Below are 56,003 nucleotides of genomic sequence, written 5' to 3'. Positions count from 1 at the left end.
TGTCGAACGACGTCGGCGAGGTGCGGGCGCTGCGCGTCGCGGAGACCGAGTACATCGACGGACGCCGCGTGCCCAAGAGCGGCACCGAGCGCGAGATCCCTGCAGACCTCGTCCTGATCGCCATGGGCTTCACCGGGCCCGAGCAGGACGGGTTCACCGACGACGTCCGCCCGCAGATGACCGAGCGCGGTGCGTTCCAGCGCGCGGACAACTACGAATCGACCGTCCCCGGCGTGTTCGTGGCCGGCGACGCCGGTCGTGGGCAGTCACTGATCGTATGGGCGATCGCCGAAGGCCGTGCAGCTGCGGCGAACGTCGACCGATTCCTCATGGGAACGACCGTGCTGCCCGAGCCGGTGCGCCCGCATGAAGTCGCTATCGGCCTCCAGCCCGCGTAGGCTGAGCGGCGGCACCGTCGCCTGATTTCCATCCCCCACTACCCTGGAGCAATCTTTGAGACGCGCGAAAATCGTCGCCACCCTGGGACCCGCCACCTCCACGTATGAGACCGTACGTGCACTCATCGACGCCGGCGTGGACGTCGCCCGTCTGAACCTCAGTCACGGCGACTACTCCGTGCACGAGAACAACTACGCGAACGTGCGTCGCGCAGCCGACGACGCCGGTCGCGCCGTCGCGATCCTGGTCGACCTGCAGGGTCCGAAGATCCGCCTCGGCAAGTTCGAAGCCGGCCCCTACGAACTCGCCAAGGGCGACATCTTCAAGATCACCACCGAAGACATCATCGGCAACAAGGAGATCTGCGGCACGACGTTCAAGGGCCTTCCCCAAGACGTGAAGCCCGGTGACTTCCTGCTCATCGACGACGGCAAGGTGCGCGTCGAGGTCGTCGAGACCGACGGCGTCACCGTCACGACGAAGGTCATCGTGGCGGGTGCCGTATCGAACAACAAGGGCATCAACCTGCCCGGCGTCGCCGTCAACGTGCCCGCTCTGAGCGAGAAGGACGAGGAAGACCTCCGCTGGGGCCTGCGCATCGGTGCCGACCTCATCGCTCTGTCGTTCGTCCGCAACGCGGCAGACGTGAGCCGCGTGCACGAGATCATGGCCGAAGAGGGCGTCAAGGTCCCCGTCATCGCCAAGGTCGAGAAGCCCCAGGCCGTCGACGCGCTCGAGGAGATCGTCGACGCGTTCGACGCGATCATGGTCGCCCGTGGCGACCTCGGTGTCGAGCTTCCGCTCGAGGCCGTGCCGATCGTCCAGAAGCGCGCCGTCGAGCTCGCGCGTCGCATGGCGAAGCCGGTCATCGTCGCGACGCAGATGCTCGAGTCGATGATCAACAGCCCCGTGCCGACCCGTGCCGAGACGTCCGACGTCGCGAACGCGGTGCTCGACGGCGCGGACGCCGTGATGCTCTCGGGCGAGACCAGCGTGGGCGACTACCCGGTCGTCGTGGTCGAGACCATGGCCCGCATCATCGAGTCGACCGAGGAGCACGGTCTGGAGCGCATCGCGCCTCTGACGACCAAGCCCCGCACGCAGGGTGGAGCGATCACTCTCGCAGCTCTCGAGGTCGCCGAGTTCGTCGAGGCGAAGTACCTGTGCGTCTTCACGCAGTCGGGCGATTCGGCTCGCCGCCTCTCGCGCCTGCGCTCGCGCATCCCCATGATCGCTTTCACTCCCGAGCCGAACATCCGTCGTCGCATGGCGCTGACCTGGGGCATCCAGTCGAACCTCGTCGACATGGTGCAGCACACCGACCTGATGTACCTGCAGGTCGACGACTACCTGCTCAGCAACGGTCTCGCGGCCGAAGGCGACAAGGTCGTCGTGATCTCCGGGTCCCCTCCCGGAATCGTCGGCTCGACCAACGACATCCGCGTCCACAAGGTGGGCGACGCCGTCAACGGCGCTGCTCCCATCTACAAGGAGGCGACCGTCTGATCAGACGGACAGCGAAGGGGCGGAGCCACGGTTCCGCCCCTTCGGCGTATCCGCACATCGCCGTGTGGCGACGTCTGTCGTGGTGGATCGCGGACTACGCGTATGCCGCGTACTGGCAGGTGCGTGCGGCGTTCGGGCGCCGTGACCCCGCCGACTTCCGCACCGGCGTGCTGGTGCCGGTCATCATCATCCCCGGGGTCTATGAGACGTGGCGGTTCATGCAGCCGCTCGTGACCGTGCTGCATGGTCGCGGCCACCCGGTACATGTGGTGGAGACCCTGTCGAACAACCGACGCCCCGTTCTCGAGACCGCGCGGCTCGTCACCGAGGTGATGGTGGCCCACGGGATGACGGATGCGGTCATCGTCGCGCACAGCAAAGGTGGCCTCGCAGGCAAGGCGGTCATGACCGGCGCCGAAGGTCGTCGAGTGCGCGCCATGGTCGCGGTGGCCGCGCCGTTCGGCGGGTCTCGCTACGCGCGACTCTTCCCGGCGCGCTCCGTCCGCGCGTTCGCGCCATCCGACCCCGACCTCCTGGAACTCGCGCGCAGGCGCGAGGTCAACGACCGGATCGTCTCCGTATACGCCTCGTTCGACCCGCACATTCCGGAGGGCAGCGAGCTCGCAGGGGCAAGGAAGAACGTGCGTCTGGATACCGGCGGACACTTCCGCATCCTCGCGGATCCGCGGGTCTTGGACGAGATCGCCGCACTCGCGGAGACATGATGGCGCAGCGTTCCGCTCCCGAGATCCATACAACTTCCATGTGGAGGTTTCTGGTAATCTGAGCGACGACGACGCCGGTCGTCAGCGATCGCACAACGAAGGAAGGTCACCGTGGCCCTGCCAGAAGCCTCAGTCCAGCTGTACACACTCGCAGCGGAGTTCTCCGCCGACATGGAGGGATCGCTCGAGAAGCTCGCGGCGATCGGTCTGCGCAACGTCGAGGCGTTCGACTTCGTTCGTCGCCCCGACGAGATCCGTGCCGCGCTCGACGCCGCCGGACTCGCATCTCCCACCGGCCATGCTCCGCTCCTCTCCGACGAGCTGTGGACGCCGGACGGATCGATTCCCACCCCCGCTCCCGAGGTCGTCTTCGAGGCCGCCGCCAAGGTCGGCATCACGACCGTCATCGACCCGTTCGTCGCACCCGAGCGCTGGTTCACGCTCGAAGGGGTCACCGACATCGCCGACCGACTGAACGCACTCGTCGAGACTGCGGCCGGGTTCGGGCTCGAGGTCGGCTATCACAATCACGCGCAGGAGTTCGTCGAGAGCTTCGACGGCGAGACCGCCTTCGAGCGCTTCGCGGCACTCACCGACGACCGCGTGGCGATCGAGCTCGACCTGTACTGGGCGCTCGTCGGCGGACAGGACGTGTCTGCGCTCGTCTCCCGTCTCGGCGACCGGCTCGTGGCGGCACACGTCAAGGACGGCGTCGCGCCCGCGAGCAACCCGTTCGCGCCGGGCGCTCCCGAGTTCGGATCCGACGCCCTCGATCAGCGTCATGCCGGCACGGGTGAGGTTCCTCTCGCCGATGCTCTTCGCGCCGCATCCGACCTGAAGTACGCGATCATCGAGTACGACAACGCTCCGGGCGACGTCTTCGCCGACATCGCTGCGAGCTACTCGTTCCTGATCGAGGGCGGGTTCGCACGATGAGCGCGGTCGGCATCGGAATCATCGGCGTCGGAGTCATCAGCGACACCTACCTCGAGAACCTCTCGTCGTTCCCCGACGTCGAAGTCCTGGTCGTCGGCGATCTGCTGGAGGATCGCGCTCAGGCTCAGGCCGAGAAGTACGGTGTACCCGCGTTCGGCTCTGCAGCCGACGTGCTGGCGCACCCGGGAGTCGACCTCGTCGTCAACCTCACGATCCCCGCCGTGCACATCGAGGTCTCCCGCGCGGCGATCGCCGCCGGCAAGCATGTGTGGACCGAGAAGCCGCTCGGCCTCGACCGGGCCGGCGCTGCCGAGCTCCTGCGCGAGGCCCAAGAAGCCGGACTGCGGATCGGTTCGGCGCCCGACACGCTGCTCGGCCCCGGCTTCCAGGCCGCACGGCGCGCCATCGAAGACGGCGTGATCGGTCGGCCGCTGTTCGCGCAGACGGTCTTCCAGACGCAGGGCCCCGACCTGTGGCACCCGAGCCCGGCCTTCCTCTTCGCCGAGGGGGCAGGACCGCTCCTCGACATGGGGCCGTACTACTTCTCGGCGCTCGTCAGCCTGCTCGGGCCCGTCGACCGAGTGTCTGCCGTCGGCTCCAAGGCACGCGAAGAGCGCGAGATCCACGCCGGACCGAACGCAGGCACCACGTTCCCGGTCGAGGTCCCCTCGACGATCCAGATCGTCACGGCGTTCGAGGCGGGCGCACAGGCGCAGAGCCTGCTGAGCTTCGACTCGGCACTCGAGCGTCACGGCATCGTCGAGATCCACGGCACCGAGGGCACGATCGTGATCCCCGACCCGAACACCTTCGCGGGCCGGATCGCCTATGTGAAGCCTCTCGGCGTGATCCGCGACGGGATGTCCTTCACGCAGGAATGGATCGAGATCGAGCACGAGGACATCGAAGTCGGACGCGGCCTGGGCGCACTCGACATGGTGCGCGCCATCGCCGAGGGGCGTCCGCACGTCGCGTCCGGCGAGCTCGGGTTCCATGTCCTCGATGTGCTGCTCTCCGCACAGGAGGCTGCTGCGACGGGGACCACGGTCGTCGTCGAGAGCACGGTCGCTCCCGTGCCGCTGCTGCCCGTGGGCTTCGACCCGTTCGCGGCGACTCTCTGACGCCACCTGGCACCATCCCAGGCCCTCAGGTCCCCGGCAGCGCCCGGTGACCTGAGGGCCTGGTCATGTCGTCCGAGCGTGCGTGCCCCGGCTCGGTCGGTCGCGCGATCGTTCGGTCGGTGAACGCTCAGCCCCGAGCGAGAAGACGATCGAGCATCTCGAGTGCGGCTTCGTGGTCGACCGACGGGTCGAGGAGCCACTGGGTCTGCAGGCCGTCCGACGCAGCGATCACGAGCGCCGCGACGAGAGCCGGGTCGAGATCGTCGCGAAGCTGCCCCGACCCCTGCATCACGCGCACGCGCTCCGCCATCTCCGCTCGGAGCCGCGAGAAGCGCTGGGTCGCGAACTCGTGGGCGACCGGATGATTCTCCTCGAGTGCGGTCGTCACGAGCATGGAGTACAGCTGCACGAGTCCCGGAATCGACTGGTTCTCCTCGGCCGATATCCGCATCATCATCGCCGGGCTCAGATCGGGCGGCTTCGGCGCCTCATCGTCGGTGCGTCGCTCGGATTCCCGATACACGGCGACGAGCAGCTCCTCGAGTGAGCCGAAGTAGTGCGTCAGGGCGGCGTGTGTGACGCCCACTTCCTCCGCGATCGCCCGGAGTGTCGTCTTCTTGGAACCGCGACGGGCGAACACCTCGATCGCCTTGTCGAGGATCTCCTGGCGCCGCGCGATGCCTTTGGCATACCGTCCCCGAGCGCGGGGTGCACCGGGGGAGGGATCAGTCATGTCCCGATGATACCGAGGGCGACGTGCAGCATTCTGCGACCGTCGCGTCATAGTCGTGCTTCTCGGCGGTCTTTGTCTGTGGGTGCGGCCGGCGACGCGGTCGCGCCGCGCGTCGGCACCCGTCGGACGTGCCGACCAGAGAGGACAGGCCGATGAGTGATCCGGCACGGGCTCGCCTCCGCCATCGGTTCCGAGCCGAGACGACTCTCGCCGCGGTGCTTCGCGACTTCGCCGCGGTGGGCCTCCCGAGGGAGCCGCTCACCGCGCGCATCGAGGTGGGGGAGCACGACGCGCTGACCGCGCATGTCGAGGTGGCCGGCCGCCCTCTGCGCGTGTGTGCCGAGCAGCCGCAGCGTCTTGCGGTGGCCGTCGCGTCATTCCTGCAGGAGGGCGAGTTCCTGCGCGGCAACGAGTGGCCGAACATCCCGGGGTTGGGACTGCTGCGCCCGCTCGTGCTCGGCGAAAGAGCGGTGTGGGCACTCCCCGACGGCGATGCACTCTGCGAGATCGGCGCTCTCTTCGAGCCAGAGCCGCAGCCCGTTCTCAAGGGCGACTGAGTGTGCCGGCGGTGGGACTCGAACCCACACGCCCTCTCGGACAAAGCATTTTGAGTGCTCCGCGTCTGCCATTCCGCCACGCCGGCTCGTGTGTCGCGAGTTCGACCCTATCGCAGGACGCGCGGCCGAGCGGCCACACCCACGGCCTTCAGGAACGCCGGCGGCGCTCTCCAGTAGGATGGAGTCGTGACCGAGCAAGAACAGGCAGCTGAGCAGCCCACGGCATCCGCACCCCGACGTGTCGTCGTCGCCGAAGACGAGTCGCTGATCCGTCTCGACATCGTCGAGATCCTTCGCGACAACGGCTTCGACGTGGTCGGTGAGGCCGGTGACGGCGAGACCGCGGTCGCGCTCGCGACCGAGCTGCGCCCCGACCTGGTCATCATGGACGTGAAGATGCCCCAGCTCGATGGCATCAGTGCCGCCGAGAAGCTGCACAAGGGCAACATCGCTCCCGTCGTCCTCCTCACGGCGTTCAGCCAGAAGGAGCTCGTGGAGCGTGCGAGCGAGGCCGGCGCCCTGGCGTACGTCGTCAAGCCGTTCACGCCGAACGACCTGCTTCCCGCGATCGAGATCGCGCTGGCCCGCCACGAGCAGATCATCACGCTCGAGGCCGAGGTCGCCGACATGGTCGAGCGCTTCGAGACCCGCAAGCTCGTCGACCGGGCCAAGGGCCTGCTGAACGAGAAGATGGGGCTGTCGGAGCCCGAGGCGTTCCGCTGGATCCAGAAGGCGTCGATGGATCGCCGCCTCACGATGCAGGACGTCGCGAAGGCGATCATCGAGCAGCTCGCTCCGAAGAAGTAGGGGAGTGCTTCCGCTCGACGCGGAGCACACTCTTCGTGAGATCCGCACCGGCGACGGCGTAGAGCTCGCACGCGCCTACACGGCGAACCGCGAACATCTGGCTCCGTGGGAGCCCCGTCGAGACGCGGCCTTCTATACCGCGGAGTGGCAGGAGAACCACGTTCGCCAGTGTGTGGTGGATGCCGCGGACGGGCGAGGCGCACGATTCGTCATCGAGGCGTCCGACGGACGAATCCTGGGGCGGGTGAACCTCAACAACATCGTGCGCGGCGCATTCCGCAGTGCCGATCTCGGGTATTGGGTGGATGCCGGACACGGCCGCCGCGGCCTGGCATCACGCAGCGTTCGCGCGATCGTCGAGTGCGCGCGCGAGGATCTGACGCTGCACCGGATCCAGGCGGCGACCTTGCCGCACAACGTCGCTTCGCAGCGCGTTCTCTCGGCGAACGGGTTCGCTCGCATCGGAGTGGCACCGAAGTACCTGCACATCGCGGGGGAGTGGCAGGACCACGTGCTCTTCCAGCTGCTGCTGGAAGATCCGTTCAGCGCGCGGGAGCGTCCTTGATCAGGTTCGTGATGCGGATCGTCGAGCAGCGGCGCCCCTGATCGTCGCTGACGACGATCTCGTGGACCGTGACCGTTCGTCCGAGGTGGACCGGCGTGCAGACGCCGGTCACGATCCCCGAGGTCGCGGATCGTGTGTGAGTCGCGTTGATGTCGAGTCCGACGGCGAGCTTTCCCGGCCCTGCGTGCAGATTCGCCGACATCGATCCGAGAGATTCGCCCAGCACGACATAGGCACCGCCGTGCAGGAGACCGACGGGTTGCGTGTTGCCCTCGACCGGCATGGTCGCGACGCTGCGCTCGACGGTGAATTCGAGGATCTCGATCCCCATCTTCTGGGCGAGTGCGCCCGTGCCGCGTGCGGCAGCCCAATCGAGTCCTGCGGTCGTCGCGGTCTCGGTCATGGTTCCTCCTCGGCGAGTGTCTGCCGTCATCGTTAGGCTGACAGGGTGACGGACTCCGCAAAGCCTACCCTCATGGTCGTCGACGGCCATTCACTCGCCTACCGTGCTTTCTTCGCCCTCCCGGTCGAGAACTTCACGACCAAGGACAACCAGCACACGAACGCCATCTACGGCTTCCTCTCGATGCTGGTGAACCTGATCAAGGCCGAGCAGCCGACCCACCTCGCCATCTCGTTCGACACGTCGCGCCATTCGTTCCGCACCGACGAATACCCCGAGTACAAGGCGACCCGGTCGGAGACGCCGCAGGAGTTCCGCGGTCAGATCCCGCTGCTGCAGGACTGCCTCGCGGCGATGTCCATCCCCGTCCTCACGAAGGAGGGCGTCGAGGCGGACGACATCCTCGCGACGCTCTCGTCGCAGGGGGCCGAGAAGGGGTACGACGTGCTCGTCGTCTCCGGCGACCGCGACACGATCCAGCTCGTCACCGACCGGGTCACCCTGCTCTACCCGTCGGTGCAAGGGGTGTCGCAGCTCAAGCGCTACGACCCGACGACGGTGCAGGAGCGCTACGGCGTGCGACCCGAGCAGTATCCCGACATCGCCGCGCTCGTCGGAGAGACCAGCGACAACCTTCCCGGCGTGCCCAAGGTCGGCGAGAAGACGGCGGTCAAGTGGCTCACGCAGTTCGGCTCGCTCGATGAGCTGCTCGAACGCGCCGAGGAGATCAAGGGCGTGGTCGGCGGCAACCTTCGCGATCACATCGACGACGTGCGGCGCAACCGAAAGCTCAACAGGCTGCTGACAGACGTCGAGCTCCCCGTCGCCCCTGACGACCTCGCCGTCACGCCGATCGACGCACAGGCCGTCCGCGACATCTTCGCGCGCCTCGAGTTCCGCACGCTGCTGCCGCGTGTCTTCGAGGCGGTCGGCGCCGGCGAGGTGGCCGACGATCCGGCATCGGTCGGCGTGCTCCCCGCTCCCGTCGAGGTCAGCGGATCCGAGTTCGCCACCTGGGCCGGCGCGCAGACGGGCGAGGTCTCGGTGAAGATCCTCACCCAGGCCGGTGTGCCCGCACGCGTCGGTGCCGCGACCGACACCGAGCTGCGTGAGTTCGACTGGAGTGCCGACGTCGCTGCACAGGTGCAGGAATGGCTCGAGTCCGACGCCCCGAAGGTCCTGCATGACGCCAAGCCCCAGGTGAAGGCACTGCTTCGCGAGGGAGTCCGACTCGGCGGACTGGCATACGACACGAGTCTCGCCGGCTGGCTGCTGCGTCCGAGCTTCCCCGACAAGACGCTGAGCGACCTCGTCGAACGGTATCTGGGAGAGAAGCTGCCGGAGGCCGATCCGTCGCAGCTCGTGCCCGAGACCGAGGGCGCGACCCCCTCGCAAGAGGCCTGGTTCGCGCTGCGGGTCGCCGCCGCGCTCCGCGAGGACATCCCGGAGTCCGTCGCCGCGGTGCTCGCGGACATCGAGATTCCGACCCTGACGACGCTCGCGGACATGGAGATCGCGGGAGTAGCCGTGTCGCACGAGGTGCTCTCGACCTTCTCGGGCGAGCTCGCGACCCGCGCCGAGACGATCGCGCAGGAGGCCTTCGGCATCGTCGGACGCGAGTTCAACCTCGGCTCCCCGAAGCAGCTGCAGGAGGTGCTGTTCGACGACCTGCAGCTGCCCAAGACGCGCAAGACCAAGACCGGGTACTCGACGGATGCCGCGGTTCTCGCCGATCTGCAGGAGAGCCATCCGCATCCGTTCCTCGGACTCCTGCTGCAGCACCGGGAGGCGACCAAGCTGCGCCAGATCATCGAGTCGCTCGACGCCGCGATCGGCGCCGACGCTCGCGTGCACACCACCTACGTGCAGACCGGGAGCCAGACGGGACGACTGTCGAGCACGGACCCCAACCTGCAGAACATCCCGGTGCGCACCGAGGAATCGCGCCGTATCCGGAGCGCATTCCAGGTCGGCGACGGGTACGAGGCGCTGCTCACGGCCGACTACTCGCAGATCGAGATGCGCATCATGGCTCACCTCTCCGATGACGAGGGCCTGATCGAGGCCTTCAACAGCGGCGAGGATCTGCACCGCTTCGTCGGCGCGCGGGTGTTCGGCGTCGATCCGAGCGATGTCACCGCCGCCATGCGCACCAAGGTCAAGGCGATGTCGTACGGACTCGTCTACGGACTCTCGGCCTTCGGCCTGTCGAAGCAGCTCCGCATCGAACAGTCCGAAGCGAAGCAGCTGATGGTCGAGTACTTCGCGAGGTTCGGCGCGGTACGCGACTACCTGCGTGCCTCGGTGATGCAGGCCAAGGAGGTCGGGTACACCGAGACGATCTTCGGTCGACGTCGCCCGTTCCCCGACCTCGCGAGCCCGAACCGGGTGCTGCGCGAGAACGCGGAGCGGGCGGCGCTCAACGCTCCGATCCAGGGAAGCGCCGCGGACATCATGAAGATCGCGCTGCTGCACATCCACAGCGACCTCCGCACGCAGGGTCTCCGTTCGCGAGTGCTTCTGCAGATCCACGACGAGCTCGTCGTCGAGGTCGCACCGGGGGAGTGGGACGCCACCGAGCAGATCGTCCGCACCCGCATGGGAGACGCCGCTGATCTCACGGTCCCTCTCGACGTGCAGGTCGGCCGCGGACGTGATTGGAACGAAGCGGCGCACTGAGCCCCGCCGGCTCGGCTCGCGCATCCGATATGTTGCGCCGGCCGAGCCGGACTACGCTGGAGGGATGACTGCAGCCACCCGCACTCCGTCTGCCATCGACAGGGTCGCCGACGAATGGGTCGACACGATCGCCGTGCTCGCCCCGACTCTCGGGACCTATATCGGTCGGGATGAGGTCAACGACCGCTTCGGGGATCTGAGTCCGGAAGGGCACCAGGAGATCGCGAACGCGACGCGCGCGACGCTGGCGAAGCTCACGGCACTCGAGCCGGTCGACGCCATCGACGAGATCACCAAGACCGATCTCTCTGCCGAGCTGACGCTCGACCTCCAGTTGCATGACGCCGATTGGCACCTGCGCGATCTGAACGTGATCGCCTCGGCCGCGCAGGACGTGCGCTCGGCGTTCGACCTGATGCCGACGTCCACCGCCGAGGACTGGGCGGTGATCGCGACGCGACTGGCAGCCGTGCCCGACGCGCTGCGTGGCTACACCGAGACCCTTCGCGCCGGCATCGCCTCGGGCGTCACCCCCGCGCGCCGACAGGTCGTCGAGGTCGCGACGCAGATCGACCGCTACACCGCGGACGACGGTTTCTTCGCCGCGTTCGTCGCCGATGCCGGCCCCCAGGACGGCAATCTGCCTGCGTCTCTCGCCCGCACGCTCGCCGACAACTCGGCAGCCGCGCGCGTCGCCTACGACGAGCTGCGTCGGTTCCTCGCCGAAGAGCTCGCCCCCGCGGCTACCGAGGTCGACGCGGTCGGACGCGAACTGTATGCGCTCAACTCCCGCCGCTTCCTCGGGGCGACGATCGACCTCGACGAGACCTACGAGTGGGGCCGCGAGGAGCTCGCGCGAATGGTGGCCGAGCAGACGGCGATCGCGAATGAGATCCTCCCCGGCGCATCGGTCGAGGAGGCAGTCGCGCATCTGGAAGCCGATCCCGCCCGCAAGCTCGTCGGCACGGACGCACTCCAGCGCTGGATGCAGGAGACCAGCGACCGCGCGGTGGCTGAGCTCGGGGCCACGCACTTCGACATCCCCGAGGCCATCCGCACCCTCGAGTGCATGATCGCGCCGACGCAGGAAGGCGGGATCTACTACACCGGCCCCACCGACGACTTCTCGCGCCCCGGCCGCATGTGGTGGTCGGTGCCCGAGGGCGTGACCGAGTTCGACACGTGGCGCGAGCTCACCACCGTGTACCACGAGGGCGTCCCGGGGCACCATCTGCAGATCGCGCAAGCCGTCTACAACCGTGCCGAGCTGAACTCGTGGCGTCGTCTGCTCGCCGGGACCAGCGGGCACGCCGAGGGCTGGGCCCTGTATGCCGAGCGGCTGATGCAGCAGCTGGGGTACCTCGACGACCCCGCAGATCGGCTGGGCATGCTCGACGGACAGCGCATGCGTGCAGCGCGCGTGGTGCTCGACATCGGCGTGCACCTCGGCAAGCCCCGCCTCGATGGCACGGGGGTCTGGGACGCGGACTACGCGCTCGATTTCATGCGCCAGAACGTGAACATGTCGGATCAGTTCGTGCAGTTCGAGGTCAACCGCTACCTCGGATGGCCGGGGCAGGCGCCGTCGTACAAGGTCGGTCAGCGCATCTGGGAGCAGGTGCGCGACGCCTACGAGGCAGAGCGTGGAAGCACTTTCGACGTCAAGGAGTTCCACAAGCGCGCACTCGACATGGGCGGCGTGGGGCTCGACACGCTCCGGACCGCCCTTCTGTCCCGCTGAGGGAATGATCGCAGCCGACCCGATGTTCATTCAGTTGAATAGAAAGGGCTGACATGGACATCGAGTTCGGGCTGGACACCTTCGGGGACATCACACGAGGCGACGACGGCGAGCTTCTCACCGGCGCGCAGACGATCCGCAACATCGTCGAGCAGGCTGAGATGGCCGACCGCGTGGGGATCGACTTCTTCGGCGTGGGGGAGCACCACCGTTCGGAGTTCGCCGTGTCGGCGCCCGAGATGGTCCTCGCCACGATCGCAGGACGCACCAAGGACATTCGGCTCGGCACCGCCGTGACCGTGCTCTCATCGGATGATCCGGTGCGCGTGTTCGAGCGCTTCGCGACCCTGGATGCGCTGTCGGACGGTCGTGCCGAGGTCGTGCTCGGCCGAGGCTCGTTCATCGAGTCGTTCCCGCTGTTCGGCTACGATCTGCACGACTACGACGCACTGTTCGAGCAGAAGCTCGAACTCTTCGTGGAACTGCTCAAGGAGCAGCCCGTCACGTGGTCGGGGTCCATGCGCCCGTCGCTCGAGAACGCAGACGTCTTCCCCAAGACGGCGAACGGTCTGCGCACGTGGGTCGGTGTCGGCGGCAGTCCCGAATCCGTTGTGCGGGTCGCACGGCACGGTCTCGGGCTCATGCTCGCGATCATCGGCGGTCCCGCGGGACGCTTCAAGCCCTTCGTCGACCTCTACCACCGCTCCGTGGCATCGTTCGGCACGACCTCGCACCCGATCGCCGTGCATTCACCCGGACATATCGCCGATACCGACGAAGAGGCCTGGGACGCCGCATACTCGGGCTTCGAGGCCATGAACAACACGATCGGCGCCGAGCGCGGATGGCCGCCCTACAGTCGGGCCCGGTTCCAGAACGACATCGGACCTGCGGGGGCCACCTATGCCGGTTCGCCGGACCGCGTCGCGGCGAAGATCGCCGACACCGTCAGCACGCTGGGTCTCGGTCGCTTCGACCTGAAGTACGCCACAGGCACGCTCTCTCACGAGTCGATGATGCGCAGCATCGAGCTCTACGGCACCGAGGTGATCCCGCGGGTGCGCAAGCTCCTCGTAGATCGCGACTGACGGCGACACGCACGGCCGGTGACGGGTGCGCCACCTCTACGATGAGGGGATGGCCAACACCTCGTTGCCGAGCCGTGCCTCGCTCGCCGGACGTCTCGACGATCTGCCGTTCACCCGCCGTCACCTGCGTCTCCTGACCGGTTCCGGAGTCGGCTGGGCGCTCGACGCGATGGACGTCGGTCTCATCTCGTTCATCCTCGCAGCGCTGACGCAGCAGTGGGGTCTGACGAAGACGGATGCCGGTTGGATCGCGTCGGTCGGGTTCATCGGCATGGCGATCGGCGCGACCCTCGGGGGACTCCTCGCCGATCGGCTCGGGCGCAGGCAGGTCTTCGCGCTCACGCTTCTCGTCTACGGGGTCGCGACCGGTGCGAGCGCGCTGGTCGGCGGGCTGGCAGCGCTGCTCGTCCTGCGCTTCCTCGTGGGGCTCGGGCTCGGAGCGGAACTCCCTGTCGCCTCGACCTACGTCAGCGAGTTCGCGCCGGCGCGAATCCGCGGCCGGCTGATCGTGATCCTCGAGGCATTCTGGGCACTCGGCTGGACCGCTGCCGCGGTGATCGGCTACTTCGTCATCCCCGCGTCGGAGAACGGCTGGCGCTGGGCTTTCGCGCTCGGTGCCATTCCCGCCGTCTACGCCCTGATCGTGCGCTGGGGTCTGCCCGAATCGCCGCGCTGGCTCGCATCCCGAGGACGCATCGCCGAGGCCGATCGGATCGTGTCGATGTTCGAGGCGGATGCCGGCATCGAACCCGGCCCGGCGATCCGCCGCGAGCCCGCATCACGGTCGATCGCCGTGACCGCACGAGCGCGCCTCACGACTCTCTGGAACGCCGAGTTCCGAGTGCGGACGCTGTGCCTGTGGATCGTCTGGCTCTGCGTGAACTTCGCCTACTACGGCGCCTTCATCTGGATTCCGAGCATCCTGGTCGATGCCGGCTTCGACCTCGTGCGTTCCTTCGGTTTCACACTCATCATCACGCTCGCTCAGCTGCCGGGCTATGCCGTCGCCGCCTGGCTGATCGAGGTGTGGGGCCGCCGCACGACACTGTCGGTCTTCCTCGTCGGGTCTGCCGTCTCAGCGGTCTTCTTCGGCACGTCGACGACGGAAGCGGCCATCATCGCCTCGGGCATGGCACTGTCGTTCTTCAACCTCGGCGCCTGGGGTGCACTGTACGCCGTGACTCCCGAGATCTATCCGACCTCGCTGCGCGGCACCGGGGCCGGATGGGCTGCCGGAGTCGGGCGCATCGCGTCGATCGTGGCACCTCTCGCGGTCCCGGTGATGCTCATCGCCGGGGGCGCCCCGCTGCTCTTCGCGGTCTTCGGCGCATGTTTCGTGGTGGCGGCCGCAGCGGCATGGGGACTGGTCGACAGGCGAGGCGAAGCGCTCGACGACCGATGATCAGCTCGATGTCCGAGCACGGCAATAGGCTTGTTGCGTGACAGAGGTTCGATATGTGGCCATCGGCGATTCCTTCACTGAAGGGGTCGGCGATGTGCTTCCCGACGGCCGAGAACGAGGATGGGCAGATCTTGCCGCGCAGGGCTGGGCGGATGCATCAGGCCACACCGTCAAGTACGCCAATCTCGCCATCCGGGGGAAGCTCGCCTGGCCCATCGTCGAACAGCAGCTCGAACCCGCGCTCGCGCTGCGCCCGACACACCTCTCGTTCAACGGCGGCGGCAACGACATGTTGCGTCCCCGCACCGATCTCGAGCACATCGCTGATGCCTTCAGTCGGGTGCTGCGACGGTGCGATGAGGAGGGCGTGACACTGATCCTGCTCTCCGGCGCGAACCCGAGCGGCCGGCTGCCCCTGGGCGGCGTGGTCAAGAAACGCGGCGACCTTCTCTCGGATGCCGTGCTCCGGCGCGTGCAGGATCGTCCCGATGTCGTCCGAGCGCTCAACTGGCCGGATCGGGAGCTGTCGCAGCCGCAGTACTGGTCTGAAGACCGACTGCACATGAACTCCGCGGGTCACCACCGCGTGGCCGCACGCGTGCTGCACGGGCTGGGGTTCGAGCCCGATCCCACCTGGTGGTCGCCGTCGGCGCTGGCTGCCGCCGGCCCAGGGGGTCTTGCCTATTACCGAGAGTTCGTGGGTCCGTGGGTCAGGCGCCGCGTCACCCGCACCTCGTCGGGCGACGGACGTGCCGCGAAGCATCCCGCGTGGGTCGAGCTGGCACCCCGCGCGTGACCGACATCGAGATGCGCCGCATCGCCGGCGGTCAGGTCATGCTTCACGACGCCCGTCGCAAGGTCGAGCGCTCCGTCGATCTCGAGGATTTCGAGATCGGCGCGTTCCCCGTGACGGAAGAACAGCTCGCCGAGATCCTCCCGATCCCGTCGCGTCACCCTCGTCGACCCGCAGCAGATCTGAGCTGGCTGCGCGCTGTGCACTTCTGCAACGCCGCCTCGGAATGGGAGGGGCTCGATCCCGTCTACCGGTTCGACGGTGAGGACGTCTCGTGGGACACGACGGGCGACGGCTACCGCCTGCCCACCGAAGCCGAGTGGGAGTACGCCTGCCGCGCCGGCTCCGTCGGTCCCCACTACGCCCCGCTCGCGGATGCGGCCTGGACGGGCGCCGACGGAGTGACGTCGCCGCAGGATGTGGGCGGCAAACTCCCGAATCTTTACGGTCTCTTCGACACGCTCGGCAATGTGTGGGAGTGGTGCTGGGATCTTCTGGACCCCGCTCGCTACGGCGAGTACCGGGTGTTCCGTGGCGGCGGGTTCGCTGACGACTCGTGGAGCGTGCGCGCCGCGGTCCGCCGCGGTGGCGCACCGCGGATGCATCACGAGGACGTGGGGTTCCGGGTCGCCCGCGGCGCGTTCGACACGAGGGACTCGGCGCAGGGTTGGTCGGACCGCGCCGATCGCGAGAACGCCTTTCTCGATGGTCCGGTGCCGTTCGGATGGACGCCGCTGCGGCGCCCCGGGAGCAGGTGATCGGTCGCGCAGCGCGTGCTCGTTTTGCTCGTCATGCCGATCGAATGGAAAGCTGAGACCGTGGCCGCTCCGTTCTCCCTCATCGTCTCCCAGGGCCGCGTGGCCGACCGCACGGACGGCGCCCTCGTGGGCGCCCGTCTCGTGGGCACAGCACTCTCGGATCTGCTCGATCTGCAGCCGACGACCATCGGTGTTCCGTCTCCGGCGGTGACGGATGACTGGACCGTCGCGCTGCCGCAGGCCGAGGGGACTCTGCACGGACTCCGAGACGCCGTGAACGCGGCGATCGACGCAGGAACCACCCCACTGATCGCGACCAACACCTGCGCGGCGAGCCTGGGGACCCTTCCCACGGTCGCCGAGCGCCACCCCGACGCGGTCGTGCTGTGGATCGACGCGCACGGCGACTTCAACACCCCTGAGACCACCGACTCCGGATATCTCGGCGGCATGGTCGTCGCCGCGGCGTGCGGCCTCTGGGACAGCGGCCATGGCGCGGGACTCGATCCTCGCCAGGTCATCATCGTCGGCGGCCGGGACATCGATCCGGCCGAGGGAGAGCTTCTCCGCGCTGCCGGCGTCACGGTTCTGGCTCCCGCCGACAGCACGCCCGAACGAGTAGCCGAGCTGGTGGCAGGTCGCCCGGTGTGGATCCACGTCGACTGGGACGTGCTCGAGCCCGGCTACATCCCCGCCGCATATCGCGTCACCGACGGGCTTCTTCCGCACCAGATCGCGGCCATCTTCTCCGGACTGCCCACAGGCTCAGTGAGGGGCGTGGAGCTCGCCGAGTTCGAGGCCGGTGACGTCGAGGTACCGGAGCGCGTCAGCATCGAGCTGATTCTCGAAACGTTCCAGCACCTCATCCGATGACCGGTCGGGGCCGCGTCAGTTCCGCTCCATCGGCTTGATCATGTAGCGGTTGGGGCCGGGAGACTCGGCGAAACCGTACCGCGCATAGAGGCCATCGGCAGTGCTCGTCGCCAGCACGATCCTCTTCACGGTCGACGCGTTCTGAAGGTCGTCGATGATTCCCTCGACGAGCATCTTGCCGAGGCCGTGCCCGCGCGCAGCCTCGTCGACGAAGACGTCGCACAGCCATGCGAACGTCACACCGTCGGTGACCACCCGGGCGTAGGCGACCTGTCGACCATCCGCATCGAGTATGCAGTAGTTTCGCGACGCGTCGATCGCAGCGTCCTGCGTCGCGCGCGTCCGACCCTGCGCCCAGTAGGACTGGTCGCTGAGCCAGTGATGCGCCAGGTCGCGATCGATCTGGGAGACGTCGCTCGAGAACGTGAATGTCGTAGGCATGCACGACATCCTACGAGCGTCCGCGACGCCTCTCGGGATCCAGTCCCATTCTGATGCGGGTGCGCTTGCGCTCGATCAGGATGAACACCACGCCGAGGATCCAGAGGGGGATCGGCATCAGGAAGGCGATGCGGAACGCCTCGAAGGAGTATGTCTCGGGCGTTCCCGCGGCCTGGATGTCGAGCGCCAGACCGATGAGCCAGATCGCGATGAGCGCGGCGATGAAACCGCCCGCGTTCGTCACGCCGGTGGCGGTGCTGAGGCGGTGCGAGGGGTTGTGGGTGCGAGCATGGTCGAAGGCGATCATGCTCGCAGGTCCACCGGTGGCGAGGGCCACAGCCAGCACATAGAGCAGCCAGAGCGGGGCCGGCTCCGGCATCGCGATGACGGCCACCCAGGCGACGAACTGCACGCCGACCGCGGGAAGCACGAGGGCGAGGGAGCGCTGATTGGGCAGACGCCGCGAGAGATCGCCGATGATGGGACCGAGCACCATGCCCGCGATCACGTAGACGGAGATGATCCCCGCGGCGTGCGCGGTGTCGAGCCCCTGCGCGGCGGTCAGGAAGGGCATTCCCCACAGCAGGATGAACGCGGTGCCGGCGAACGGCGTCGTGAAGTGAGACCAGAAGGCCAGTCTCGTGCCGGGATGTGCCAGCGCTGCACGGATGCCGACTCCGGTGTCGATCGACGAGGTCACGACACGGATGACGCCGGTGTCGGTGTCCACCGACACATCAGCGCCCCGCTCGACGGGATGATTGCGGATCAGCAGCGCGACGAGGATCGTGAAGAGCACGCCGAGTCCGGCGATGCTTCCGAAAGTGATCGTCCAGGTCGTGGCGTGAAGCAGTGCCGCGAGCGGCACCAGTGCGATCAGCTGCCCGGCCTGGCCGATGATGCCCGTGAACTGCACCATGATCGGACCTCGCTGCGCGGGGAACCAGGTCGCGACGAGGCGGAGGACTGCCGGGAAGATCGCCGCGTCGCCGGCGCCGAGGAGGATGCGCGCGAACACAGCGATCCCGATACTGGGGGAGAGAGCCATGGTGAGTTGCCCCGCGGCCATCAGCAGCATCCCGACGGTCATGATCGGGCGGGATCCGAAACGGTCGAGAAGGATGCCTATCGGGATCTGCATCCCTCCGTAGACGGCCAGCTGCACCACCGCGAAAAGCGCGAGCGTCGACGCGTCCGCCTGGAAACGGTCAGCCGCCTCGACTCCCACCGCTCCGAGGGACGTGCGGTTCGTGATGGCGAGCACGTAGGCGGCGACACCGACCGACCAGATGAGCCAGGCCCTCCATCCCGGGGCGGTCACGGGGGAGCGGGGAGCCTGTTGCACTCTTCAACGCTACTCCTGCTGCGCGGCTGCTCAGGCCGAACGGTCCCCGCGCCTGCGCCGGAGACAAGGGGGGTACCCGATGTCCGCGGCTGTCGCTAGCGTGGCCGCATGACACCCGCACCCGTGCACCACTCGATCAACTACATAGAACTCGTCGTCACCGACATCGACACCGCGAAGCGCTTCTACCGCGATGCCTTCGGCTGGAGCTTCGTTGATTACGGCCCGAGCTATGCGGGCATCTCCGATCCCTCGGGCGACGGATCGGAGATCGGCGGCCTGCTGCTGTCCGACACCGGCCGCGCGGCCGGAGGCCCGCTGGTTCTGCTCTACTCCGACGACCTCGACGCGACGAAAGACGCGATCACCGCTGCGGGTGGGGCAGTCACGCAGGGGCCCTACGAGTTCCCGGGCGGCCGACGATTGCACTTCACCGACCCGACCGGAAACGAGCTCGGAGTCTGGGCCGCGCAGTGACGGCAGAATGGGTGCGTGACCCTGCATCCTGAAACCGCTGCGCGTGCAGAGGACGCACACGGCCGCCTCGCCGTCGTCCGAGAGGTCGAGTGGAGCACTGACACGACCACGGTGGGCGACCTCGTCCACGCATACCTCACGCAGACGGAACACGAGAAGCGCGAGCACGGAGACACGGAGCCGTCTTCGCCCGGTTCGCTCCCCGAGAGGTATCGGCAGGAGACAGCCGACCCTCGAGCGGCCTACGCGGACTGCACGGTTCTGATTGCGGAGGTCGGTCAGCGTCCCGCGGGGGTCGTGATCGTCAGAGACAACGGGGGAGAGGCCGAGATCAAAAGGCTGTGGGCAACTCCCGAGGCGCGCGGTCTCGGTGTGGGTTCTGCGCTCCTCGACGCCGCGGTGTCGCTGGCTCCGACCAGACCGGTGCGGCTCTCGGTCTGGGAGTGGCGCAACGCCGCGATTCGGCTGTACGAATCCAGAGGGTTCCGCCGGGTCACTTCGTGGGAAGACAGGCCCGCTCTCGTGTGCATGGTCCGCGTAGCGGGGGCACGGTGACAGCGAGAGTATGACCACCGTGCATTCACAGCACAAGACGCGATGCGGTGACAGCCGGATCGACTTCGGCTACCTCGGATGTCGAGACGTGGAGGCCACCGAGGGGCACCTCTCGATGACCCCGGGCTCGATGGAGATCGTCTCCGAGGCGCCGATCCTCGTCTTCCCCACCTCGGGTGCCGTGTGGCCGCCCGGAGACATCGACCTCCGAGGCACCCCGTGATGAGCGGGGACGTCACGCCCCGCACAGACAATGGCGGAATCGCCGACGGTGTCGAACTGATCGCCCATCGCTACACCAGCCCGTCGTGGCTGCCGACGGGGAGCATCGCCGAGGTGGTCAGCGGGGGCACGCCCGAGCCGCCCATGGCGATGGTGCGGCTTCTTCTCCGCCAGGGCAGGACCGTCTTCTGCGTGCCGAGAGAGAGCACCGGAGCGCTGGACCTTCCCTCCAGGCGAGTGATGCGCCCCGGCGACGGTACCGATGAGGCGCGTGCTCTGGCATCGGAGGTCACGCTCGCCGAGGCTGAGGTCGAGTACGTCGGCTGCGTACGCAACATCGTCATGAATTTCGACGAGGACTACGAATGGCCGGCGCCGATAGCGCGGTTCGGCGTGTGGAGAACCGAGGAACCGCCGCGAGTTCGGGGCGTCTGGATCGAAGTGGACGACAGCTCGCCCCTGGCCACGCGCCATTGGTATCCACTCCTTTCGAGAATCCGAGCAGGCTCGTGACGACAGACGCGTTGCGACGACAAATGGATCTCCGTGTCCCTCGAGTGGTTGCCACGTGCCTCGCTGGGCGCCGGGTCAGCCGGCGGGTACGTCTCCGAACGTCCCGCTGACGTAGGTCACGCCCTGCTCGCCCATGGAGCCCAGCACGAACTCGAGGGGATAGCCGTCGACATCGGCGCCGGCCAAGCGTGAGTCACGCAGTCTGGCGGCAAGCTCCTGCTGCTGCAGGGGAGTGAGGCGGGAGACGTAGAACGTGGGGAACTGGGGCCCGCTCGTCATCGATTCCAGCAGGACCTCGGCGTCGGGATAGTCCTGGGCGATGGAGATGATCTCGTGAATCGCATCCGCTGAGGTGCGCTCGGGCACGTGCACGATCCGGAGCCGTTCGTTGACTGACTGCAACGTGTAGGTCGCGCCGTGGGCGAACGCTCCGTGCGAGAGAACATCGAACACATCTTCGAACTGCTCGATCCGTTGAACGGTGACGAACGACCACCCGGAATCGCGGGTGACACCGACGGCGCCGGGAACAGACGCCGCCTTGAGCGTGTCACGCAGTGAGGCAGCCAGATCGGTCGATCGCTCGGCGTTCAGATCGATCCGCCACGAGAACGGAGGCGCAACCTCGGGATCGAGGACGAGTGCGTGCGTCGAGCGGGCTTCGAGACTCACCGGTCCGGAAGACGCAGCGGTGACTCCGTCGAGGGACTCAGCGAACGCGATCACATCTTCCGCCGACGCATCCACGTCGATCACGACGAGAGTCGACTGCGAGGAGCGATCGCAGGAGATCACGAGTGGATCCTCGCACAGCGTGTCGAAGGAGCCGCCGGGCACGAGTGCGCACGCACTCAGAACCGTTCCGAGGGATATCAGGCTCGCAACTCCGATGACGGATCTTCGGTTACGGTGCATCCACCGATTCAAGCAGAGGCCCAGCCGCGGCGGAGCGAGGAGGGGTTTCTTCACACAATCTGACATAATGTGCATTATCGGCGATAACGCGTCACCCTCGATCGGGGCGCTCGATAGTCTCGTGGTGTGAACGGAAGCAACATCGAGATCGACTGGGAAGCCGCCCGCGAGGCGAACCTGAAGAACTGGGATGACCGGGTGCCGCTGCACGAAGCCGCATACGGCCTGGATGCGTTCGATGACCCCCAGCACATCAGTGATGTCGTGAGCGACGACCTGCCGGTACTCAGTCGATTCCTGCCCGGGAAACGTCTGACCGGCCTCGACCTGTGCCATCTGCAGTGCCACATCGGCACCGACACGATCTCGCTGGCGCGCTCGGGCGCACACGTCACGGGCGTCGACTTCTCGGCACCGGCGTTGCGCGTCGCCGCCGCTCTGGCCGAGCGCGTGCAGGTCGACGCGACCTGGGTGGAAACGGACGTTCTCAACGCGCGCTCAGCGGTGACCGGCGACTTCGATGTCGTCTACACGAGCATCGGTACGATCTGCTGGCTGCAGGACCTCGACCGGTGGGCGGCGCAGATCGTCGCCCTGCTGCGCCCAGGCGGCACGTTCTACATCCGAGACGGCCATCCCGCACTGCTTTCGCTCGATGAGAATGCGGAGCTTCTGACGACCAGGTACTCATACTTCGGAGATGGTCGCGCACAACAGTGGGACGACGAGTCCACCTACGCCGGCGACGGGACCGTCGCGCATTCTCGGACATACGAATGGCCGCATCCATTGTCCGAGATCCTCGGCGCGTTGCTGCGGGCAGGCCTGCACATCGTGCATTTCGATGAAGGTCGGACGCTGCCCTGGCAGTTCAGCCCTCGAATGGTCGAGGTGCCCCGTGGGTATGCATGGCCGGACGCCGAGCGCGATCTCATCCCCTGCACGTACACGATCGTCGCGCGCAAAGACTGACGCGGTCTGCCATACCGGCGGGACTCTCGTATGATCGCCGGGTGCTTCTGCCGCGCGGAACTCCCGCCTCCGTCGATATCGCCGCTTCCGCGATCGAGTCCTTGATCGACCGCCTCGAGCATGCCGGCATCGAGTCTCACTCGATCATGATCATGCGTCGGGGGCGCATCGTCGCCGAAGGATGGTGGGCGCCGTACTCCGCTGAGCGTCCACATCTGCTCTACTCGCTCACGAAGTCGTTCACGTCGATGGCTGTAGGCCTCACGATCGACGACGGTCTCCTGCGGCTGGACGATCGAGTGGTCGACATCCTGCCGGAACACGTCCCTGACGACCTGCCCGAAAGCGCACGTCTCCTCACTGTTCATCACCTTCTGACCATGACCGCGGGTCATTCAGCGGACACGCTCGGAGACGCCTGGGGACTCGAGCCGAACGACCTCGTACGCGGCTTCCTCCGGATGCCCATCGCCGAGGCTCCCGGCATCCGACACACCTACGACAACGCGACGACTTTCGTACTGGCGAGGATGGTCGAGCGGGTGACAGGCAGCACACTCCCCCGACTGCTCAACGAACGCCTGTTCATCCCGATGGGGATCACGGATGTCGAGTGGGACAGGGTCGGCAGCGGCGCCGTGTTCGGATTTCACGGGCTGCACCTCACGACCGAAGCCGTGGCCGCCTTCGGCGAACTGCTGCTGCGGGGCGGAGAATGGCAGGGTCGACAGCTGCTCTCGCGTGACTGGGTCGCACGGGCCACCCGAAAGCACATCGACAGTCACCACTACTCCCCCGGCAGTCCCGGCCGGGACTTCCACGCTGGGTACGGGTATCAGATCTGGATGTCGTCGCACGGCTTCCATGGCAACGGCGCATTCGGGCAGCAGTGCGTCGTCATCCCGGACCGTGATCTCGTGGTCGTCCTCACGGCAGCGCACAGTGAGATTCGCCATTCCCAGGATGCCCTCGACGCGATCTGGGAGTGTCTCCTTCCCGGTGTCGACGTGTCAGGAGATGTCGAGGGCGACGCAGCTCTCGCCCAACTGCTCCATGATCTGGCCCTTCCGCCGGTCGTCGGCATCGCGCTGCCAGATCTCCGCGTGTTCGCGGCAGCCGTCAACGCCGCAGTGGCGGATTCCGCATTGCCCCACGGAACGCGGATCGTCGTCGAATCGCAACCCGACGGTTGGCTGGTCCATGTCGGGACATGGTTCGCCGCCCCCATCGGCTATGAGACCTGGGCCGAGAGCTCCCCGCTCGGACGCCCCGTCATAGCGAACGGCGCGTGGCAGGGAGACACGTTCGTGGCCGAGCTCCACCTCGTGAGTACGCCCCATCGGGTGCGACTGAGGATTCACGAGGGTACGGCCGAACTCACCTGGGCCACCGTCCCTCTGACGAGCGCAGATCTGATCCTGCATCTGACGTCTCCGCTGATGACACGCCCCGACGTCGCCTGAGCGCAACGCCCTACACTCCCACGTAGGCCGCGAGGTGCTCCCCCGTCACCGTCGATTTCGCCGCCACGAGGTCCGCCGGTCTTCCCTCGAAGACTACCCGTCCGCCGTCATGGCCGGCTCCCGGACCGATGTCGATGATCCAGTCCGCGTGCGCCATCACTGCCTGGTGGTGCTCGATGACGATCACGGTCTTCCCGGACTCCACGAGTCGATCGAGCAGACCGAGGATGTTCTGCACATCCGCCAGGTGCAGACCGGTGGTGGGCTCGTCGAGCACATAGGTGTCGCCCTTCTCCCCCATCTGGATGGCGAGCTTGATGCGCTGGCGTTCTCCGCCGGAGAGCGTCGACAGTGGCTGCCCGAGCGAGAGATACCCGAGGCCGACGTCTTCGAGGCGTCCGAGGATCGCCGCCGCGGCGGGAAGCTTGGCATCCCCCTCGGAGAAGAAGACGCGAGCCTCAGAGACCGGCAGATCCAGCACCTGCGTGATGTCCTTGCCGGCGAGCGTGTACTCGAGGACGGCCGCCTGGAAGCGCTTGCCGCCGCAGTCCTCGCAGGGCGTCTCGATGGTATCCATGAACCCGAGCTCGGTGATGATGACGCCCGCGCCCTTGCAGGTCGGGCACGCACCTTCGGAGTTCGCGCTGAAGAGAGCCGGCTTGACGCCGTTGGCCTTCGCGAAAGCCTTGCGGATCGGCTCCAGCAGGCCTGTGTAGGTGGCGGGGTTGCTGCGGCGTGACCCCGTGATCGCCCCCTGGTCGATCGCGACGACGCCCTCGAGCTTCGACACCGATCCGTGGATCAGCGAGCTCTTTCCCGACCCTGCGACGCCGGTGACGACGGTGAGGACACCGGTGGGGATGTCGACGTCCACGTCCCGGAGGTTGTTCGCCGTGGCCCCGCGCACCTCGATCGCTCCGTCGCTCTCGCGCACCGAGGGCTTGAGAGCAGCGCGGTCGTCGAGATGCCTTCCCGTACGCGTACCGCTGGCCTTCAGCCCCTCGACGGTGCCTTCGAAGCAGATCTCGCCACCTGCACTGCCGGCGCCGGGACCGAGGTCGACGACGTGGTCGCCGATCGCGATGGTCTCGGGCTTGTGCTCCACGACGAGCACGGTGTTACCCTTGTCCCGCAGGCGCAGCAGCAGGCTGTTCATGCGCTGTATGTCGTGCGGGTGCAGACCGATCGTGGGCTCGTCGAAGACGTAGGTCACATCGGTGAGCGACGAACCGAGGTGACGGAGCATCTTGATGCGCTGCGCCTCTCCCCCGGACAGCGTGCCCGACGGTCGCTCGAGACTCAGGTATCCGAGTCCGAGTGTGACGAACGCGTCGAGATTCGCGCTCAGCGCCTCGAGCAGCGGTGCGGCGCCGGGAAGCTCGAGATCTCGCACCCACGCGGCGAGATCGGTCACCTGCATCCGGCACGCGTCGGCGATGCTGATCCCGTCGATCTTCGAGGAGCGCGCGCCCTCGGTCAGTCGGGTGCCGTCGCACTCGGGGCAGGTCGCGAAGGTGGCGACGCGCTCGACGAAGGCCCGGATATGCGGCTGCAGCGCATCGAGATCCTTCGAGAGCATCGATTTGGTGATCTTGGGGATCAGGCCCTCGTACGTCATGTTGATGCCAGAGATCTTGACCTTCGTGACTTCGCCGTAGAGGAACAGCTGCCTCTGCTTCTCGGAGAAGGAGGAGACCGGCTTGTCCGCCGGGTAGAAGCCCGAGGCGGAGAACCCCTTCACCATCCAGCCGTCGGCGGTGTATCCCGGCACCATGATGGCGCCCTCGTCGAGCGACTTGGATTCGTCGACGATCTGAGCGAGGTCCAGGTCGGAGACCGCTCCCCTGCCCTCGCAGCGCGGGCACATGCCGCCGAGATAGATCGCGTCCTTGACGATCTTCTTCTCACCGCTCGGCCCCGTCATGACGCCGCTCGCCTTCTGCGTGGGGATGTTGAACGAGAACGCCGTCGGCCCCCCGATGTAGGGCTGGCCGAGCTTGCTGAACAGGATGCGCAGCATCGCGTTCGCGTCGGTGACCGTGCCGACCGTGGAACGCGGGTTGGCTCCGAGTCGCTCCTGATCGACGATGATCGACGTCGTCAGCCCCTCGAGCACATCGACGTCGGGTCGCGGCACCGAGGGCATGAAGCCCTGCACGAACGCGCTGTACGTCTCGTCGATCATGCGCCGCGACTCCGCGGCGATGGTGTCGAAGACCAGCGAGCTCTTGCCCGACCCGGAGACGCCCGTGAACACCGTGAGTCGCCGCTTCGGAATGTCGACGCTGACCTCTTTCAGATTGTTCTCGCGGGCTCCCTGAACACGGATCAGATCATGGCCGTCGGCGACGTGAGTCATTGTGGGTCCTTGAGTTCGCGGCCGGTCAGCCGGCCTGATTGATACGGAGAAGGTTGCCTGCGGGATCACGGAAGGCGCAGTCGCGCACGCCGTACGGCTGGTCCATGGGCTCCTGGACCACGTCTGCGCCCTGCTCGACCAGTCTTTCGAACAGGCCGTCGAGATCGTCGCTCGCGAGCGTCAGCGCTCCGTAGCTGCCCTTGGCGATCAGTTCGAGGATCGTCTGACGCTCGGAGTCGGTGATGCCGGGATCCGTTGCCGGCGGGTGCAGGACGATCGACGTCTCGGGTTGCCCTTCGGGGCCCACGGTCAGCCAGCGGAGTCCGTCGTATCCGACGTCGTTGCGCACCTCGAAGCCGAGGGCGTCGCGGTAGAAGCCGAGTGCCGCTTCGGCGTCGGTGTGCGGAAGGAATGCGTAGTGGATGTTGATCTTCATGGGTTCAGGTGAGGTTCGCGTCAGTGCGGGGCACTTCTTGATTCCTGATCGGTCTGATGACCTGCTTGGCGTGGAACGTCGGGATGCCGTCGACATTCGCGGCGCGTTCACGGTACACCCCAGGTGGGACACCGACGAGCTCTGTGAATCGCGTGCTGAAGGTGCCGAGCGACGAACTGCCCACTTCGAAGCAGACCTCGGTCACCGACAGATCCCCTCGACGCAGCAGAGCCATGGCTCGTTCGATCCGTCGCGTCATCAGATACGAGTACGGAGACTCTCCGTACGCCTCACGAAAACAGCGGCTCAGGTGTCCGGCAGACATGTGCACGCCCTGCGCGAGGGCTTCGACGTCGAGCGGCCTCGCGTACTCCCGGTCGATGCGGTCTCGGACCTTCCGCATCGTGATGAGCTCGCGGATGCGAGCGTCGGTGTCAGGTGTCACGGATAGATAGTCCCATGTCCGCGGACGTCGCGAGATGACCCCGCGAGACCATCACCGAGCGTCATCCCCCGCTCCCGCGCGCGGGGCGCTACTCTGTGAGCATCCCTTCACAGGGATTTCTCAGAAAGGCTCCCCACCCATGTCTGATTCGATCGCCGCAGAGGCGAAGTCACTGTTCAAGTCCATCCGCATCACGCTCGCCGTCTCCGGCGTCATCGCGCTGATCGCCGGCATCGTGCTCCTCGTGTGGCCGGTGAAGTCCGCTGTCATCGTTACCGGCATCTTCGCGACATACCTGGTCATCGCCGGTCTCGTGTACATCGGTCTCGGCATCTTCTCGCACAAGAAGGGCGGATGGGCGCGCGTCGGTCACATCGCGCTCGGCGTGCTCTACATCGTCGCGGGCGTCATCGCGTTCGCCAACCTCGGCGCCGCAGCCGCGACGCTCGCACTCGTCGTCGTGATCTTCATCGGCATCAGCTGGATCGTCGACGGCGTCGTCTCGCTCACCCTGCTCGGTCAGGACGGCTCGCGCGTCTGGACGCTGCTCTATGCACTGCTGAGCATCATCGCCGGTATCGTCGTGCTCTTCTCGCCGCTGTACGCCGCGGCGGTGCTGTGGCTCGTGTTCGGCATCTCCCTGGTCGTGCTCGGCATCGTGCAGATCGTGCGCGCGATCACGATCGGCAAGGCGTCGAAGTCGATCTGACGCCGACAGATGACGAAGGCGCCCCGTCCGTTCGGACGGGGCGCCTTCGTCATCTCAGGATCATTCGGCGGCGAAACCGCTGACGTCGCCCACGAGACGGGTGTTGTCGGCCGGAACCTCTTCGACGGCCGCACGGGCGACCTCGGCCGCGAACTCCGAGACGTTGTACAGCTTGCCCGCCGACTCGCGTCGCTCGGCGATCGCGCCGGGATTCGCGCGCTCGAGAAGCGTCGCCGTGATCGTTCCCTCGATCATGTCGCCCGAGACGACCGTGAAGCCGATCCCCTGCTCGGCCAGCGCAGGGATGCGCTCGCGCAGCGCATCCTCGCCGGCGCGCTTCGACAGAGCCACGGGCTCATATTCGGGCATCGTCGGCGTCGTGCGGATGAAGTGCGCCTGGTGGCTGGTCACGAAGACGACACGAGAACCCTCGGAGAGCAGAGGAGTCGCCGCGTCGAGCACGTTGAGCTGGGCGTCGCGATTGAGCGTGAGGGCGTAGTCCGCGGCCATTCCGGACTCCATGCCTCCGGAGGCGTTCAGCACCAGCACGTCGAGCCGACCGAACTCGGCCTTCACCGCCTCGAACATCTCGCCCACAGATGCCGCGTCCGTGAGGTCCGCCGCCACGACGAGTACACGGCGACCGAGCTCACGAAGCTGAGTGGCGAGCTTCTCGGCTCGCGGAGCCTTGTTGCGGTAGTTGATGACGACGTCGGCGCCGGCTTCAGCGAGGTACCGCACAGTGTCGGCGCCGATCCCCCGCGACGAACCGGTGACAAGGGCGACCTTGCCGTCGAGAGAACCTGCGGGAAGAACGTCGGTCACGGTGACTCCTCAAGTACGTGAAGCGCCGTGATCGCACGGCCCTTTCAGACTATCAAGCGGGCGTCGCGGCGCCCGGAGGAGCCGCCGCCTGCGTGATAGGTTGACCGCAAAGGAGGCCGTATGGACACTTTCGCGACATTCGTCGAGTTCATCGACCAATGGGCGTGGGTCGGGTGGCTCGTTCTGATCGCCCTGTTCCTCGTGATCGAGATGCTGACACTCGACTTCACGTTCCTCATGCTCAGCTTCGGCAGCGCGATCGGATTGGTGACCGATTTCGTCGGCGTCCCCGTCTGGGTGCAGGTCCTCATCGCCGCCGCCGCCGCCGCGCTCTTCATCCTCTTCCTGCGACCACCGCTCATCAGGCGTCTCCATCGCGGTGAAGACCCGACGAAGTCCAACGTCGATGCGCTCGTCGACCTGCGCGGCATCGCTCTGCAGGACATCACGCAGATCTCCGGTCAGGCCAAGCTGAGCAACGGCGACACCTGGACCGCTCGCACCGCCGGATCCGTACCGATCCCGCAAGGGTCACCGATCGCCGTGATCGCGATCCACGGCGCCACCGCCACCGTCCGCCCCGTCAACGACTAGGAGAACCCCGTGGACGACTCCTCGTTCATCCCCGCAGCCATCGGCTGGATCCTCGTCATCGCGATCATCATCTTCGTGGTGGTCACGCTGGCCCGCTCGATCCGCATCATCCCCCAGGCCACGGCGGGAGTGGTCGAGCGCCTCGGTCGGTACCACAAGACGCTCACACCGGGCCTGAACATCCTGGTTCCCTTCATCGACCGATTGCGTCCACTCATCGACATGCGCGAGCAGGTCGTCTCGTTCCCGCCTCAGCCGGTGATCACCGAGGACAACCTCGTGGTCTCGATCGACACGGTGGTCTACTTCCAGGTGACGGATGCTCGCGCCGCGACGTACGAGATCGCCAACTACCTGGGCGCTGTCGAACAGCTCACCACGACGACGCTTCGCAACGTGGTCGGTGGACTCAACCTCGAAGAGGCGCTGACCAGTCGTGACAACATCAACGGCCAGCTCCGTGTCGTCCTCGACGAGGCGACCGGCAAGTGGGGCATCCGTGTCGGTCGCGTCGAGCTGAAGGCGATCGATCCGCCCGTCTCGATCCAGGACTCGATGGAGAAGCAGATGCGTGCCGAGCGTGACCGTCGCGCCGCGATCCTCACCGCCGAGGGCTCGAAGCAATCCCAGATCCTCGAGGCCGAGGGCCGTCGACAGGCGGAGATCCTGCGGGCCGAGGGTGACAAGCAGGCCGCCGTCCTCCGCGCGCAGGGTGAGGCCGAGGCGATCCAGAACGTGTTCACGGCGATCCACCAGGGGCAGCCCGACGACAAGCTCCTCGCGTATCAGTACCTTCAGATGCTGCCCAAGATCAGCGAGAGCTCATCGAGCAAGCTCTGGATCATCCCGAGCGAGCTGACCGAGGCCCTCAAGGGCATCGGCTCGGCCTTCACTCCCAAGCCCGGTCAGCCGCCTACGGGCACTCCGGGTCCGGGCGCGTGACGCACCCGTACTTCGAGAAGACCGCACGCCCTCGCGTCTTCGCCCACCGCGGGCTCATCACCGCGGCGGGCGAAGACTCCGGCGTCTGGGAGAACTCCGCGGCAGCATTCGCCGCCGCGCATGCGGCCGGAGCGGAGTACATCGAGACGGACTGTCGAGTGACGGCCTCCGGCGACGTCGTGCTGTTCCACGACGCGACGCTGACACGCCTGACCGGCGACGAGCGACGTGTCGACCAGGTGTCCACCCGCGAGCTCGCCGCGATCTTCGCCGACCACGGCGGCCTGCTGACGGTGGCCGACGCGATCGACGCGTTCCCGAGAACCCGCTTCAACATCGACGTCAAGACATCCGACGCCGCCGAACCACTCGGAGCGATCCTCGCCCCTCACACCCGACGGCTGCTGGTGACCAGCTTCACGGATTCACATCGAAGAGCGACTGTCGCGGCGGTCCTGCGCGCGGGCGCTGATCTGCCCCCGGCGACATCCGGAGGCAGCAGGACCATCGCAGCCGTTCGTGCTCGCTCAGCGCTGCGCCTGCCCGTCGGCGGAACTCTGCGGGGCATCGATGCGCTGCAGATTCCCGAACGCCAGGGACCGGTGCGCGTGCTGACGCCGGCCCTCCTGCGTGCCGCCCATCGTCATGGCACCGAGGTCCACGTCTGGACCGTCAACGACATCGCGAACATGCGCAGGCTTCTCGCTCAGGGGGTCGACGGCATCGTGACCGACCGCGCCGATCTCGCCGTCTCCGCCCTGCACAGCTGACGCCCGGCGCGCCGTGCATACGCGTTCGCGCTGGGATTCCGCTGTGAATAGGGCGGAGAACGCCGCCGTATGGATGAAGCGCACAGGCTGGAGCGTTATACCTGACAGCGACGAGAGGACCACACAATGGCAGATCGCAGCCTGCGCGGCATCCGACTCGGCGCCCAGAGCCTACAGAGCGAAGAGGGCGTCGTTTTCATGGAGCGCCGTGAAACCACCTATACCTGTGACACCTGCGGCCACGTCACGAACCTGATGTTCGCGGCTGACGCAGAGCCGCCGCAGACCTGGGAATGCCGTGCCTGCGGCGCGGACGCCCGTCTCAACGTCGACGGCCAGGCCGTGACGCTCGAGCCCACGGACGACAAGGCGGCTCGCACCCACTGGGACATGCTCATGGAGCGTCGTACCCGGGCAGAACTCGAAGAGCTGCTCGAAGAGCGGCTCGCCTTCATCCGCGCACGCCGTGGCGCGGGAGAAGACCCGACGCGCGAGAAGATCGGCGCCTGATCAGCGTCGGCGGGCGCGCCACCACCCGATAAGAAGAGCGCCGAGCCCGCCCCACAGCAGCAGCAGCTGCACCCAGGACCCCAGCAGGACCCCCGCTGTGAGGCCGGTACGAAGCTCGACATCCTCGAGCAGCGCACCGGCCTCACCTGCGTCCAGGCTCGACACGGTGGATCCGTCCGCTCGGATGATCTGGCTGGTGCCGACGGTCGAGACGTTGACGACGCTGCGACCGGTCTCGATGGCACGCATCCGTGCGAAGGCGAGCTGCTGCACGTTCTCGTCGGTGCCGCGGAAATCGGCGTTGTTGGTCTGGAAGACCAGAACCTGCGCGCCGTCCTGGACACCCGTTCGGACGACATCGTCGTAGATCACGTCGAAGCAGATGGCGAGGCCGACGATCACGCCGTCGACATCGACGACAGGTGCGTTGGTTCCGGGAGTGTAATCGCGCTGCAGGAGTCCGATGAGATCGGGGGCGAGAGCGTTGAAGAACGGACGATCCGGGACGTACTCGCCGAACGGCACCGGATGCCGCTTGTCATGGATCTGGTCGGCGGTCGCGTCCTCCGTCCAGAGCATCGAGGTGTTGAAGAACTGTCCGTCCCGTTCCGTCGCGGCGTTGGCGAGAAGCGGTGCCCCGATACGTGACGCGACATTCGTCATCCGCCGCGCGAGCGCCTCCGACTGGAACGGATCGTAGTCGAGGGAACCCTCGGGCCACACCAGAAGGTCGACGTCCTCGCCTACAAGAGGCGCCGTCGCCTCGGTCTGCGCCTGGACCACCGAGTAGGGCTCACGCTCGTCGAAGTACCCGGTGGGTCCGTTCCCCTGCACCGCCGCGATCCGCATCGCGCCCGTGGCCGTCGTGGGGAACAGGGGCGTCAGCAGCAGTACGAGGACCACCAGCGCGGGAGCGGCCCACGCGAGCGGACGCCGCCATGCCCTCGTCCGGACGATCTCGATGACGAGCGCCACGAGGAGCACCATCAGGAAGCTGAGCCCGCTGACGCCCACCCATGACACGACGTGCGCGAGCGGACTCTGGGCCTGGCTCATGCCGAGACGTGCCCAGGGAAAGCCGCCATAGGGCCAGGAGCCGACGAACACCTCTCGACCGACCCACAGGGCGGCGATGACTGCCGGAAGCAGAAGGAAGCGCCCCCAGCGGCCGGGGACGGCCTTCGGGATCCATCGGTACGCCAGCGTGATCGGGATCAGCGCCGCGGCTGTGAGCACGCCCTCGAGGACGCTCAGGGCGGCCCACGGCACGGGACCGAGGTATCGCGAGGTCCATGACACCAACAGACCGAAGAAGAGCACGCCGTAGACCGCTCCGACCAGGAGCGCACCCCCGGCGCGGCGCCCGATGAGGCTCAAGAGCAGCAACGCCGTCGCAGGGAAGGCGAGACCCCAGATCGCCACGTCAGGGTAGGCGAGATCCATGAGGAGCGCGGAGAGCGCTGCGCTGATGGTGGCCGCCCACAGCGGGAGAAGAGGGCGCTGACGCGCGCGGGACTCAGTCATCGACCCTGTCTCTCACATCGAGGAGTAGGCGACGATTCCGCGGCGCACTCCGTCGAGGGCGGTACGTGCGTTCCTCGCGAGCACGGAGTCCTCGGCGACGATCGAGAGCTGGTCCAGAAGATCGATCGTCTGCTTGGTCCACCGGACGAAGTCCCCCGCCGCCATGTCCGCGTCGATGAGGACTCTGTCGAGCGAGGCCCCTCGGGCCCACGAATGCATGGCCCCGGCGAGCCCGGCGGCCAGCGGCTCGGAGCCGGGCAGGTGGTGATCCTTCTCGAGATCGTCCAGCTCCGCCCACAGGGTGGTGGTCTTCTCATAGGCGCTGCGGAACGCTCCTCGAGGCAGACCCCGCTCCCCCGAATTCGCCTCATCGCGTCGGGGCTCGTAGACCAGACAGCACGCCATGGCGGCGAGCGACGGCGCATCCAAGCCCTGCCAGAGCCCCTGGCGCAGAGACTCCGCGATGAGGAGGTCACGCTCGCCGTAGATCCTGCGCATCGTGCGTCCGGCCGCCGTGAGCGACATCTCGCTGCCGTCCCGGTGCAGGTAGTCCAGCGTCTCCAGCACCTCGACCACGCGATCGAACACACGAGCGACGGTGCCCGTGCGGTTCCCGATCTGACGGCGGATGCGATCCGTCTGCCGCTTCAGCTTCCAGTAGCGCTCGGCCCAGCGCGCGTGCGCCTCCCGATCGGGACAGCGATGGCATCCGTGCCGCTGCATCCTCGTGCGCAGATTCTGGATCTGCTTCAGTCGCTTCTCCCGCGCCACGCGCGGAGCGTTCGAGTCCTGACGGTTCTTCTTCTCGAGATCGCTGAGCTCGCGACGGATGGCCGCGTAGTCCATGAAGTCACCGTGCTCGCAGACCATGGAGGCCGCATAGCCCTCGAGGGACACCTCGGCCTCGCGCACCTGACGCGCGAGACCGACCACCGCTCGGTCAGCCTGGAACTGCGCGAACGACGATTCGAGAACCTCACGCGCGCGCGGCTTGCCGAACAGGTCGATGAGGTTCACAGCCATGTTGTAGGTCGGTCTGAAGCTCGAGTTCAGAGGATACGTGCGACGAGATGCCAGGGCGGCGACCGCCTGCGGGTCCATGCCCTCGGTCCACTGCACCACAGCGTGTCCCTCGACATCGATTCCGCGGCGTCCGGCACGGCCGGTCAGCTGCGTGTACTCGCCCGAGGTGATGGCGACGCGGGCTTCCCCGTTGAACTTCTCCATCTTCTCGAGCACCACGGTCCGCGCGGGCATGTTGATTCCGAGAGCCAGCGTCTCGGTGGCGAAGACCACCTTGACGAGCTTTCGCTGATAGAGCTCCTCGACGACCTCCTTGAATGCCGGCAGGAGGCCGGCATGATGCGCGGCCACACCGCGCTCGAGATTGTCGAGCCACTCCCAGTAACCGAGGACTCCGAGGTCCTCCTCCTGCAGAGTGCGGGTGCGTTCTTCGACGATCGCCCGGATCTCCTCGCGCTCCTCGTGGGAGGTGAGGCGGAGACCCGATCGACGGACCTGCTGGACCGCCGCATCGCATCCGACGCGGCTGAAGATGAAGAAGATGGCGGGCAGCAGATTCGCACGTTCCAGCAACCGGATGACGTCCGGGCGATCGAGTCGTTCGATGCGGCGCACGTTGGCCGAGCGGACAGCACGGCGCCCGCCCCGCGGCGGCCGCGGGGCCTGCCTGCCGGCGTGCCGATTGCTGCGGTAGGCCTGTGCCTCGCGGTTGCTGTCGTAGTTCGAGCCGGTGAACGACCGGATGCGCATCAGCTCCTGGTTCACCTTGGCCGTCGCGAGGCCTGCGCGATCGTCGAACAGCGGAAGCAGATCGTCCCGTACGAGCACATGCTGCTCGAGAGGAACGGGGCGGATCTCCGAGACGATGACGTCGGTGTCACCTCGCACGGTGTCGAGCCAGTCGCCGAACTCCTCTGCATTCGAGACGGTGGCGCTGAGCGAGACGAGCCGCACGTGCTGCGGCAGATGGATGATGACCTCTTCCCACACCGCGCCGCGGAAACGATCGGCGAGGTAGTGGACCTCGTCCATCACGACGAAACGCAGATCACGCAGGGCCGCGGAGTCGGCATAGATCATGTTGCGCAGGACTTCGGTGGTCATCACGACGATGCGAGCGTTGCCGTTGATGTTCGTGTCACCGGTGAGCAATCCCACGTCGTCGGGCCCGTAGACGTCGACGAGCTCGCGGAACTTCTGGTTCGACAGCGCTTTCATCGGGGTCGTGTAGAACGCCTTGTCGCGCGGCGTCTGCATCGCCAGATGAATCGCGAACTCACCCACGATGGTCTTGCCGGCACCGGTGGGGGCTGCCACGAGAACGCTGTTCCCGCGCTCGAGCGCGTGGCACCCCTCGATCTGGAACGGATCGAGCTCGAACCGCTGCTTCGCCGCGAATGCGGCGGTCTCCGGGTTGCCGGCAGCGGCGCGGGCCGCCGCATACCGCTCGGACGGAGAACTCATGCGGCGTCGGGCACGACGCCCGCGGCACTGTCGAGTCTGCGCTTACGACGGTCGAAGAGCATCGAGACCAGCGTCGCCGCGAAGTAGAGCACGATCATCGCGCCCATGAGCAGCAGCATCGAGAACACATCGGCGGGCGGCGTGGTCACCGCGGCGAACAGCGTGCACACGAGGATCGCGACACGCCATCCCTTCAGGATCTCCTTGCCCGAGACCACCCCCGCAAGGTTGAGCGCGACGAGGAACACGGGAAGCACGAAGGCGATGCCGACCACGAGGAGGAATTTGAACACGAAGTCGTAGTACGCCGAATAGTCGAAGAACTGCGCCATGCCCTGCGGGACGAACCCCGCCATGATCTCGATCACGTGCGGCAGCACGAAGAACGCGACCGTGCACCCGCCGAAGAAGAGGGGAATCGCCGCGCCGAGGAACCCCCAGGTGTACTGGGTCTCCTTCTTCGTGAGGCCAGGCATGATGAACGCCCAGATCTGCCAGAGCCAGACGGGCGCCGAGATCAAGAGACCGATCGCGAAGGCGATGCGCATCCGCAGATCGAACCCGCTCGTCACGGTGGTGAAGTTGAGCCCGACATACTCTTTGCCCTGCTGCTCGGCGATCGTGCGAATCGGGATCGAGAGAAGATCGATGATCGGCCCTGTGACGATGAAGGCGATGATCATGCCGACCACCAGAGCAGCCGCAGCGAACACCAGACGCTTGCGGAGCTCGATCAGGTGCGATCCGAGCGACATCCGCTTGTCGCGGCTCGGCGCCTGTCGGTCGGCGGAATCCAGAGCCGACACGGATCAGGCGGATCGAGGAGGCTGACCCGGGTCGGAGTCGCGAGCCGTCACCGTCGTCTCCGGAGCGACGGACTGCTGCGGTGCCGCAGCGTCCTTGTTCGTCTCGTCCGAAGCGTCGTCGTTCTTCATAGCCTTCATCTCGCCCTTGAAGACCCGGGCGGACTGACCGAGGCTCTTGGCCAGCGCCGGCAGCTTCGCCGCGCCGAAAAGCAGCAGGATGACGGCGAGGATGATCAGCAGATGTGGCCAACCGAAAGCGCCCATGATTCTCCTTCGTCGTTTTCTAGAGTCTAACCGGCGTCGCCCTGGTCCGGGTCACGGTAGAGGGCGAGTCCTGCCGCAGCCCACTCCCGGGCGGCAGCGCGAGCGATGGCGGGCTCGACCACGTCGAGAGCGCACCCGAATCGTCCGGCGAAGCGTTTGATCCCCCGAGGATCCGCAAGTCGCAGTCTCGCCGTGACGATGCCGTCCTCGATGACCATGTCGTCCGAGCTGAGGAAGTCGCCGAGGAGTGGAGCGACTCGCTCGGGGAGCCGCACACGAACCTCGCCTTCCTCATCGATCGCGCTGAAGGCCTCCGGCACCTGATCGCCGGCGTGCGTGATCGGGATGTCGGTGAGGCGGGCGTCACTCACGCGGTCGAGGTGGAAGGTGCGCATGGCCTCGCGCATGTGGCACCAGCCCTGCAGGTACCACTGCGCGTTGGTGATCAGGATCTGCACGGGGTCGACGGTGCGCGTGGTCGGCGCCGCATCAGGAGCCTGATATGTGAAAGCGACGGCGACGCCCTGCTGAACCGCCTGCGAGACCACCTGCCGCACCTCGTCGACCGCGCTCGGCGCGACCACGACCTCCGCGGGCGCATCCGCCGCACCTCGGGAGAGCTTCGAGATCAGGCCACTGACGAGTCCCGAGTCCGAGACCGCGGGCACGGCCGCAACCATCTGGAGTCCGGCCAGCAGAGCCGCTGCTTCCCGAGCGGTGAACCTCGGCACTCGCCGAAGCGCGACGTCATTCGTGATCTCGATGATGTCTTCCTGATCGAGGAGATCCCAGTTGATGTCGAACAGTTCCTGCGGCTGCTGCCAGAAACCGGCGTCACCGGGCAGCCCGATGACGGTGAGCTTCTCGACCATCTGACGCATCTCGCTCGGGGTCACCCCGAACTCCTCCGCGGCTTCAGCGAGCGACACCTGACCGAGTTCGAGCAGATAGGGCACGAGCGTGAGGTAGACCCGAACACGATCCGAGGCCAACAGCGGCTTCGACTGAGCACTCATCAGGAATCCTCCTGATCGGAGTTCGCGGCGACGACGGCGGTGAGCCTGGCGATCACCGCGTCGCGCAGCGCGGCCGGCTCGACGACGCGAACCTCAGGGCCGTAAGAGGCGAGCTCGTCGGCGAGGATGTGCAGGTCGACGAAGGGCACCTGGATGCCCTGTTTCGCGGGCGCGGCTCGGCGCCCGAGCCGCAGGGCCGCCTCGGTCCCGGGAGTGACCTCGAGCAGTGCGGCGTTCTGAGCCGCCACCTTCTCGAGGCCGGACAGAGCTCGCTCCCCCGCTCCCTCTCGAAGATCGGCGTCGAACGACGTCGCGGTCACGCGCACGTCACCGACGATACGACTGAGCAGGAACATGCGGTCGGCCTCGATGTCGACGTCGACGCCGTAGACATGCCAGCGTGCCTCATAGTCGACGAGCGCGAGCGGACGGATGCTTCTCCGGCGCGGTGTCTGCTCGCCGGGCTTGAGGTAGTCGAAGACGACCACCCGGCACTTCTCGATCGCCTCTTGCAGCTGGGGAAATGCGGCATCCCGTGCTGTGATGCGCGGCGCGAAGCCGATGATGGGCTCATCGCCGTCGATACCGAGGGCTCGGATCTTCCGGACGCCGGCCTTGGCGTCGCCCGAGGCGGACTCTGCGCTCCACACGCTTCCGGCCAGCTGCAGCACAGCCAGTTCCGCCGGAGAGAAGACGATGTCGTCCGGGAGGTCATATTCCGCCTGCGGAATACGGTAGCGAGCCTCTCGCAGGTCGTTCGGATCTGCGAGATCGCCGATGGTCTCGACGGGCACCCCGAGCGTGCGAAGCTCGTCCTTGTCACGCTCGAACATCTTCTCGAGCGCATCCGACCTCGCGCCGGCATCCGCGCGCTGGCGGTATCCCGAGACGTTGTCGAGGATCTGCTGCTTGGTCAACCCGATCTCCGTGGCCATGAGCGCCACGACGAGATTCGTCAGGCGCTCCTCCGCGGGAATCCGGGTCGCCATCACTGCTCCGGAACGGGAACGGTCCCCAGGATGTCGACGACGATGGCGGTCGCAGAAGCCCCCTCGGCCCCGGGCGCCACGACGAGCAACTGAGAGCCGACGGTCGCGCCGACGAGTTCCGCGGCTGCGATGCCGATGTTGGGCTCCGCACCCCAGGTGCTCGAGACGACGGTCTTGTCGTCCCACCCGACGGCCATGATGTTCGTCACGACGACCGAGTCCTTCTCGACTTCCGCTCCGTCGCCCTCGATCAGCGTCTGCGTGATCGTCGAGGTCGGAGCGGCGCTGTCGGGGATGATGATTCCGGGGGTTCCGTCGGGAGCACGCACCACCGTCGGGAGACCGCGCGCGTCGTTGAACCGCGAGGCTCCCTCGGCCTTGGCAAGGTGCACGTCGAGGACATCGATGACCGCGACGACGTTCTCACCGTCAGCAAGCCCGAACGCCTCGACGTTGGTCTCGCCGAAGTCCTCGGGCGTCAGGACGGCGACGGTGCGCGTACCGCCGGTCGCACACTCGAGAACCGACTCGAGACCCGGCGACCGCTGGGCCCAGTAGGCGATGTTGTGCACGCGGCTGAGGTCGCCGTTGTACTCCGACTCGTAGAGCTTGTCGCCGCTGTCGCCGCCGTAGAACGTGATGTCGAGCACCAGGGGCTGGACCGAGGTCGTCAGCGCCTCGCCGTCGCCGACGACCGCATCGGAGAACGAGGTGGACGATGACTTCACCGGGGTGAACACCGTGACGTCGGGAGTCTCACCGAGGTCACCCTCGACCGTCACGGAGTCAGCGACGCTCGACGAACCCGAGCGATCGCAGGCCGCGCCGGCGAACGTCGGTGCCGCAGTGCACCCGGTCAGAGCGAGGACGGCGAGGCTGAGAGTGGCCAGAACGGCGGACGTTTTACGCACGCGCTCCAGTCTATTCCGTCGTGACGTCGGATTCGCGCGATGCCGCTGCGATGCGCGCGCCTTCCGCCGCCTTCGCCGCCTCGCGAGCTCGCTTGCGCAGATTCTTGTCGTTGATCACCCGATCGCCCACCGCGCCCGGTGTCCAGAGCTCGACGTCGTCGTCGCCGTAGCTGCTCTTCGACGCTCGGCGCTTCACAGACGGTGCGATCGCACCCGGAGCGAGCCGGCGTGCGGTCAACAGGAAGCCGGTGTGAGCGACCATGCGGTGATCGGGTCGCACGGCGAGCCCCTCGACGTGCCATCCGCGGACCATGGTCTCGGATGCGTCGGGGTCGGTGAAGAGTCCGGTACCGCGAATGTACTCGGCCACACGTGAGAGCTGAGTCGCTGTCGCGACGTAGCAGAGGACGACGCCACCCGGCGTGAGAGCCTCGGCCACCACGTCCATGCACTCCCAGGGAGCCAGCATGTCGAGCACGACCCGGTCGACGGAGCCCGACGGGAACTCCGAAGGCAGCGCCTCGGCGAGATCGCCGACGACGACGTTCCAGGTGTCAGGCATCTCGCCGAAGAAGGTCTCGACGTTGCCGCGGGCGACCTCGGCGAAGTCGTCCCTGCGCTCGAAGGACACCAGACGACCGGCCGGGCCGATCGCTCGCAGCAGCGACAGCGACAGTGCTCCGGACCCCACGCCGGCCTCGACCACAACCGCCCCCGGGAAGATGTCCGCCTGCATCACGATCTGCGCGGCATCCTTCGGATAGACGATGGCCGCACCGCGGGGCATCGACATGGCGAAGTCCCGAAGCAGAGGCCGAAGCGCCAGGTAATCGTGGCCCGAGCTGTTCGGCACGACGGAGCCGTCGGGCAGTCCGATGAGGTCGCGGTGACGGAGCACGCCCTGGTGGGTGTGCAACTCGCCGTCTTCGCGGAGGGTGACGGTGTGCAGACGGCCCTTCGGCCCCGTGAGCTGCACGCGATCCCCCGCTCGAAACGGGCCGCTCGGCCTCGACGCGCCGCTCTCGGTCGGAGCGTTCGGCGCGGTCTTCTCGGTCGGCGCGGTGGCGTCGGTCATCGGGTGGCTCCGGTCGTAGATGCCTGGCGGTCGAAGAGATCGATCAGGTCGGCCGCGGTTCGGCCTTCGAGGGTGGGCCAGAGCTCGTGGGCCCCGACATGATCGAGAGACACGATGTGCGGCACGCCGAGCGCGACGGCGCCCGCCGCGAGTCCCGCGCGCAGCCCCGTCGGGGAGTCCTCGATCACCACGGCGTCCGCGATGTCGATCTCGAGCAGCGACGCGGCATGCAGGTAGGGCTCGGGGTGCGGTTTCGGGTTCGTGACGTCGTCGCCCGCGACGACGATGTCGAACGCCTCGAACTCCATGAGGTCGACGACCCCGAGGGCCATCCGGCGCAGTGACATCGTCACGAGCCCCGTCGGTATGCCGACTCTGCGGAGGCTCTGCAACAGTTCCCGCGCGCCGGGGCGGAAGGGGATGCCCTGCGTTCTGAGCGCATGCTGCACCCCGTCGGTGAGCAGGGAGATGATCGCCTCGGCCTCCATGTCGACACCGGCGTTCTGCAGGATGATCGCGCTGTCGATCAGCCCGTTGCCGACGAGTTGCAGAGCATCCTCGTGCGTCCAGGTTCCCCCGAAGGATTCGACCAGCGAGGTCTCGGCGGCCATCCAGTACGGTTCCGTGTCGACGAGGGTTCCGTCCATGTCCCAGAGGATCGCGCGGGGCTGTCTGCTCACCGAACCATGTTACCCGTGGCTGCGCCCGCTCCCCGTCCGGGCGGGCTAGCCTGGAGGGATAGGGTTCCGGCGACCACGAAGGGAGACCCCGATGGATGTTCTCGGTTCACGCATCGTCATCGCCGCCTTCGATGGCTGGAACGATGCCGGAGAGGCGGCGAGCGGCGCGGTCGCGGCGCTGCGCGCGAATACGGACTACGACCTCGTCCATTCGGTCGATCCGGAGCTGTACTTCGACTACCAGTACACGCGACCCGCGACGAAGATGGATGCCGAGGGGCGCCGTCGGCTCACCTGGCCCGAGGCCGGTCTCTGGCGTCCGCGCAATCCCGGACCGGGGCCCGAATTCTGGGTGCTCACCGGCGTGGAGCCGGCGCGGACCTGGCAGTCCTTCGCCGCGGAGTTCATCGACATCGCACTGCGCGACGACGTCACCGGCCTCGTCACGCTGGGCGCGATGCTCTCGGATGTGCCGCACACACGGCCGATCTCGATCTTCGCCTCGAGTCAGAACGACCAGGTGCGCGAGGCCCATGGCCTCGAGCGCTCGATGTATGAGGGTCCCGTGGGCATCCTCAGCGTCTTCGAGCATTTCGCCGAGAGCGCGGGGATCCCGACGGCGAGTCTCTGGGCGAGCGTGCCGCACTACGTGGCATCCGCCACCCCCTCGCCGAAGGTCACGTTGGCGCTCCTCGACCGCTTGGAGGAGCTGACCGGAGTCGTGGTCGCGAACAGCAATCTGCGCACCGAGGCCGCCGCGTGGGAGGCATCGATCGATGCCGCCGCGGCCGACGACGAGGACATGGCGGAGTACATCCGCCAGCTCGAGCAGACCAGGGACACGTGGGACTCCCCGGATGCATCCGGCGACGCGATCGCCCAGGCGTTCGAGCGCTACCTGCGCCGGCGCGGCGACGGCCCGAGCGACCACAAGCGCTGAGCCGGCGGTCGCGCGCCTCGTGTCTCGAGGCCGCCGCTCCGCTCTGAGACCCACCTCCCACAGGTGGGTCTCGTGCGTGATCCCGGGTCTGAGTTCGGTCCCGTGTCAGGCCGCGATCACGCCGGTGCCGAGTAGCACCAGCAGCACGGTGCCGAGCAGGATGCGGTAGATCACGAACGGCAGGAAGCTCCGCTTCGAGATGTAGTTCATGAAGAAAGCGATCACGCCGAGTGCGACGACGAAGGCGATGCCCGTCGCGGCGAGCGTGTCGCCGAAGGAGAAGAACGAGGGCTCGTCCCAGCTCTTGAACAGCTGGTAGAAGCCGCTGCCGAACACGGCCGGGATGGCGAGGAGGAAAGCATAGCGTGCCGCGGCGGCACGCTCGTAGCCGAGGAACAGGCCCATCGTGATGGTCCCGCCCGAGCGCGAGACGCCCGGGATCAGCGCGAGTGCCTGCGCGAATCCGTACGCGACGCCGTGCGGGTACGTGAGCTGGTCGAGCTTACGGCGCTTGGCGCCGACGTGGTCGGCGATGCCGAGCAGGATGCCGAAGACGATCAGCATGATCGCGACGATCCACAGGGACCGGAAGACGGTCTCGATCTGGTCCTGGAACAGCAGACCGAGAACGACGATCGGGATGCTGCCGATGATGATCATCCACCCCATGCGGGCATCGGGATCGGTGCGAGGAACCCTGCCTGTCAGCGAGCGGAACCACTGTGCGATGATCCGGACGATGTCGCGCCAGAAGAAGACCACGACGGCGGCCTCCGTGCCGATCTGCGTGATCGCCGTGAACGCCGCACCGGGGTCTTCGCCGGAGGGAAGGAACGTTCCGAGGATGCGCAGATGCGCGCTGGAGGAGATCGGAAGGAACTCGGTGAGTCCCTGGACGATTCCGAGGATGAGCGCTTCGAACAGGTGCATGGATGGGCCTTCTCGGTAGTGGGGCTGCGCAGGCGGATCCCGGGGCTCAGTACGTGCGCAGCAGATCGGCCAGCACCCGCTGGCCGAAGACAAGCGATTCTACGGGTACCCGCTCGTCGACTCCGTGGAACATGCCCGTGAAGTCCAGATCGGCGGGAAGGCGGAGCGGAGCGAACCCGTACCCGGTGATGTTCAGAGAGGCGAGAGCCTTGTTGTCGGTGCCCGCGCCCAACAGGTACGGGATCACGGGCACCCCGGGGTCGTGGCGGCCCAGACTCGCCACCATCGCCTCGACGAGGGCGCCTTCGAACGGCGTCTCCATGCCGATATCGCGCACCACGATCTCGATCTCGATCTCATCGCCGACGATCTGCTGCAGCTCCGCCAGCACGTCATCCTCCGTCCCGGGGATGACACGCACGTCGATCAGAGCCTCCGCCCGCTCCGGGATGACGTTGTGCTTGTAGCCGGCCGTGAGGGCCGTGGGATTGGTGGTCGTGCGGAACGACGACCGCAGAAAAGCCTCTGCGGGACCCGCGGCCGCGGCGAGAGCATCCGGATCATCGATGGACCGTCCCGTGAGGTCACTCAGGCCACGCAGCAGAGCCTCTGTGGTGGCTGTGAGGCGCAGGGGCCAGCGGGTGCGTCCGATGGCGGCCACAGCCTCGGCGAGCGTGGTGACGGCGTTGTCGTCGTGCAGACGGCTGCCGTGTCCTGCCCGCCCTTTCGCGACGAGGCGGATCCAGATCAGGGCCTTCTCGCCCACCTGCAGCAGGTACGCGCGACGGTCGTCGACGGTGATCGAGTATCCGCCCACCTCGCTGATCGCTTCTGTGGCACCGGCGAACCATTCCGGGCGGTTCTGCACGACGAGCGCCGAACCCTCCACTCCCCCGTTCTCCTCGTCCGCGAAGAACGCCAGCACGAGGTCGCGCGCGGGCTGCTCGCCGGCACGCAGGATGTCGGCCACGGCTGTGAGGATCATCGCGTTCATGTTCTTCATGTCGACAGCGCCACGACCCCACAGCATCCCGTCACGCACTTCACCTGCGAAGGGGTCGACCGTCCAGTCCTCCGCCATCGCAGGCACGACGTCGAGGTGCCCGTGCACGACCAGGGCGGACTTCTGGGAATCACGACCGCGCACCCGCGCCATGACGTTCGTGCGGCGCTCGATCGGCTCGTAGTACTCGACTTCCAGGCCGAGTCCCTGCAGGTACGCCCCCACGTACTCGGCGGCCTCGCGCTCACCCTTGGCGTTGCCGCCGCCGAAGTTCGAGGTGTCGAAGCGGATCAGGTCCTGCGCGATGCGCACCACTTCGGGAAGGGACGGTTCGGTCATGCTGACCAGGCTATCGAAATGCCGTGGCGCGCCCGGGAAACGCGCTCGGTTTCGGGGTGGGCTGAAGCGCGTGCTAATGTAAATCTTCGTTCGGCAACGAACATCCAACACCTGCGCGGGTGGCGGAATGGTAGACGCGCTACGTTGAGGTCGTAGTGCCCGTAAGGGCGTGGGGGTTCAAGTCCCCCTCCGCGCACAGCATAAAAGGCTCCGGAACCACTGGTTCCGGAGCCTTTCTTCGTTCCGCCCGCCCGAGGCGGGGCCGCGACTTCTAGACGGCCCCGACCCCGAACAGGAGCCCGAGACCGTAGGTGATCGCTGCCGCGCCGAACCCGATCGCCAGCTGACGGAGCGCACGACGCAGAGGCGGCCCGCCCGACAGGATGCCGACCATCGCGCCGGTCGTGAGCAGCGCGACACCGACGAGCACGAGCGCGACGATCACCGCGGCGGTGCCCTCCAGTCCGAAGATCCACGGCAGGACGGGGATGATCGCGCCGGAGGCGAAGAGCAGGAAGCTCGAGAGCGCCGCCGTCCAATCGCTCCCGACGATCTCGTGGTCGGAGCCCGGATGCACGTTCACCGGCCCGGTCGCGGTCCGCTCCACGCCGGCACGAGCCGCCGCCACGATGCGACGGGCCCGCTCGAGGGCCTCGGCCTGTTCGATGCCTCGCGCGCGGTAGACGAGCGCGAGCTCGTTCTCATCGATGTCGAGGTCGGCAGCCGACGCCGCCGCATCCTCATTCGCCTCCGTGGCTGCGAGCAGCTCGCGCTGCGAGCGGACCGAGACGAACTCCCCCGCCCCCATCGACAGCGCACCGGCGAGAAGGCCTGCGACACCGCTGAAGAGGACGAAGCCCGAGCTGACCCCGGTGGCCCCGATGCCGAGCACCAGCGCGAGGTTGCTGACGAGGCCGTCGTTGGCGCCGAACACGGCCGCGCGGAACGAGCCGGAGAGCCGTCGCCTGCCGCGTGCGGCGAGTCCCCTCACGACCTCGTAGTGCACCTTCTCGTCGGCACGCATGGCGGGGGTCGCGTACTGTTCCGAGTCGTACGGCGACCGCGCCTCGGCGCTCTGCGCGAGAGCGAGCACGAAGATCGATCCGAAACGACCCGCCATCCAGCCGAGCAGACGTGAACGGATGCCGGCGCGGGGCAGACGCGCCGGCTCAGCACCGAGCAGATCGAGCCAGTGCTGCTCGTGGCGACGCTCGGCGTCGGCGAGGCTCAGCAGGATCTGCTGCTCCTCACCGGTGCGACGCTGAGCGAGTCGCTGATAGACGGTGCCTTCGGCGCGCTCCTCGACGAGGTAGCGCGCCCAGCGGCGGCGGTCGGCGGCAGTCGGTTCCGCAGTGGCAGCGGGGGCTGTCATTCGATACTCCTGGGTACTGGGCCCCGAGGCGCGGGGCGACCCTTAAACGCTAGCCGCGGTCGTCGCGACGGGTTGTGTCGAGACCGGGATTGCCAGGATTTCGGGCCTCCGAACAGCGGTGTCTCAGACGACGGATCGTCCGCGTCTCAGGACCGTACGCGCTTGCGCAGCACCTCGATGCGGGCCTGCAGCTGCGTGACCGTGGCCTGCGCGACCGCCGGGCCTCCGCAGATGCGACGGAGCTCTGCATGAACGGCACCGTGCGGCTCGCCCTTCTGCCGCGCGTACAGGCCGACGAGGCTGTTGAGCAGTTGACGCTGCTCTTTGAGCGTCCGGTGCAGTGGGGCGGGGAGAGTCGTCGTCTCCGTGGGCGACGCCGTCGCCTCTCGCGCCTCGCGGAGCCGCGATTGCCGGGCCTGACGCTGCATGAGGAGTTCGTGGACATGCTCCGGCTCGAGGAGCCCGGGGAAACCGATGAACTCCTCCTCCTCCGGTGTCCCGGGCTCGGCGAGCTGACCGAATTCCTGCCCTTCGAACACGACACGATCGAAGTGCGCGACGGACGACAGAGCCTGGTAGCTGAACTCCTGAGTCAGCGCGTCGGACGCATCATCCTCGCGGTTCGCGCTCTCGAGCAGCGAATCCTCGAGACCGTCGTCGTCTTTGGACTGCCTGTCGAGCGCGTGGTCGCGCTGCTTGTCCATCTCGTTCGCGAGGCCCATGAGCACGGGGACCTGTGGGAGGAACACACTCGCGGCTTCTCCGCGGCGTCGCGCCCGCACGAATCGTCCGATGGCCTGCGCGAAGAACAGCGGCGTCGACGACGACGTGGCATACACGCCGACCGCGAGCCGAGGGACATCGACGCCCTCGGACACCATCCTCACCGCGACCATCCACCGCGCATCGCCGGCGCTGAACTTCTCGATGCGCTCGGAGGCTGTCGCGTCGTCCGACAGCACGACCGTGGGCTGCTGACCGGTGATGCTGTGCAGGATCTTCGCATACGCGCGGGCGACGGTCTGGTCGGTCGCGAGCACGAGCCCACCGGCATCCGGCACATGGTGCCGGATCTCACTGAGCCGACGATCCGCCGCGGAGAGCACCGCCGGCATCCACTCGCCCTCGGGGTCGAGTGCCGTGCGCCATGCCTGCGAGGTGACGTCCTTCGTGTTGTCCTGACCGAGGTGCGTCTCCAGTTCGTCACCCGTGCTCGTGCGCCACCGCATCTTGCCGGCGTACATGTGGAACAGAACCGGTCGCACGACGCCGTCGGCGAGAGCGCGCCCGTAACCGTAGTTGTAGTCCGTCCGCGAGATGCGCGCCCCCGAATCGTCGGGGTGGTACTCGACGAACGGGATCGGGGCGGTGTCGCTACGGAACGGTGTGCCCGACAGCAGGAGGCGCCGCTTGGCTGGTCCGTAGGCGTCCCGGATCGCGTCACCCCAGCTGAGCGCGTCGCCGCCGTGATGCACCTCGTCGAGCACGACCAGCGTGCGGGCATCCTCCGTGAGGTGTCGATGCACCGAGGATTTCGCCGCCACCTGCGCATACGTGACGACAGCGCCGTGATAATGGCGAGCCGGAGCCCAGTCGCTGTTGCGGAAGCGCGGGTCGAGTCGGATGTGCACGCGCGCCGCGGCATCGGCCCACTGAGTCTTGAGATGCTCGGTCGGCGCGACCACGATGATGCGGTTGACTTCGCCCATGCGCATGAGTTCGACGGCCAGGGTCAGTGCGAAGGTCGTCTTTCCGGCGCCGGGTGTCGCAGCCACGAGGAAGTCACGTTGGTCGGCCTCGAAGTACTGCTCCAGAGCCTCCTGCTGCCACGCGCGCAGCTTGTTCGCGGTTCCCCAGGGGGCGCGCTGAGGAAAGGACGGAGAAAGCATCGACTCCACGATAATCGCTGCCACGGACACTCGGCGCCCCGTCGGCGCGGCGTGCTCGGCCTCGCCCTTCGATGCGCCGCACGAGTAGGCTCTTCCGGTGCGCCGCCACCATCGATGCGCCGCGCACGTTCGCGAAGGAGAGCTGGATGACCGACCAGGATTCGACCCGGACCCCGCATCTCGACAATGAGAGTCCGCACCCGTGGCGACGCTTCGTCGCGATCGGCGACTCGTTCACCGAGGGCATCGGAGACCCCGATCCCTCACACCCCGGGAGCCATCGGGGCTGGGCCGATCGGGTGGCCGAGGTCCTGTCGCAGCAGGTCGACGACTTCGCCTACGCCAACCTCGCGGTGCGTGGCAAGCTCATCTCACAGATCGTGCACGACCAGATCGAGCCGGCGGTCGCACTGCACCCCGACCTCATCTCGATCTGCGCCGGCGGAAACGACGTGATCCGCCCCGGCACCGACCCGGATGCCATAGCCGTCCAACTCGAAGATGCCGTCGCACGCCTGTCGTCGACCGGTGCGGCGATAGTGCTCTTCACCGGCGTCGACACTGCATTCACCCCGGTCTTCCGACCGTTCCGCGGCAAGGTGGCGATCTACAACGAGAACGTGCGAGCCATCGCAGATCGCCACGACTGCATCGTCGCCGATCAGTGGGCGCTGAAGACGGTTCAGGACATGCGGTTCTTCGACGACGACCGTTTGCACTACAACTCGCTCGGTCATCATGAGGTCGCGCGCATGGTGCTGCGCGCGCTCAACGTGCCGAACGACCTCGAGTCCATGCAGCCCGAGTCGCTCCCGATCCGCACATGGCGAGAGGCTCGCTCCGAGGATCTGGGGTGGGCACGTGAGCACCTCGTGCCCTGGGTGCTGCGACGATTGCGCCATCAGTCCTCGGGTGACCACATCATGGCCAAGCGGCCCGAGCCCTCACCCGTCGTTTTCCCCGACCTCGACTGACGGCACCGCGGGCAGACAGCTGTTCAGTGGGTCAGCGCGCTCCGAGCGCCCACAGCGCCACAGCCGCCGCGGAAGCGACGTTGAGCGAGTCCACTCCCCCGGACATGGGGATCGTCACGACCGTGTCGGCGTTCTCGAGCGCCGTGCGAGAGAGGCCGTCGCCCTCCGACCCCATGACGACGGCGACGCGCTCGGGGCGGTTCGCGACATAGGCGTCGAGCGTCACGGCCTCGTCGCTGAGGGCCAGAGCCGCGATGTCGAAGTGGGCCGCGTGGAGGTCTGAGACCGCCGATTCCCAGTCCAGGATGCGGGTCCACGGCACCTGGAAGACCGTTCCCATGCTCACGCGGACGCTGCGTCGGTAGAGAGGGTCCGCTCCCCCTGGCGACACGAGCACCGCGTCCGCTCCGAGACCGGCGGCTGCGCGGAAGGCCGCGCCGACATTCGTGTGATCGCCGACGTTCTCCAGGATCATCACGAGCGTCGCTCCGTCGATCACTTCGCGCACGCTCGGGAGCTCTGGGCGGTGCATCGATGCGATCGTGCCGCGGTGCACGGCGAAACCCGTGACCGCTTCGGCGACCTCGTCAGGGACCACGTACACCGGCACATCGAGATCACCCACGATCGCGTCGATGTCCTCGATGCGGCGCTCCTGCACGAGGACCGAGCGCGGGCGATGCCCCGCCGCGACCGCGCGCGCGATCACCTTCGTCGATTCGGCGATGTACAGCCCTCCGGCCGGGTCCTTCACCGTGCGGAGCGCCGTGTCGGTCAGCGCTCGATAGTCGTCGAGTCGTCGATCGTCCGGATTCGTCACGCGCAGCAGTTCCACGCGCCCCAGTCTGCCATCGCCCGCGTCGCCCACGCTGCGGGGCCCGGCGGAGCGCGGGCTGCTCTGCACGCCGTAGACTCGCAGGAGGAGGTCTTGTGAGCGCATCGAGTCCGGTCGAGTCGTCGGCCGCCGTCGCTCGCGCTGCCGAACTCCTGCAGGGTCGCCGCATCGCCCTCCTCACCGGGGCCGGCATCTCCACCGACTCGGGCATTCCCGCGTACCGTGGCGAGGGTGCACGGACCCGCTCGGATCCCATGACGATCCAGCGCTACCTCGGTGACGACGCCTCACGGCGACGCTATTGGGTCGGCGGACATCTCGGCTGGCGTGCCTTCGCTCAGGCGACTCCCAATCGCGGACACATCGCGCTCGCAGAGATGGAGTCGTCCGGGCACGTGACCGGCGTGATCACGCAGAACGTCGACGGCCTGCATCTGCGGGCCGGCAGCTCGCATGTGATAGAGGTCCATGGGACCATGCGCCGCGTACTCTGCCTGCGCTGCGGTCAGGTGTTCGATCGTCGCGACATCGCTGTGCAGATCGAAGAGCTGAACCCGTGGATCTCTGTTCCCGAGAACGTCGCGCTCAACCCCGACGGCGATGTCCGGCCCGAGAGCACCGCCGGTTTCGTGGTGCCCACCTGCACCGTGTGCGATGGGATGCTGAAGCCCGACGTCGTCTTCTTCGGCGAGTACGTCCCGCAGGACCGCTTCCGCGCGGCGGAGTCGTTGCTGCGTTCGAGCGACGCCCTCATCGTCGCCGGCTCCTCGCTCGTCGTGAACTCCGGGGTGCGCCTGGTCGAGCGTGCGCGACGTCGCCGCATTCCCCTCATCATCGTCAACCGCGAGCCGACGCGAGCGGATGTCTGGGCCGATGTCACCATCGCCGCGGGCACCAGCGACGTGCTCCCCGCGATCCAGGAGCTTCTCGAATGACCCTGCTCACCCTCGTACGACACGGACAGACCGACTGGAACCTCGACCGTCGCATCCAGGGATCGACCGACATCCCCTTGAACGCGACGGGTCGTGCAGATGCGATGTCGGCAGCCACGAACCTGGCCGCATCCACGCATCACACGATCTACTCCAGTCCGCTGCTGCGGGCGCGCGAGACCGCGGAGATCATCGCGGCGGAGCTGGGCCTCGGAGCACCGATCCTCGTTCCGGACCTCAGAGAGCGCGAGTTCGGCGAGGGTGAGGGGATGCTCGTCTCCGAGTACATGGAGACGTACGGCGGATGGCACGCCTCCGTGCCGGGGGCGGAGACACTCCATGACGTCGCGGAGCGCGCTCTGCGTGCCCTCGACGCCATCGCGCGCGACTCTCGGCGTCGCTCGACTCCGGTGGCGGAGTCCGTGGTGGTCGTCGCGCACGGAGGGGTGATCCGGGCGCTGATCGATCATGTGTCCGGAGGCACACTCCCGCGAGTCGGCGATCAGATCGTGAACGGATCCGCACATCGGTTCGAGGCAGCTCCGGGGATGCTCCGCCTCCTCGACCAGACGGTCCTCCTCTGACCCGCTCTCCGACCGGACCTGAACGGAGCGGAGCGGAGCGAGGTCAGCGTGCCCGTGCGAGAACTGATCGGGCGTGACGCAGCACCGGCTCGTCGACCATCCGGCCCTCGAAACGGAAGACGCCGCGCTCCGTCTCCGAGGCGGCGATCACGGATCGTGCCCATTCCACGGTGGCGATATCCGGCGCGTAGGCGTCCCTGATCACCGCGACCTGATTCGGATGGATGCAGGCGGTCGCCGCGAACCCCGAGGCGGCAGCGTCCGCGGCCTCGGTGGCGAGCCCGTCGAGGTCTTCGAGCGCGATGTGCACCGCGTCGATCGCGCGCTTGCCGTGCGCTCCGGCCTCGAGAAGAACGCGTGACCTCGCGTACCGTGCGATGTCCCGATACCCGCCGTCATCGCGCCGGCTGGACGTGCCCCCGAGAGAAGCGACCAGATCCTCCGCACCCCACATCAGCGCGGTGACTCGTGGATGAGCGGCAATCCGGTCTGCGGCGTGGATCCCGAGAGCGGTCTCGCACAGCGCTATCAGCGAGAACCGCTCGTCGAACGCATCGAGGCTGGCCGCACTCTGCGTCTTGGCGACCATCACGGTGCGGAAGTCCGTCTGAGAGAGAGTGGCGAGGTCCGACACGAAGGCCTCGGTATCCGGCGAGTTGACCCGGACGATCACTCGGTCGGGATCGATGTCCGCGTCGATGAGGTTCCCGCGCGCGCTCGCCTTCGCCGCCGGCAGCACGGCATCCTCGAGATCGAGGATGACCGCATCCGCCTTCTCGAGGGCGCCGCGGAAGCGCTCGGGGCGATCCGCGGGGCAGAACAGCACGGCGGGTCCGAGATCGAATGTCACTGGGGTCCTCCGGGACGGCACAGCACGAGCACGGTGCGGGTGGCGGTCGCGACGACCGTCCCCTCCTGATTCCGGCCGGTGTGCGCGATGGTCACGATCCCCTGGCCCGGGCGCGAGGTCGAGGGTCGTCGCTCGACGATCGTGCTCTCGGTATACAGGGTGTCCCCCGCGAACAGCGGATGGGGGAACGCGATGTCGCCGAGACCGAGCTGCGCGACGAGAGTCCCCTGGGTGAGCTGTGCGACGGAGGCGCCGACCATCGTCGAGAGCGTCCACATCGAGTTCATGACGCGAGTCCCGAACGGCTCCTGCGTGGCGGCGAAGGCCGCATCGAGGTGCAGTGCCTGGGTGTTCATCGTCAGAGTCGTGAACATGACGTTGTCGGCCTCGGTCGCGGTGCGTCCCGGCCTGTGCAGATAGCGGGCGTCCTCATCGAACTCCTCGAAATAGAGCCCGCGCTGCACGATCTCCCTTGCGGTCATGCTGCCACGCTACCCGGCGAGACCGAGTGCCCGTGCGATCACCAGCAACTGCACCTCGGTCGTGCCTTCGCCGATCTCGAGGATCTTCGAGTCCCGATAGTGGCGTGCGACGGGGAACTCGTTCATGAACCCGTTTCCGCCGAAGATCTGCGTCGCGTCCCTGGCGTTGTCCATGGCCGCCTCTCCGGACACGAGCTTGGCGATCGCCGCCTGCTCGGCGAAAGGAAGACCGCCGTCGCGCAGCCGAGCCGCGTGGTGCCAGGCGAGTCGCGCCGTGTGCACGCGCGCCCGCATACGGGCCAGGGTGAACTGCGCGTTCTGCCTCGTGCTCAGGGCGCTGCCGAAGATCGTCCGGGACTTCGCATAGTCGACTGCGGCCTCGAGGCATCCTTCGGCCGCACCGGTCGCGAGGGCCGCGATGGCGATGCGTCCCTCGTCCAGGATGCTCAGGAAGTTGCGGAAGCCGCTCCCCCGTTCACCGAGCAGGTTCGCCGCCGGAACGCGGGCACCGTCGAAGCTCAGCGGATGCGTGTCGGACGCGTTCCACCCGACCTTGTCGTACGGCGGATCGACAGTGAACCCCGGAGTGCCGTTCGGCACGATGATCGTCGAGATCTCCTTGCGACCCTCGATCGATCCGGTGACGGCCGTGACCGTGACGAAGCGCGTGATGGGGGTGCCGGAGTTGGTGATGAACTGCTTCGAGCCGTCGATCACCCAGTCCTCGCCGTCCAGGCGGGCCGTGGTGCGCGTGGCGCCTGCGTCGCTGCCCGCCTCGGGTTCCGTCAGACCGAAACCCGCGAGGGCTCGTCCGGCGAGGAGGTCGGGCAGCAGCTCGCTCTTCTGCGCCTCCGTTCCGAAACGGAACACCGGCATCGCGCCGAGACTCACACCCGCCTCGAGCGTGATGGCGATGGACTGGTCGACGCGACCGAGCGCTTCGATCGCGATCCCCAGCGCCATGTAGTCACCGCCCTGGCCGCCGTACTCCTCGGGGAACGGCAGACCGAAGAGCCCGAGATCGCCCATCTGCGCGACGACATCCATCGAGAGCGTGTGCGTCCGGTCCGCCTCATAGGCCTGAGGGGCCACGACCGTGTCCGCGAACTCGCGGACCATCCCGGCGAGGTCGCGCTCCTCATCCGTCAGCTGGAACATCATCGGTCCTCCTCGTCAGTCACGCGCGCGACCACCTGGTCGCGTCGCACCTGTTCGCCTTCGGCGACCAGCAATCTCACCGTCCCGTCGTGGGGGGCCACGACGGGATGCTCCATCTTCATCGCCTCGATCGAGACGATCGGCGTGCCGGCGATCACCGATGCGCCTTCCACGACATGGACTGCGACGACGCTCCCCGGCATGGGCGCTCGGGCGTCGGGGCCGGATGCCGTGGTGCGAGCGTCCTGTGCCGCGAGACGCCGCAGCATCCGCTGTCTCCGGTCGAGCGGCCGCAGACGCATGGTGCGTCCGTCTTCCGCGACCCACACGGCGCCGTCCGAGTCCGAGGCGACCGCGGTGACATGGTGCGATGCTCCGGTCGAGGCGACGAACACCTCTTCGTCGTCCGTCTCGAAGACATGATCGACCGCTCTGTCGTCGACGAGTCGTTGCCAGACCCGGCCGGCTCGTCTCCCGAGCTCGGAGTCGCGCGTTCGGGCAGTGACATGCGCGGCGGCTGCCGTGAGCATGGTCGGCGTGGGCGGTCGACGCCGAATCGGTAGAAGCGACTCGATGAGTCCGGTGTCCAGATCTCCTGACACGACGCGTTCGTCCTGACAGAGCTGCCGAAGGAAATCGATGTTCGTATCGACGCCGAGCACGGTCGTGCGGCTCAGCGCCTCGTCCAGCAGGCGGAGCGCAGTGCAGCGGTCGGCCGCATGTGCCACCACCTTCGCGATCATCGGATCGTAGAACCCCGTGACCTCCGAACCGGTCTCCACGGCCGCATCCACGCGCACGCCCCGCGGAGCGTCGAACAGAAGCACATGGCCGGTCGAAGGTATGAACCCGCGCTCGGGCGACTCGGCGTAGATGCGGGCTTCCACCGCATGCCCGTCCAGCCTCGGCGCCGGTGGCAGTGCCGCGCCGGCGGCGACGTCGACCTGCAGCGCGACCAGGTCGATGCCGGTGACCGCCTCCGTGACGGGGTGCTCGACCTGGAGCCTCGTGTTCATCTCGATGAAGAAGATCTCGTCCTGCCGATCGGCATCGACGAGGAACTCGACCGTTCCCGCCCCGACGTAGTCGACGCTCCGCGCGGCAGTGACCGCGGCGTCGAGCAGGCGCGCTCGTGTCGCCTCCGGTATGCCCGCCGAAGGTGCCTCTTCGATCACCTTCTGGTGCCGCCGCTGCAAGGTGCATTCACGTTCTCCGAGGGCGATCACCGTGCCGTGCGCATCCCCGAACACCTGCACCTCGATGTGTCGCGGGCGGCGGATGAGTCGCTCCAGGATCAGCGCATCGTCTCCAAAAGCACCAGATGCCACCCTTCGCGCCGAGGCGAGCGCTGATCTCAGTCCTGTCTCGTCGTCGACCACCTCCATGCCCTTGCCGCCGCCACCCGCACTCGGCTTCACCAGCAGCGGGAACCCGGTGCGTTCGGCATCTTCGCCGATCTCGGCGTCGGACAGTCCTCGCGCGTCGAATCCCGGCACGACCGGAACGCCGGACCGAGAGACATGGTCGCGAGCCCGGGCCTTGTCACCCATGATCTGCAGAGCACCGATCGACGGTCCGATGAAGGCGATGCCACTCTCCGCACAGGCCTCGGCGAGTCCCACGCTCTCGGAGAGGAATCCGTAGCCCGGGTGGATCGCCTGCGCACCGCTGGCGCGCGCAGCGCCGATCACCGCGTCGATGTCGAGGTACGACTCCGAAGCGGGTGCCGGACCGAGACGCACCGCGACGTCGGCCTCCGTCACGTGCGGCGCCGTGGCATCGGCGTCGCTGAACACCGCGACGCTGCGGATACCGCGACCGCGGAGAGTCCGGATGATGCGCCGTGCGATCTCTCCCCGGTTGGCCACGAGGATGGTGTCGAATCCGTGCGGGGCCGCGGCGGTGATGATGCTCGTCATATCCGTCTCACATCCTGAACAGGCCGAAGCGCGGCTCGGGCAGGGGCGTCCTGGCAGCAACATCGAGAGCGAGGCCCAGCAGGTCGCGGGTGTCGTCGGGATCGATGATCCCGTCGTCCCAGAGCCGAGCAGTGGCGTAATACGGCTCACCCTGCGCGTCGTACTGGGCCCGGATCGGATCTTCGAACGCGCGGCGCTCTTCGGGCTCCCATGTGTCGCCCCGAGCCGACAATTGGTCTTCCTTGACCGTGGCGAGCACGGATGCCGCCTGCGCGCCACCCATCACGGAGATGCGACTCGCGGGCCACGTCCACAGGAACCGAGGCGCATAGGCTCGACCGCACATCGAGTAGTTCCCGGCACCGAACGAACCGCCGATGATGACGGTGAACTTCGGGACCCGCGTGCTCGCGACCGCCGTGACCATCTTCGCCCCGTCTTTCGCGATCCCGCCAGCCTCCG

At 67.3% G+C, this 56,003-nt stretch carries 58 protein-coding genes and 2 tRNA genes (2 of these 60 cut by a window edge); 31 read left to right on the top strand and 29 right to left on the bottom strand.

What is annotated here, in order from left to right; genetic code table 11:
- The 5 genes from IXW21_RS08835 to IXW21_RS08815 all read left to right on the top strand — a co-directional run.
- A protein-coding gene (locus IXW21_RS08835; RefSeq protein ID WP_194763895.1) for a glutamate synthase subunit beta crosses the window boundary here: on the top strand, window positions 1–398 show its final stretch. 1,069 nt of this gene lie to the left of the window's left edge; only the last 398 of its 1,467 coding nucleotides appear in the window; its start codon lies beyond the left edge, outside the window; its stop codon occupies window positions 396–398.
- A 55-nt stretch (window positions 399–453) separates the two neighbouring features.
- The gene (gene pyk, locus IXW21_RS08830) at window positions 454–1,905 is read left to right on the top strand and encodes a pyruvate kinase (protein WP_194763894.1); all 1,452 of its coding nucleotides are present in this window, start codon (window positions 454–456) and stop codon (window positions 1,903–1,905) included.
- Between the two features lie 62 nt (window positions 1,906–1,967).
- Window positions 1,968–2,630 carry an alpha/beta hydrolase gene (locus IXW21_RS08825; protein ID WP_323742201.1) on the top strand — a complete coding sequence of 221 codons (663 nt, stop codon included), beginning with the start codon at window positions 1,968–1,970 and terminating at the stop codon, window positions 2,628–2,630.
- 111 nt (window positions 2,631–2,741) lie between these two features.
- On the top strand, window positions 2,742–3,566 hold the full coding sequence (locus IXW21_RS08820) for a sugar phosphate isomerase/epimerase family protein (protein ID WP_194763893.1): 825 nt from the start codon (window positions 2,742–2,744) through the stop codon (window positions 3,564–3,566).
- Window positions 3,563–4,687, top strand: a complete 1,125-nt coding sequence (locus tag IXW21_RS08815) for a Gfo/Idh/MocA family protein (RefSeq protein ID WP_194763892.1) — start codon at window positions 3,563–3,565, stop codon at window positions 4,685–4,687. Before IXW21_RS08820 ends, IXW21_RS08815 begins: the two co-directional genes overlap by 4 nt.
- A gap of 127 nt (window positions 4,688–4,814) precedes the next feature.
- Here IXW21_RS08815 and IXW21_RS08810 read toward each other — a convergent pair whose 3' ends face one another.
- Complete coding sequence (locus IXW21_RS08810; RefSeq protein ID WP_194763891.1) at window positions 4,815–5,420, bottom strand: TetR/AcrR family transcriptional regulator; 606 nt, start codon at window positions 5,418–5,420, stop codon at window positions 4,815–4,817.
- A 152-nt stretch (window positions 5,421–5,572) separates the two neighbouring features.
- Between IXW21_RS08810 and IXW21_RS08805 the strand changes: the two genes are divergently transcribed.
- Window positions 5,573–5,977: a hypothetical protein gene (locus tag IXW21_RS08805; RefSeq protein ID WP_194763890.1), complete on the top strand. Its 405-nt coding sequence runs from the start codon at window positions 5,573–5,575 to the stop codon at window positions 5,975–5,977.
- Window positions 5,978–5,980: 3 nt separating this feature from the next.
- Here the strand turns inward: IXW21_RS08805 and IXW21_RS08800 are convergent.
- Window positions 5,981–6,063 (bottom strand) — tRNA-Leu (locus IXW21_RS08800).
- Window positions 6,064–6,163: 100 nt separating this feature from the next.
- Between IXW21_RS08800 and IXW21_RS08795 the strand changes: the two genes are divergently transcribed.
- Together IXW21_RS08795 and IXW21_RS08790 are read left to right on the top strand one after the other, a co-directional pair.
- On the top strand, window positions 6,164–6,784 hold the full coding sequence (locus IXW21_RS08795; protein ID WP_067118227.1) for an ANTAR domain-containing response regulator: 621 nt from the start codon (window positions 6,164–6,166) through the stop codon (window positions 6,782–6,784).
- Between the two features lie 4 nt (window positions 6,785–6,788).
- The gene (locus IXW21_RS08790; RefSeq protein ID WP_194763889.1) at window positions 6,789–7,349 is read left to right on the top strand and encodes a GNAT family N-acetyltransferase; all 561 of its coding nucleotides are present in this window, start codon (window positions 6,789–6,791) and stop codon (window positions 7,347–7,349) included.
- Here the strand turns inward: IXW21_RS08790 and IXW21_RS08785 are convergent.
- Entirely contained in the window at window positions 7,327–7,752 is a 426-nt protein-coding gene (locus IXW21_RS08785; RefSeq protein WP_194763888.1) for a hotdog fold thioesterase, read from the bottom strand. The genes IXW21_RS08790 and IXW21_RS08785 overlap by 23 nt on opposite strands.
- A 45-nt stretch (window positions 7,753–7,797) precedes the next feature.
- On the opposite strand from IXW21_RS08785, the gene polA reads away from it, so the two are divergent.
- The 7 genes from polA (at window position 7,798) to IXW21_RS08750 (ending at window position 17,086) form a co-directional block, all read left to right on the top strand.
- Entirely contained in the window at window positions 7,798–10,431 is a 2,634-nt protein-coding gene (polA, locus tag IXW21_RS08780; RefSeq protein WP_194763887.1) for a DNA polymerase I, read from the top strand.
- Between the two features lie 64 nt (window positions 10,432–10,495).
- A complete protein-coding gene (locus tag IXW21_RS08775; protein WP_194763886.1) occupies window positions 10,496–12,172 on the top strand; it encodes a DUF885 domain-containing protein in 1,677 nt (558 codons plus the stop codon).
- A gap of 53 nt (window positions 12,173–12,225) precedes the next feature.
- Window positions 12,226–13,260, top strand: coding sequence for an LLM class flavin-dependent oxidoreductase (locus tag IXW21_RS08770; RefSeq protein WP_194763885.1), 1,035 nt, complete (start codon window positions 12,226–12,228; stop codon window positions 13,258–13,260).
- Window positions 13,261–13,309: 49 nt separating this feature from the next.
- Complete coding sequence (locus IXW21_RS08765) at window positions 13,310–14,662, top strand: MFS transporter (RefSeq protein WP_194763884.1); 1,353 nt, start codon at window positions 13,310–13,312, stop codon at window positions 14,660–14,662.
- 37 nt (window positions 14,663–14,699) lie between these two features.
- Complete coding sequence (locus IXW21_RS08760) at window positions 14,700–15,458, top strand: SGNH/GDSL hydrolase family protein (RefSeq protein WP_194763883.1); 759 nt, start codon at window positions 14,700–14,702, stop codon at window positions 15,456–15,458.
- Window positions 15,455–16,213: a formylglycine-generating enzyme family protein gene (locus IXW21_RS08755; protein WP_194763882.1), complete on the top strand. Its 759-nt coding sequence runs from the start codon at window positions 15,455–15,457 to the stop codon at window positions 16,211–16,213. The genes IXW21_RS08760 and IXW21_RS08755 overlap by 4 nt, the downstream gene beginning before the upstream one ends.
- Before the next feature lie 60 nt (window positions 16,214–16,273).
- Complete coding sequence (locus IXW21_RS08750) at window positions 16,274–17,086, top strand: arginase family protein (protein ID WP_194763881.1); 813 nt, start codon at window positions 16,274–16,276, stop codon at window positions 17,084–17,086.
- A 15-nt stretch (window positions 17,087–17,101) separates the two neighbouring features.
- Here the strand turns inward: IXW21_RS08750 and IXW21_RS08745 are convergent, their stop codons facing one another.
- Window positions 17,102–17,527 carry a GNAT family N-acetyltransferase gene (locus tag IXW21_RS08745; protein WP_194763880.1) on the bottom strand — a complete coding sequence of 142 codons (426 nt, stop codon included), beginning with the start codon at window positions 17,525–17,527 and terminating at the stop codon, window positions 17,102–17,104.
- 10 nt (window positions 17,528–17,537) lie between these two features.
- Window positions 17,538–18,872 (bottom strand): MFS transporter, encoded by a 1,335-nt coding sequence (locus IXW21_RS08740; RefSeq protein ID WP_194763879.1) that lies wholly within the window; start codon window positions 18,870–18,872, stop codon window positions 17,538–17,540.
- A gap of 108 nt (window positions 18,873–18,980) precedes the next feature.
- Between IXW21_RS08740 and IXW21_RS08735 the strand changes: the two genes are divergently transcribed.
- From IXW21_RS08735 to IXW21_RS08720, 4 genes are read left to right on the top strand one after another with little or no spacing between them, the layout of a single operon-like run.
- The gene (locus IXW21_RS08735; protein WP_194763878.1) at window positions 18,981–19,349 is read left to right on the top strand and encodes a VOC family protein; all 369 of its coding nucleotides are present in this window, start codon (window positions 18,981–18,983) and stop codon (window positions 19,347–19,349) included.
- 15 nt (window positions 19,350–19,364) lie between these two features.
- Window positions 19,365–19,904, top strand: a complete 540-nt coding sequence (locus IXW21_RS08730; RefSeq protein WP_194763877.1) for a GNAT family N-acetyltransferase — start codon at window positions 19,365–19,367, stop codon at window positions 19,902–19,904.
- Between the two features lie 19 nt (window positions 19,905–19,923).
- Window positions 19,924–20,127, top strand: coding sequence for a hypothetical protein (locus IXW21_RS08725; RefSeq protein WP_194763876.1), 204 nt, complete (start codon window positions 19,924–19,926; stop codon window positions 20,125–20,127).
- Window positions 20,127–20,639, top strand: coding sequence for an NUDIX hydrolase (locus IXW21_RS08720; protein ID WP_228528332.1), 513 nt, complete (start codon window positions 20,127–20,129; stop codon window positions 20,637–20,639). The genes IXW21_RS08725 and IXW21_RS08720 overlap by 1 nt, the downstream gene beginning before the upstream one ends.
- Before the next feature lie 75 nt (window positions 20,640–20,714).
- Here the strand turns inward: IXW21_RS08720 and IXW21_RS08715 are convergent, their stop codons facing one another.
- Window positions 20,715–21,434, bottom strand: coding sequence for a hypothetical protein (locus IXW21_RS08715; RefSeq protein ID WP_194763875.1), 720 nt, complete (start codon window positions 21,432–21,434; stop codon window positions 20,715–20,717).
- Window positions 21,435–21,680: 246 nt separating this feature from the next.
- Here IXW21_RS08715 and IXW21_RS08710 point away from each other — a divergent pair, with 246 nt between their 5' ends.
- Together IXW21_RS08710 and IXW21_RS08705 are read left to right on the top strand one after the other, a co-directional pair.
- Window positions 21,681–22,526: a class I SAM-dependent methyltransferase gene (locus tag IXW21_RS08710; protein ID WP_194763874.1), complete on the top strand. Its 846-nt coding sequence runs from the start codon at window positions 21,681–21,683 to the stop codon at window positions 22,524–22,526.
- A gap of 41 nt (window positions 22,527–22,567) precedes the next feature.
- Window positions 22,568–23,989 carry a serine hydrolase domain-containing protein gene (locus IXW21_RS08705; RefSeq protein WP_323742200.1) on the top strand — a complete coding sequence of 474 codons (1,422 nt, stop codon included), beginning with the start codon at window positions 22,568–22,570 and terminating at the stop codon, window positions 23,987–23,989.
- Between the two features lie 10 nt (window positions 23,990–23,999).
- Here the strand turns inward: IXW21_RS08705 and IXW21_RS08700 are convergent, their stop codons facing one another.
- The 3 genes from IXW21_RS08700 to IXW21_RS08690 are packed head-to-tail and all read right to left on the bottom strand — an operon-like array spanning window position 24,000 to window position 27,187.
- Window positions 24,000–26,348 carry an ATP-binding cassette domain-containing protein gene (locus IXW21_RS08700; RefSeq protein WP_194763872.1) on the bottom strand — a complete coding sequence of 783 codons (2,349 nt, stop codon included), beginning with the start codon at window positions 26,346–26,348 and terminating at the stop codon, window positions 24,000–24,002.
- Between the two features lie 25 nt (window positions 26,349–26,373).
- Window positions 26,374–26,784 (bottom strand): VOC family protein, encoded by a 411-nt coding sequence (locus IXW21_RS08695; protein ID WP_194763871.1) that lies wholly within the window; start codon window positions 26,782–26,784, stop codon window positions 26,374–26,376.
- A gap of 4 nt (window positions 26,785–26,788) precedes the next feature.
- Entirely contained in the window at window positions 26,789–27,187 is a 399-nt protein-coding gene (locus tag IXW21_RS08690; RefSeq protein WP_194764037.1) for a helix-turn-helix transcriptional regulator, read from the bottom strand.
- 181 nt (window positions 27,188–27,368) lie between these two features.
- Here IXW21_RS08690 and IXW21_RS08685 point away from each other — a divergent pair, with 181 nt between their 5' ends.
- Window positions 27,369–27,938, top strand: a complete 570-nt coding sequence (locus IXW21_RS08685) for an HdeD family acid-resistance protein (protein ID WP_194763870.1) — start codon at window positions 27,369–27,371, stop codon at window positions 27,936–27,938.
- A gap of 60 nt (window positions 27,939–27,998) precedes the next feature.
- Here IXW21_RS08685 and IXW21_RS08680 read toward each other — a convergent pair whose 3' ends face one another.
- The gene (locus IXW21_RS08680; protein ID WP_194763869.1) at window positions 27,999–28,763 is read right to left on the bottom strand and encodes an SDR family oxidoreductase; all 765 of its coding nucleotides are present in this window, start codon (window positions 28,761–28,763) and stop codon (window positions 27,999–28,001) included.
- A 120-nt stretch (window positions 28,764–28,883) separates the two neighbouring features.
- Here IXW21_RS08680 and IXW21_RS08675 point away from each other — a divergent pair, with 120 nt between their 5' ends.
- The 4 genes from IXW21_RS08675 to IXW21_RS08660 all read left to right on the top strand — a co-directional run bounded on the left by IXW21_RS08675 (window position 28,884) and on the right by IXW21_RS08660 (window position 31,579).
- Window positions 28,884–29,357 (top strand): NfeD family protein, encoded by a 474-nt coding sequence (locus IXW21_RS08675; RefSeq protein WP_194763868.1) that lies wholly within the window; start codon window positions 28,884–28,886, stop codon window positions 29,355–29,357.
- A 9-nt stretch (window positions 29,358–29,366) separates the two neighbouring features.
- Window positions 29,367–30,299 carry an SPFH domain-containing protein gene (locus IXW21_RS08670; RefSeq protein WP_194763867.1) on the top strand — a complete coding sequence of 311 codons (933 nt, stop codon included), beginning with the start codon at window positions 29,367–29,369 and terminating at the stop codon, window positions 30,297–30,299.
- Window positions 30,296–31,069, top strand: coding sequence for a glycerophosphodiester phosphodiesterase family protein (locus IXW21_RS08665; RefSeq protein WP_194763866.1), 774 nt, complete (start codon window positions 30,296–30,298; stop codon window positions 31,067–31,069). The genes IXW21_RS08670 and IXW21_RS08665 overlap by 4 nt, the downstream gene beginning before the upstream one ends.
- 126 nt (window positions 31,070–31,195) lie before the next feature.
- On the top strand, window positions 31,196–31,579 hold the full coding sequence (locus IXW21_RS08660) for an RNA polymerase-binding protein RbpA (RefSeq protein ID WP_194763865.1): 384 nt from the start codon (window positions 31,196–31,198) through the stop codon (window positions 31,577–31,579).
- On the opposite strand, the gene lnt is transcribed toward IXW21_RS08660, so the two are convergent.
- From lnt to IXW21_RS08615, 9 genes are read right to left on the bottom strand one after another with little or no spacing between them, the layout of a single operon-like run.
- Entirely contained in the window at window positions 31,580–33,103 is a 1,524-nt protein-coding gene (gene lnt / locus IXW21_RS08655) for an apolipoprotein N-acyltransferase (protein ID WP_194763864.1), read from the bottom strand.
- A gap of 12 nt (window positions 33,104–33,115) precedes the next feature.
- Window positions 33,116–35,590: a DEAD/DEAH box helicase gene (locus tag IXW21_RS08650; RefSeq protein WP_194763863.1), complete on the bottom strand. Its 2,475-nt coding sequence runs from the start codon at window positions 35,588–35,590 to the stop codon at window positions 33,116–33,118.
- Window positions 35,587–36,345 (bottom strand): twin-arginine translocase subunit TatC, encoded by a 759-nt coding sequence (gene tatC / locus IXW21_RS08645; protein ID WP_194764036.1) that lies wholly within the window; start codon window positions 36,343–36,345, stop codon window positions 35,587–35,589. The genes IXW21_RS08650 and tatC overlap by 4 nt, the downstream gene beginning before the upstream one ends.
- Before the next feature lie 54 nt (window positions 36,346–36,399).
- A complete protein-coding gene (tatA, locus tag IXW21_RS08640) occupies window positions 36,400–36,660 on the bottom strand; it encodes a Sec-independent protein translocase subunit TatA (RefSeq protein WP_194763862.1) in 261 nt (86 codons plus the stop codon).
- A 26-nt stretch (window positions 36,661–36,686) separates the two neighbouring features.
- On the bottom strand, window positions 36,687–37,676 hold the full coding sequence (locus IXW21_RS08635) for a helix-turn-helix transcriptional regulator (protein WP_194763861.1): 990 nt from the start codon (window positions 37,674–37,676) through the stop codon (window positions 36,687–36,689).
- Entirely contained in the window at window positions 37,676–38,665 is a 990-nt protein-coding gene (locus IXW21_RS08630) for a helix-turn-helix transcriptional regulator (protein ID WP_194763860.1), read from the bottom strand. Before IXW21_RS08630 ends, IXW21_RS08635 begins: the two co-directional genes overlap by 1 nt.
- The gene (locus IXW21_RS08625; RefSeq protein WP_194763859.1) at window positions 38,665–39,576 is read right to left on the bottom strand and encodes a hypothetical protein; all 912 of its coding nucleotides are present in this window, start codon (window positions 39,574–39,576) and stop codon (window positions 38,665–38,667) included. The genes IXW21_RS08630 and IXW21_RS08625 overlap by 1 nt, the downstream gene beginning before the upstream one ends.
- Window positions 39,577–39,586: 10 nt before the next feature.
- Window positions 39,587–40,651: a tRNA (adenine-N1)-methyltransferase gene (locus IXW21_RS08620; protein WP_194763858.1), complete on the bottom strand. Its 1,065-nt coding sequence runs from the start codon at window positions 40,649–40,651 to the stop codon at window positions 39,587–39,589.
- The gene (locus tag IXW21_RS08615) at window positions 40,648–41,331 is read right to left on the bottom strand and encodes an HAD family phosphatase (RefSeq protein ID WP_323742199.1); all 684 of its coding nucleotides are present in this window, start codon (window positions 41,329–41,331) and stop codon (window positions 40,648–40,650) included. Before IXW21_RS08615 ends, IXW21_RS08620 begins: the two co-directional genes overlap by 4 nt.
- A gap of 91 nt (window positions 41,332–41,422) precedes the next feature.
- Between IXW21_RS08615 and IXW21_RS08610 the strand changes: the two genes are divergently transcribed.
- Entirely contained in the window at window positions 41,423–42,271 is an 849-nt protein-coding gene (locus tag IXW21_RS08610; protein WP_194763857.1) for a PAC2 family protein, read from the top strand.
- 105 nt (window positions 42,272–42,376) lie between these two features.
- Here IXW21_RS08610 and IXW21_RS08605 read toward each other — a convergent pair whose 3' ends face one another.
- Window positions 42,377–43,201, bottom strand: a complete 825-nt coding sequence (locus IXW21_RS08605) for an undecaprenyl-diphosphate phosphatase (RefSeq protein WP_194763856.1) — start codon at window positions 43,199–43,201, stop codon at window positions 42,377–42,379.
- A 46-nt stretch (window positions 43,202–43,247) separates the two neighbouring features.
- A complete protein-coding gene (locus IXW21_RS08600) occupies window positions 43,248–44,543 on the bottom strand; it encodes a M20/M25/M40 family metallo-hydrolase (protein ID WP_194763855.1) in 1,296 nt (431 codons plus the stop codon).
- 113 nt (window positions 44,544–44,656) lie between these two features.
- Here IXW21_RS08600 and IXW21_RS08595 point away from each other — a divergent pair.
- Window positions 44,657–44,739 (top strand) — tRNA-Leu (locus tag IXW21_RS08595).
- Window positions 44,740–44,814: 75 nt separating this feature from the next.
- Here IXW21_RS08595 and IXW21_RS08590 read toward each other — a convergent pair.
- On the bottom strand, window positions 44,815–45,915 hold the full coding sequence (locus IXW21_RS08590; RefSeq protein ID WP_194763854.1) for a VIT1/CCC1 transporter family protein: 1,101 nt from the start codon (window positions 45,913–45,915) through the stop codon (window positions 44,815–44,817).
- Between the two features lie 146 nt (window positions 45,916–46,061).
- Window positions 46,062–47,804 (bottom strand): DEAD/DEAH box helicase, encoded by a 1,743-nt coding sequence (locus IXW21_RS08585; protein WP_194763853.1) that lies wholly within the window; start codon window positions 47,802–47,804, stop codon window positions 46,062–46,064.
- Between the two features lie 146 nt (window positions 47,805–47,950).
- Between IXW21_RS08585 and IXW21_RS08580 the strand changes: the two genes are divergently transcribed.
- Entirely contained in the window at window positions 47,951–48,778 is an 828-nt protein-coding gene (locus IXW21_RS08580) for an SGNH/GDSL hydrolase family protein (protein WP_194763852.1), read from the top strand.
- A gap of 31 nt (window positions 48,779–48,809) precedes the next feature.
- Here IXW21_RS08580 and IXW21_RS08575 read toward each other — a convergent pair whose 3' ends face one another.
- Window positions 48,810–49,613 (bottom strand): TrmH family RNA methyltransferase, encoded by an 804-nt coding sequence (locus tag IXW21_RS08575; RefSeq protein WP_194763851.1) that lies wholly within the window; start codon window positions 49,611–49,613, stop codon window positions 48,810–48,812.
- 95 nt (window positions 49,614–49,708) lie between these two features.
- Here IXW21_RS08575 and IXW21_RS08570 point away from each other — a divergent pair, with 95 nt between their 5' ends.
- Together IXW21_RS08570 and IXW21_RS08565 are read left to right on the top strand one after the other, a co-directional pair.
- The gene (locus IXW21_RS08570) at window positions 49,709–50,548 is read left to right on the top strand and encodes a Sir2 family NAD-dependent protein deacetylase (RefSeq protein WP_194763850.1); all 840 of its coding nucleotides are present in this window, start codon (window positions 49,709–49,711) and stop codon (window positions 50,546–50,548) included.
- Window positions 50,545–51,132, top strand: coding sequence for a histidine phosphatase family protein (locus IXW21_RS08565; protein WP_194763849.1), 588 nt, complete (start codon window positions 50,545–50,547; stop codon window positions 51,130–51,132). The genes IXW21_RS08570 and IXW21_RS08565 overlap by 4 nt, the downstream gene beginning before the upstream one ends.
- A 43-nt stretch (window positions 51,133–51,175) precedes the next feature.
- Here IXW21_RS08565 and IXW21_RS08560 read toward each other — a convergent pair whose 3' ends face one another.
- The 5 genes in view from IXW21_RS08560 to IXW21_RS08540 are tightly spaced (at most 9 nt apart) and all read right to left on the bottom strand, a layout consistent with a single transcriptional unit that may run on beyond the window.
- Window positions 51,176–51,982, bottom strand: a complete 807-nt coding sequence (locus tag IXW21_RS08560; RefSeq protein WP_194763848.1) for an HpcH/HpaI aldolase/citrate lyase family protein — start codon at window positions 51,980–51,982, stop codon at window positions 51,176–51,178.
- Window positions 51,979–52,464 carry a MaoC family dehydratase gene (locus tag IXW21_RS08555; protein ID WP_194763847.1) on the bottom strand — a complete coding sequence of 162 codons (486 nt, stop codon included), beginning with the start codon at window positions 52,462–52,464 and terminating at the stop codon, window positions 51,979–51,981. Before IXW21_RS08555 ends, IXW21_RS08560 begins: the two co-directional genes overlap by 4 nt.
- Before the next feature lie 9 nt (window positions 52,465–52,473).
- Window positions 52,474–53,622 (bottom strand): acyl-CoA dehydrogenase family protein, encoded by a 1,149-nt coding sequence (locus tag IXW21_RS08550; RefSeq protein ID WP_194764034.1) that lies wholly within the window; start codon window positions 53,620–53,622, stop codon window positions 52,474–52,476.
- On the bottom strand, window positions 53,622–55,541 hold the full coding sequence (locus IXW21_RS08545) for an acetyl/propionyl/methylcrotonyl-CoA carboxylase subunit alpha (RefSeq protein WP_194763846.1): 1,920 nt from the start codon (window positions 55,539–55,541) through the stop codon (window positions 53,622–53,624). The genes IXW21_RS08550 and IXW21_RS08545 overlap by 1 nt, the downstream gene beginning before the upstream one ends.
- A gap of 7 nt (window positions 55,542–55,548) precedes the next feature.
- Window positions 55,549–56,003: the 3' portion of a carboxyl transferase domain-containing protein gene (locus tag IXW21_RS08540; protein WP_228528331.1), read on the bottom strand. The gene runs 1,099 nt beyond the window's last position; only the last 455 of its 1,554 coding nucleotides appear in the window; the start codon falls outside the window, past its right edge — the gene reads right to left on this strand; the stop codon is at window positions 55,549–55,551.

It is taken from the genome of Microbacterium sp. UFMG61 (assembly GCF_015354505.1).
Lineage (GTDB): Bacteria > Actinomycetota > Actinomycetes > Actinomycetales > Microbacteriaceae > Microbacterium.
The sequence above is the reverse complement of the archived record's forward strand: the minus strand, read 5'-3'. Positions and strand labels throughout refer to the sequence as shown.

Excerpts from the sequence above, each read along its gene's own strand:
- IXW21_RS08630 (WP_194763860.1), bottom strand. The coding sequence starts at position 38,665 with ATGGCGACCCGGATTCCCGCGGAGGAGCGCCTGACGAATCTCGTCGTG.
- IXW21_RS08650 (WP_194763863.1), bottom strand. The coding sequence starts at position 35,590 with ATGAGTTCTCCGTCCGAGCGGTATGCGGCGGCCCGCGCCGCTGCCGGC.
- IXW21_RS08745 (WP_194763880.1), bottom strand. The coding sequence starts at position 17,527 with ATGCCTACGACATTCACGTTCTCGAGCGACGTCTCCCAGATCGATCGC.
- IXW21_RS08810 (WP_194763891.1), bottom strand. The coding sequence starts at position 5,420 with ATGACTGATCCCTCCCCCGGTGCACCCCGCGCTCGGGGACGGTATGCC.
- IXW21_RS08660 (WP_194763865.1), top strand. The coding sequence starts at position 31,196 with ATGGCAGATCGCAGCCTGCGCGGCATCCGACTCGGCGCCCAGAGCCTA.
- IXW21_RS08605 (WP_194763856.1), bottom strand. The coding sequence starts at position 43,201 with ATGCACCTGTTCGAAGCGCTCATCCTCGGAATCGTCCAGGGACTCACC.
- IXW21_RS08585 (WP_194763853.1), bottom strand. The coding sequence starts at position 47,804 with ATGCTTTCTCCGTCCTTTCCTCAGCGCGCCCCCTGGGGAACCGCGAAC.
- IXW21_RS08600 (WP_194763855.1), bottom strand. The coding sequence starts at position 44,543 with ATGACCGAACCGTCCCTTCCCGAAGTGGTGCGCATCGCGCAGGACCTG.
- IXW21_RS08675 (WP_194763868.1), top strand. The coding sequence starts at position 28,884 with ATGGACACTTTCGCGACATTCGTCGAGTTCATCGACCAATGGGCGTGG.
- IXW21_RS08690 (WP_194764037.1), bottom strand. The coding sequence starts at position 27,187 with ATGCGGAAGGTCCGAGACCGCATCGACCGGGAGTACGCGAGGCCGCTC.
- IXW21_RS08555 (WP_194763847.1), bottom strand. The coding sequence starts at position 52,464 with ATGACCGCAAGGGAGATCGTGCAGCGCGGGCTCTATTTCGAGGAGTTC.
- IXW21_RS08635 (WP_194763861.1), bottom strand. The coding sequence starts at position 37,676 with ATGAGTGCTCAGTCGAAGCCGCTGTTGGCCTCGGATCGTGTTCGGGTC.
- IXW21_RS08700 (WP_194763872.1), bottom strand. The coding sequence starts at position 26,348 with ATGACTCACGTCGCCGACGGCCATGATCTGATCCGTGTTCAGGGAGCC.
- IXW21_RS08590 (WP_194763854.1), bottom strand. The coding sequence starts at position 45,915 with ATGACAGCCCCCGCTGCCACTGCGGAACCGACTGCCGCCGACCGCCGC.
- IXW21_RS08805 (WP_194763890.1), top strand. The coding sequence starts at position 5,573 with ATGAGTGATCCGGCACGGGCTCGCCTCCGCCATCGGTTCCGAGCCGAG.
- IXW21_RS08550 (WP_194764034.1), bottom strand. The coding sequence starts at position 53,622 with ATGTTCCAGCTGACGGATGAGGAGCGCGACCTCGCCGGGATGGTCCGC.
- IXW21_RS08785 (WP_194763888.1), bottom strand. The coding sequence starts at position 7,752 with ATGACCGAGACCGCGACGACCGCAGGACTCGATTGGGCTGCCGCACGC.
- IXW21_RS08565 (WP_194763849.1), top strand. The coding sequence starts at position 50,545 with ATGACCCTGCTCACCCTCGTACGACACGGACAGACCGACTGGAACCTC.
- IXW21_RS08620 (WP_194763858.1), bottom strand. The coding sequence starts at position 40,651 with ATGACCGACGCCACCGCGCCGACCGAGAAGACCGCGCCGAACGCTCCG.
- IXW21_RS08765 (WP_194763884.1), top strand. The coding sequence starts at position 13,310 with ATGGCCAACACCTCGTTGCCGAGCCGTGCCTCGCTCGCCGGACGTCTC.
- IXW21_RS08695 (WP_194763871.1), bottom strand. The coding sequence starts at position 26,784 with ATGAAGATCAACATCCACTACGCATTCCTTCCGCACACCGACGCCGAA.
- IXW21_RS08775 (WP_194763886.1), top strand. The coding sequence starts at position 10,496 with ATGACTGCAGCCACCCGCACTCCGTCTGCCATCGACAGGGTCGCCGAC.
- IXW21_RS08735 (WP_194763878.1), top strand. The coding sequence starts at position 18,981 with ATGACACCCGCACCCGTGCACCACTCGATCAACTACATAGAACTCGTC.
- lnt (WP_194763864.1), bottom strand. The coding sequence starts at position 33,103 with ATGACTGAGTCCCGCGCGCGTCAGCGCCCTCTTCTCCCGCTGTGGGCG.
- IXW21_RS08545 (WP_194763846.1), bottom strand. The coding sequence starts at position 55,541 with ATGACGAGCATCATCACCGCCGCGGCCCCGCACGGATTCGACACCATC.
- IXW21_RS08580 (WP_194763852.1), top strand. The coding sequence starts at position 47,951 with ATGACCGACCAGGATTCGACCCGGACCCCGCATCTCGACAATGAGAGT.
- IXW21_RS08815 (WP_194763892.1), top strand. The coding sequence starts at position 3,563 with ATGAGCGCGGTCGGCATCGGAATCATCGGCGTCGGAGTCATCAGCGAC.
- tatA (WP_194763862.1), bottom strand. The coding sequence starts at position 36,660 with ATGGGCGCTTTCGGTTGGCCACATCTGCTGATCATCCTCGCCGTCATC.
- tatC (WP_194764036.1), bottom strand. The coding sequence starts at position 36,345 with ATGTCGCTCGGATCGCACCTGATCGAGCTCCGCAAGCGTCTGGTGTTC.
- IXW21_RS08685 (WP_194763870.1), top strand. The coding sequence starts at position 27,369 with ATGTCTGATTCGATCGCCGCAGAGGCGAAGTCACTGTTCAAGTCCATC.
- IXW21_RS08770 (WP_194763885.1), top strand. The coding sequence starts at position 12,226 with ATGGACATCGAGTTCGGGCTGGACACCTTCGGGGACATCACACGAGGC.
- IXW21_RS08610 (WP_194763857.1), top strand. The coding sequence starts at position 41,423 with ATGGATGTTCTCGGTTCACGCATCGTCATCGCCGCCTTCGATGGCTGG.
- IXW21_RS08720 (WP_228528332.1), top strand. The coding sequence starts at position 20,127 with ATGAGCGGGGACGTCACGCCCCGCACAGACAATGGCGGAATCGCCGAC.